Annotated in this window: 51 protein-coding genes and 1 pseudogene (1 of these 52 running past the window's edge); 36 read left to right on the forward strand and 16 right to left on the reverse strand. The window is 74.5% G+C overall.

The features are described 5' to 3' along the window. Positions 1-117: 117 nt before the first annotated feature. Positions 118-510, reverse strand: a complete 393-nt coding sequence (locus ACI797_RS13325) for a DUF5319 family protein (RefSeq protein WP_456859121.1) — start codon at positions 508-510, stop codon at positions 118-120. Positions 511-649: 139 nt separating this feature from the next. Between ACI797_RS13325 and guaB the strand changes: the two genes are divergently transcribed. The 3 genes from guaB to guaA are packed head-to-tail and all read left to right on the forward strand — an operon-like array spanning position 650 to position 4,909. Continuing rightward, positions 650-2,167 (forward strand): IMP dehydrogenase, encoded by a 1,518-nt coding sequence (guaB, locus tag ACI797_RS13330; protein WP_456859122.1) that lies wholly within the window; start codon positions 650-652, stop codon positions 2,165-2,167. A gap of 2 nt (positions 2,168-2,169) precedes the next feature. Further along, positions 2,170-3,342: a GuaB3 family IMP dehydrogenase-related protein gene (locus ACI797_RS13335; protein ID WP_456859123.1), complete on the forward strand. Its 1,173-nt coding sequence runs from the start codon at positions 2,170-2,172 to the stop codon at positions 3,340-3,342. 4 nt (positions 3,343-3,346) lie between these two features. Then, a complete protein-coding gene (gene guaA, locus ACI797_RS13340; protein ID WP_456859124.1) occupies positions 3,347-4,909 on the forward strand; it encodes a glutamine-hydrolyzing GMP synthase in 1,563 nt (520 codons plus the stop codon). A gap of 43 nt (positions 4,910-4,952) precedes the next feature. On the opposite strand, the gene ACI797_RS13345 is transcribed toward guaA, so the two are convergent. The 3 genes from ACI797_RS13345 to ACI797_RS13355 all read right to left on the reverse strand — a co-directional run bounded on the left by ACI797_RS13345 (position 4,953) and on the right by ACI797_RS13355 (position 7,032). Continuing rightward, complete coding sequence (locus ACI797_RS13345; RefSeq protein ID WP_456859126.1) at positions 4,953-5,717, reverse strand: META domain-containing protein; 765 nt, start codon at positions 5,715-5,717, stop codon at positions 4,953-4,955. 96 nt (positions 5,718-5,813) lie between these two features. Next, entirely contained in the window at positions 5,814-6,119 is a 306-nt protein-coding gene (locus tag ACI797_RS13350; protein WP_456539027.1) for a hypothetical protein, read from the reverse strand. Then, on the reverse strand, positions 6,112-7,032 hold the full coding sequence (locus ACI797_RS13355) for a PspC domain-containing protein (RefSeq protein ID WP_456859127.1): 921 nt from the start codon (positions 7,030-7,032) through the stop codon (positions 6,112-6,114). The genes ACI797_RS13350 and ACI797_RS13355 overlap by 8 nt, the downstream gene beginning before the upstream one ends. A gap of 134 nt (positions 7,033-7,166) precedes the next feature. Between ACI797_RS13355 and ACI797_RS13360 the strand changes: the two genes are divergently transcribed. From ACI797_RS13360 to ACI797_RS13370, 3 genes are read left to right on the forward strand one after another with little or no spacing between them, the layout of a single operon-like run. Continuing rightward, positions 7,167-8,366 carry an ATP-binding protein gene (locus tag ACI797_RS13360; RefSeq protein ID WP_456859128.1) on the forward strand — a complete coding sequence of 400 codons (1,200 nt, stop codon included), beginning with the start codon at positions 7,167-7,169 and terminating at the stop codon, positions 8,364-8,366. Further along, positions 8,363-9,028 (forward strand): response regulator, encoded by a 666-nt coding sequence (locus ACI797_RS13365; RefSeq protein WP_456539024.1) that lies wholly within the window; start codon positions 8,363-8,365, stop codon positions 9,026-9,028. Before ACI797_RS13360 ends, ACI797_RS13365 begins: the two co-directional genes overlap by 4 nt. After that, positions 9,025-9,819 (forward strand): alpha/beta hydrolase, encoded by a 795-nt coding sequence (locus ACI797_RS13370; protein WP_456859129.1) that lies wholly within the window; start codon positions 9,025-9,027, stop codon positions 9,817-9,819. Before ACI797_RS13365 ends, ACI797_RS13370 begins: the two co-directional genes overlap by 4 nt. Here the strand turns inward: ACI797_RS13370 and ACI797_RS13375 are convergent. Both ACI797_RS13375 and ACI797_RS13380 read right to left on the reverse strand, forming a co-directional pair. Continuing rightward, positions 9,807-10,106 (reverse strand): TfoX/Sxy family protein, encoded by a 300-nt coding sequence (locus tag ACI797_RS13375; RefSeq protein ID WP_456859130.1) that lies wholly within the window; start codon positions 10,104-10,106, stop codon positions 9,807-9,809. The genes ACI797_RS13370 and ACI797_RS13375 overlap by 13 nt on opposite strands. Next, positions 10,103-10,843 carry a PIG-L deacetylase family protein gene (locus ACI797_RS13380; protein ID WP_456859131.1) on the reverse strand — a complete coding sequence of 247 codons (741 nt, stop codon included), beginning with the start codon at positions 10,841-10,843 and terminating at the stop codon, positions 10,103-10,105. Before ACI797_RS13380 ends, ACI797_RS13375 begins: the two co-directional genes overlap by 4 nt. 110 nt (positions 10,844-10,953) lie before the next feature. Between ACI797_RS13380 and ACI797_RS13385 the strand changes: the two genes are divergently transcribed. Beyond that, positions 10,954-13,257, forward strand: a complete 2,304-nt coding sequence (locus tag ACI797_RS13385) for a putative bifunctional diguanylate cyclase/phosphodiesterase (protein ID WP_456859133.1) — start codon at positions 10,954-10,956, stop codon at positions 13,255-13,257. Here ACI797_RS13385 and ACI797_RS13390 read toward each other — a convergent pair. Next, complete coding sequence (locus ACI797_RS13390) at positions 13,254-14,144, reverse strand: RNA polymerase sigma-70 factor (protein WP_456859135.1); 891 nt, start codon at positions 14,142-14,144, stop codon at positions 13,254-13,256. The genes ACI797_RS13385 and ACI797_RS13390 overlap by 4 nt on opposite strands. Before the next feature lie 162 nt (positions 14,145-14,306). On the opposite strand from ACI797_RS13390, the gene ACI797_RS13395 reads away from it, so the two are divergent. Further along, entirely contained in the window at positions 14,307-16,637 is a 2,331-nt protein-coding gene (locus tag ACI797_RS13395) for a putative bifunctional diguanylate cyclase/phosphodiesterase (protein ID WP_456859136.1), read from the forward strand. Here ACI797_RS13395 and ACI797_RS13400 read toward each other — a convergent pair. Continuing rightward, positions 16,634-16,909 carry a chorismate mutase gene (locus ACI797_RS13400; RefSeq protein ID WP_456859137.1) on the reverse strand — a complete coding sequence of 92 codons (276 nt, stop codon included), beginning with the start codon at positions 16,907-16,909 and terminating at the stop codon, positions 16,634-16,636. The genes ACI797_RS13395 and ACI797_RS13400 overlap by 4 nt on opposite strands. Before the next feature lie 282 nt (positions 16,910-17,191). Here ACI797_RS13400 and pcrA point away from each other — a divergent pair, with 282 nt between their 5' ends. After that, positions 17,192-19,498, forward strand: coding sequence for a DNA helicase PcrA (pcrA, locus tag ACI797_RS13405; protein WP_456859138.1), 2,307 nt, complete (start codon positions 17,192-17,194; stop codon positions 19,496-19,498). Positions 19,499-19,663: 165 nt separating this feature from the next. Here the strand turns inward: pcrA and ACI797_RS13410 are convergent, their stop codons facing one another. Both ACI797_RS13410 and ACI797_RS13415 read right to left on the reverse strand, forming a co-directional pair. Next, positions 19,664-20,353, reverse strand: a complete 690-nt coding sequence (locus ACI797_RS13410; protein WP_456859139.1) for a M23 family metallopeptidase — start codon at positions 20,351-20,353, stop codon at positions 19,664-19,666. A gap of 212 nt (positions 20,354-20,565) precedes the next feature. Further along, the gene (locus tag ACI797_RS13415; protein WP_456859141.1) at positions 20,566-21,462 is read right to left on the reverse strand and encodes an esterase/lipase family protein; all 897 of its coding nucleotides are present in this window, start codon (positions 21,460-21,462) and stop codon (positions 20,566-20,568) included. Between the two features lie 280 nt (positions 21,463-21,742). Here ACI797_RS13415 and ACI797_RS13420 point away from each other — a divergent pair, with 280 nt between their 5' ends. Both ACI797_RS13420 and ACI797_RS13425 read left to right on the forward strand, forming a co-directional pair. Further along, positions 21,743-22,714 carry a hypothetical protein gene (locus ACI797_RS13420; protein WP_456859143.1) on the forward strand — a complete coding sequence of 324 codons (972 nt, stop codon included), beginning with the start codon at positions 21,743-21,745 and terminating at the stop codon, positions 22,712-22,714. 31 nt (positions 22,715-22,745) lie between these two features. After that, on the forward strand, positions 22,746-23,156 hold the full coding sequence (locus ACI797_RS13425; protein WP_456539012.1) for a cobalamin B12-binding domain-containing protein: 411 nt from the start codon (positions 22,746-22,748) through the stop codon (positions 23,154-23,156). Positions 23,157-23,176: 20 nt separating this feature from the next. Here ACI797_RS13425 and ACI797_RS13430 read toward each other — a convergent pair whose 3' ends face one another. Beyond that, positions 23,177-25,015, reverse strand: a complete 1,839-nt coding sequence (locus ACI797_RS13430) for a CocE/NonD family hydrolase (protein WP_456859144.1) — start codon at positions 25,013-25,015, stop codon at positions 23,177-23,179. Between the two features lie 173 nt (positions 25,016-25,188). On the opposite strand from ACI797_RS13430, the gene sucC reads away from it, so the two are divergent. The 6 genes from sucC to purH all read left to right on the forward strand — a co-directional run bounded on the left by sucC (position 25,189) and on the right by purH (position 32,001). Further along, positions 25,189-26,352: an ADP-forming succinate--CoA ligase subunit beta gene (gene sucC, locus ACI797_RS13435; protein WP_456859146.1), complete on the forward strand. Its 1,164-nt coding sequence runs from the start codon at positions 25,189-25,191 to the stop codon at positions 26,350-26,352. Between the two features lie 90 nt (positions 26,353-26,442). Next, positions 26,443-27,318 carry a succinate--CoA ligase subunit alpha gene (gene sucD, locus ACI797_RS13440; protein WP_456859147.1) on the forward strand — a complete coding sequence of 292 codons (876 nt, stop codon included), beginning with the start codon at positions 26,443-26,445 and terminating at the stop codon, positions 27,316-27,318. A gap of 154 nt (positions 27,319-27,472) precedes the next feature. Then, on the forward strand, positions 27,473-28,489 hold the full coding sequence (locus ACI797_RS13445) for a hypothetical protein (RefSeq protein WP_456859148.1): 1,017 nt from the start codon (positions 27,473-27,475) through the stop codon (positions 28,487-28,489). A gap of 117 nt (positions 28,490-28,606) precedes the next feature. Then, the gene (locus ACI797_RS13450; RefSeq protein WP_456859150.1) at positions 28,607-29,833 is read left to right on the forward strand and encodes a cell division protein PerM; all 1,227 of its coding nucleotides are present in this window, start codon (positions 28,607-28,609) and stop codon (positions 29,831-29,833) included. A gap of 9 nt (positions 29,834-29,842) precedes the next feature. Beyond that, on the forward strand, positions 29,843-30,454 hold the full coding sequence (gene purN, locus ACI797_RS13455; protein WP_456859151.1) for a phosphoribosylglycinamide formyltransferase: 612 nt from the start codon (positions 29,843-29,845) through the stop codon (positions 30,452-30,454). Then, on the forward strand, positions 30,451-32,001 hold the full coding sequence (gene purH / locus ACI797_RS13460; RefSeq protein ID WP_456859152.1) for a bifunctional phosphoribosylaminoimidazolecarboxamide formyltransferase/IMP cyclohydrolase: 1,551 nt from the start codon (positions 30,451-30,453) through the stop codon (positions 31,999-32,001). The genes purN and purH overlap by 4 nt, the downstream gene beginning before the upstream one ends. A 57-nt stretch (positions 32,002-32,058) precedes the next feature. Here the strand turns inward: purH and ACI797_RS13465 are convergent, their stop codons facing one another. After that, on the reverse strand, positions 32,059-32,727 hold the full coding sequence (locus ACI797_RS13465; RefSeq protein ID WP_456859153.1) for a hypothetical protein: 669 nt from the start codon (positions 32,725-32,727) through the stop codon (positions 32,059-32,061). 103 nt (positions 32,728-32,830) lie between these two features. On the opposite strand from ACI797_RS13465, the gene ACI797_RS13470 reads away from it, so the two are divergent. The 5 genes from ACI797_RS13470 (at position 32,831) to ACI797_RS13490 (ending at position 37,270) form a co-directional block, all read left to right on the forward strand. Further along, a complete protein-coding gene (locus ACI797_RS13470; RefSeq protein ID WP_456859154.1) occupies positions 32,831-33,700 on the forward strand; it encodes a bifunctional methylenetetrahydrofolate dehydrogenase/methenyltetrahydrofolate cyclohydrolase in 870 nt (289 codons plus the stop codon). Then, positions 33,700-33,999 (forward strand): DUF3017 domain-containing protein, encoded by a 300-nt coding sequence (locus ACI797_RS13475; protein ID WP_456859155.1) that lies wholly within the window; start codon positions 33,700-33,702, stop codon positions 33,997-33,999. Before ACI797_RS13470 ends, ACI797_RS13475 begins: the two co-directional genes overlap by 1 nt. Before the next feature lie 46 nt (positions 34,000-34,045). Then, on the forward strand, positions 34,046-34,999 hold the full coding sequence (gene mdh / locus ACI797_RS13480) for a malate dehydrogenase (RefSeq protein WP_456539001.1): 954 nt from the start codon (positions 34,046-34,048) through the stop codon (positions 34,997-34,999). 37 nt (positions 35,000-35,036) lie between these two features. Further along, positions 35,037-36,251 (forward strand): NADP-dependent isocitrate dehydrogenase, encoded by a 1,215-nt coding sequence (locus ACI797_RS13485; RefSeq protein ID WP_456539000.1) that lies wholly within the window; start codon positions 35,037-35,039, stop codon positions 36,249-36,251. 119 nt (positions 36,252-36,370) lie between these two features. After that, positions 36,371-37,270, forward strand: a complete 900-nt coding sequence (locus ACI797_RS13490; protein WP_456859156.1) for an endonuclease domain-containing protein — start codon at positions 36,371-36,373, stop codon at positions 37,268-37,270. Between the two features lie 59 nt (positions 37,271-37,329). On the opposite strand, the gene ACI797_RS13495 is transcribed toward ACI797_RS13490, so the two are convergent. After that, positions 37,330-38,199, reverse strand: a complete 870-nt coding sequence (locus ACI797_RS13495; RefSeq protein WP_456859157.1) for a CAP domain-containing protein — start codon at positions 38,197-38,199, stop codon at positions 37,330-37,332. Positions 38,200-38,404: 205 nt separating this feature from the next. On the opposite strand from ACI797_RS13495, the gene ACI797_RS13500 reads away from it, so the two are divergent. Then, positions 38,405-39,733 (forward strand): hemolysin family protein, encoded by a 1,329-nt coding sequence (locus ACI797_RS13500; protein WP_456859159.1) that lies wholly within the window; start codon positions 38,405-38,407, stop codon positions 39,731-39,733. Here the strand turns inward: ACI797_RS13500 and galE are convergent. Then, entirely contained in the window at positions 39,730-40,686 is a 957-nt protein-coding gene (gene galE / locus ACI797_RS13505; RefSeq protein ID WP_456859160.1) for a UDP-glucose 4-epimerase GalE, read from the reverse strand. The genes ACI797_RS13500 and galE overlap by 4 nt on opposite strands. A gap of 27 nt (positions 40,687-40,713) precedes the next feature. Between galE and hisC the strand changes: the two genes are divergently transcribed. The 4 genes and pseudogenes from hisC to ACI797_RS13525 all read left to right on the forward strand — a co-directional run. After that, positions 40,714-41,826 (forward strand): histidinol-phosphate transaminase, encoded by a 1,113-nt coding sequence (hisC, locus tag ACI797_RS13510; protein ID WP_456859161.1) that lies wholly within the window; start codon positions 40,714-40,716, stop codon positions 41,824-41,826. Between the two features lie 73 nt (positions 41,827-41,899). Further along, positions 41,900-42,919, forward strand: a complete 1,020-nt coding sequence (gene trpS, locus ACI797_RS13515) for a tryptophan--tRNA ligase (RefSeq protein WP_456859162.1) — start codon at positions 41,900-41,902, stop codon at positions 42,917-42,919. Next, a complete protein-coding gene (locus tag ACI797_RS13520; RefSeq protein WP_456859164.1) occupies positions 42,916-43,485 on the forward strand; it encodes a 2'-5' RNA ligase family protein in 570 nt (189 codons plus the stop codon). Before trpS ends, ACI797_RS13520 begins: the two co-directional genes overlap by 4 nt. Before the next feature lie 212 nt (positions 43,486-43,697). Continuing rightward, positions 43,698-44,381, forward strand: a pseudogene (locus ACI797_RS13525) (YihY/virulence factor BrkB family protein); the annotation flags it as partial. Between the two features lie 115 nt (positions 44,382-44,496). Here the strand turns inward: ACI797_RS13525 and ACI797_RS13530 are convergent. Then, a complete protein-coding gene (locus ACI797_RS13530; protein ID WP_456859166.1) occupies positions 44,497-45,888 on the reverse strand; it encodes a D-alanyl-D-alanine carboxypeptidase family protein in 1,392 nt (463 codons plus the stop codon). A gap of 254 nt (positions 45,889-46,142) precedes the next feature. On the opposite strand from ACI797_RS13530, the gene ACI797_RS13535 reads away from it, so the two are divergent. From ACI797_RS13535 to ACI797_RS13570, 8 genes are all read left to right on the forward strand, one after another. Next, positions 46,143-47,213, forward strand: coding sequence for a BMP family lipoprotein (locus ACI797_RS13535; RefSeq protein WP_456859167.1), 1,071 nt, complete (start codon positions 46,143-46,145; stop codon positions 47,211-47,213). 329 nt (positions 47,214-47,542) lie between these two features. Continuing rightward, on the forward strand, positions 47,543-49,072 hold the full coding sequence (locus ACI797_RS13540; RefSeq protein WP_456859168.1) for an ABC transporter ATP-binding protein: 1,530 nt from the start codon (positions 47,543-47,545) through the stop codon (positions 49,070-49,072). Next, on the forward strand, positions 49,069-50,283 hold the full coding sequence (locus tag ACI797_RS13545) for an ABC transporter permease (RefSeq protein WP_456859169.1): 1,215 nt from the start codon (positions 49,069-49,071) through the stop codon (positions 50,281-50,283). Before ACI797_RS13540 ends, ACI797_RS13545 begins: the two co-directional genes overlap by 4 nt. Continuing rightward, positions 50,280-51,569, forward strand: coding sequence for an ABC transporter permease (locus ACI797_RS13550; protein ID WP_456859172.1), 1,290 nt, complete (start codon positions 50,280-50,282; stop codon positions 51,567-51,569). Before ACI797_RS13545 ends, ACI797_RS13550 begins: the two co-directional genes overlap by 4 nt. Continuing rightward, complete coding sequence (locus tag ACI797_RS13555) at positions 51,570-51,989, forward strand: cytidine deaminase (protein ID WP_456859173.1); 420 nt, start codon at positions 51,570-51,572, stop codon at positions 51,987-51,989. It abuts the gene before it with no gap. Beyond that, on the forward strand, positions 51,986-53,275 hold the full coding sequence (locus ACI797_RS13560; protein WP_456859174.1) for a thymidine phosphorylase: 1,290 nt from the start codon (positions 51,986-51,988) through the stop codon (positions 53,273-53,275). Before ACI797_RS13555 ends, ACI797_RS13560 begins: the two co-directional genes overlap by 4 nt. 24 nt (positions 53,276-53,299) lie before the next feature. Further along, the gene (locus ACI797_RS13565; RefSeq protein ID WP_456859175.1) at positions 53,300-54,241 is read left to right on the forward strand and encodes an ABC transporter ATP-binding protein; all 942 of its coding nucleotides are present in this window, start codon (positions 53,300-53,302) and stop codon (positions 54,239-54,241) included. Continuing rightward, positions 54,238-55,050, forward strand: coding sequence for an ABC transporter permease (locus ACI797_RS13570; protein ID WP_456859176.1), 813 nt, complete (start codon positions 54,238-54,240; stop codon positions 55,048-55,050). Before ACI797_RS13565 ends, ACI797_RS13570 begins: the two co-directional genes overlap by 4 nt. On the opposite strand, the gene ACI797_RS13575 is transcribed toward ACI797_RS13570, so the two are convergent. Next, positions 55,047-55,739: a hypothetical protein gene (locus ACI797_RS13575; protein ID WP_456859178.1), complete on the reverse strand. Its 693-nt coding sequence runs from the start codon at positions 55,737-55,739 to the stop codon at positions 55,047-55,049. The two genes, ACI797_RS13570 and ACI797_RS13575, sit on opposite strands and share 4 nt — an antisense overlap. A gap of 194 nt (positions 55,740-55,933) precedes the next feature. Here ACI797_RS13575 and ACI797_RS13580 point away from each other — a divergent pair, with 194 nt between their 5' ends. Beyond that, positions 55,934-56,969, forward strand: the 5' portion of a protein-coding gene (locus tag ACI797_RS13580) for an adenosine deaminase (RefSeq protein ID WP_456859179.1). 38 nt of this gene lie beyond the right edge of the window; only the first 1,036 of its 1,074 coding nucleotides appear in the window; it begins with the start codon at positions 55,934-55,936; its stop codon lies off the right edge, out of view.

Consider the following 56,969-nt stretch of genomic DNA (forward strand, 5'->3'; position numbering starts at 1 on the left):
CGGTGGGCGCACGGTCTGAGCCTAGGAATTCAGCGATTCCCGTCCTTGCAAGTGCTGACCCACCGGCCGCTACCGGCACCGAACCTGCCAGAGATGGCGAGGCCCGGTAAGCCCCCATTAGTCCTCGCGGGCGTGGCGGCCGCGGGGCTGACCGTCCTCCTCGTGCTCGGCGGCCGCGGCGACGCCGTCGGCGTACCCGCTGGCGTAGTCCCAGCTCACGTAGTCGTCGGGGTTCGGGTCGAACGGCGGCTCGTGCCGGCCGGTCTGGCCCTCCTCGAGCAGCTGCCGCAGGTTGGCCTGCATGAGCGCCCAGTCGACGTGGTGCTCCTCCTCGCAGTCCGGGCAGTCGACGACGATCCCCTTGATGCCCGTCGGCTCCAGCAGGGTGCGGAACACCTCGAGCTCGGCGAGGTCGTCGAGGACGCCGGCGCGCTCCTCCATCGTCAGCGGCGGCGGCCCCGGGCGGTCGTCGCGCCCGAAGTCTCCCGATGCGTCGTCCCAGCTGTTCACGGCCTCCACGGTAGTGCGCCGACAGGGGAAAGACCGCCCCCTCCACGGCGCCGCCTACGATCGTGTGCGGTCCCTCCGCGCCCGGCCAGGGGCGCGCCCGCCGCCACGGGACCCACGAGCGAAGGGGTGGCCGCCGACGATGCAGCCCGACGACCGCGTGCCAGAGCTGCCGGCGAAGTTCGCTCCGCTCGGCCTGACCTACGACGACGTCCTGCTCATCCCGGGGCCGTCCGACGTCGTCCCCAACGAGGTCGACACCAGCAGCCGGCTGACCCGCCGGATCCGCCTCGCCGTCCCCCTCGTCTCCAGCGCGATGGACACCGTCACCGAGGCCCGCATGGCGATCGCCATGGCCCGGGTCGGGGGCGTGGGCATCCTGCACCGCAACCTGGCCGCCGAGGAGCAGGCCGGCCAGGTCGACCTGGTCAAGCGCTCCGAGGCCGGCATGGTGACCAACCCGGTGACCGCCTCGCCGGACAACACCCTCGCCGAGCTCGACGCGCTCTCCGCCCGCTACCGCATCTCCGGCGCGCCGGTCGTGGACGCCGACGGCGTGCTGGTCGGCATCTGCACCAACCGCGACATGCGGTTCGAGACCGACAAGAACCGGCTCGTCCGCGACGTGATGACGCCGATGCCGCTCGTGACCGCACCCGTCGGGGTCGACGCCGACACCGCGCTGCAGCTGCTCTCCCGGCACAAGGTCGAGAAGCTGCCGCTGGTCGACGACGCCGGCCGGCTGCGCGGGCTGATCACCGTCAAGGACTTCGTCAAGCGCGACCAGTACCCCCACGCCACCAAGGACGCCGACGGCCGCCTGGTCGTCGGCGCCGCCCTCGGGGTGGGCGACGACGCCTACAAGCGCGCCGGCCTGCTCGTCGACGCCGGTGTCGACGTCCTCATCGTCGACACCGCGCACGGCCACCAGCGCGCCGTCCTCGAGATGGTCGCCCGGGTCAAGGAGGACTTCGGCGGCGAGGGCGGCATCGACGTCGTCGGCGGCAACGTGGCCACCCGCGCCGGCGCCCAGGCGCTCGTCGACGCCGGCGCCGACGCGGTCAAGGTCGGGGTCGGCCCCGGCTCGATCTGCACCACCCGCGTGGTGGCCGGCGTGGGCGTCCCGCAGGTCACCGCCGTCTACGAGGCGTCGCTGGCCGCCGGCCCGGCCGGAGTCCCCGTCATCGCCGACGGCGGGCTGCAGTACTCCGGCGACATCGCCAAGGCGCTGGTCGCCGGCGCGTCGACCGTGATGATCGGCGGGCTGTTCGCCGGCGTCGAGGAGGCGCCCGGTGAGCTGGTCTTCGTCAACGGCAAGCAGTTCAAGACCTACCGGGGCATGGGCTCGCTGGGCGCCATGCAGAAGCGCGGCAACCAGTCCTACAGCCGCGACCGCTACTTCGCCGACGACGTCCTCTCCGACGACAAGCTCGTCCCCGAGGGCATCGAGGGCCAGGTGCCCTACCGCGGCCCGCTCGCCGGCGTCGCCCACCAGCTCGTCGGGGGCCTGCGGGCGTCGATGGGCTACGCGGGCGCGCCGACCATCGACCACCTGCGCGAGCACGGGCGGCTCACCCGGATCACCTCCGCCGGCCTGGTCGAGAGCCACCCGCACGACATCCAGATGACCGTCGAAGCACCCAACTACCGGGGGCGGTGACGATGCCCGTGCGCGAGACCGTGGAGATCGGCCTCAACCGCTTCGCCCGCCGCGGCTACGACCTCGACGAGGTCTCGATCGTGCCGTCGCGGCGCACCCGGGACGTCGACGACGTCTCGACCGCCTGGCAGATCGACGCCTTCCGCTTCGACATCCCGCTGGTCACCAGCCCCTCGGACGCCGTGGTCAGCCCCGAGACGGCGATCGCGGTCGGGCAGGCCGGCGGCCTCGGCGTGCTCAACGCCGAGGGGCTGTGGGCCCGCTACGAGGACCCGCTGCCGGTGTACCGCAAGCTGCGCGAGGCGGCCGGCCAGGCCGGCCCGCCGGTCGCGCTGCTGCAGGAGGTCTACTGCGAGCCGGTCAAGCCCGACCTGGTCACCGCGCGGATCCGGGAGGTGCGCGACGCCGGGGTGACGACGGCGGTCCGCGTCTCGCCGCAGCACACCGAGCAGCTCGCCCCCGCGGCGCTGGCCGCCGGGGTCGACCTGCTGGTCATCCAGGGCACCGTGGTCTCCGCCGAGCACGTCACGACCCAGGGCGACGCGCTCAACCTCAAGGAGTTCATCGCCGACCTCGACGTGCCGGTGATCGTCGGCGGCGCGGCCGACTACCGCACCGCGCTGCACCTCATGCGCACCGGCGCGGCCGGCGTGATCGTCGGCGTCGGCGCCGACAGCTTCTCCACGACCGACCTCGTCATGGGCATCCGGGTGCCGCTGGCCAGCGCGATCGCCGACGCCGCGGCCGCCCGCCGCGACTACCTCGACGAGACCGGCGGCCGCTACGTGCACGTCATCGCCAACGGCCGGATCGAGACCAGCGGGTCGATCGCCCGGGCGCTGGCCTGCGGCGCCGACGCCGTCCAGCTGGGCGAGCCGCTGCGGATCGGCCGCGAGGTGCCCGGCGGCGGCGTGTGGTGGGACTCGGTGGCCGCGCACCCGCGGCTGCCCCGGGGCGGCGCCTCGGCGCCGCTGCCGCCGGCCGGCTCGCTGGAGCAGGTGCTGCTCGGCCCGGCCGAGGAGGCCGACGGCCGCACCAACCTCTTCGGCGCGCTGCGCCGCACGATGGCCAAGACCGGCTACCGGGACCTCAAGGAGTTCCAGCGGGTCGACCTCGTCCTAGGGGGAGGGACCCCCCGGGAGGGGGCCCCCGGGCAGCAGAGCCTAGGGGGCTGAGCGGGTGGACTTCCCGACCGTCCTGGTCGTCGACTTCGGCGCGCAGTACGCCCAGCTCATCGCCCGGCGGGTCCGCGAGGCCGGCGTCTACTCCGAGATCGTCCCGTCGACGACGCCGGCCGAGGAGATCCTCGCCCGCAAGCCGGCCGCGATCGTGCTCTCCGGCGGGCCGTCGAGCGTCTACGCGCCCGGCGCCCCGCAGGTCGACCCGGCGCTGTTCGAGTCCGGCACCCCGGCGTTCGGCATCTGCTACGGCTTCCAGGCGATGGCGCAGACGCTCGGCGGCACGGTCGCGCACACCGGCGACCGGGAGTACGGCGGCACCCCGCTGACCGTCACCACGCAGTCGCGGATGTTCGGCAGCCTGCCGGTGCAGCAGTCGGTGTGGATGAGCCACGGGGACGCCGTCGCCGAGGCCCCGCCCGGCTTCACCGTCACGGCCACCTCGACCGGGGCGCCGGTCGCCGCGTTCGAGGACGTCGACCGCAAGCTCGCCGGCGTGCAGTTCCACCCCGAGGTGCGGCACACCTCGCACGGCCAGTCGGTGCTCGAGCACTTCCTCTTCGACATCGCCGGCCTCGAGCGCACCTGGACGATGAGCAACGTCGTCGACGAGCAGGTGGCCGCGATCCGCGAGCAGATCGGCGACCGGCGGGCGCTGTGCGCGCTGTCCGGCGGGGTCGACTCCGCGGTCGCCGCGGCGCTGGTGCAGCGCGCCATCGGGGACCGGCTCACCTGCGTGTACGTCGACCACGGGCTGATGCGGGCGGGGGAGACCGAGCAGATCGAGCGGGACTTCGCCGCGACCACCGGGGCGGACCTCCGGGTCGTCGACGCGAGCGGGCAGTTCCTCTCCGCGCTGGCCGGGGTCAGCGACCCGGAGGAGAAGCGGAAGATCATCGGCCGCGAGTTCATCCGGGTCTTCGAGCAGGCGGCCACCGACGTCGTCGCCGACGCCCAGGCGCACGGCGAGAGCGTCGACTTCCTGGTGCAGGGGACGCTCTACCCCGACGTGGTCGAGTCCGGGGGCGGCACCGGGACGGCGAACATCAAGAGCCACCACAACGTCGGCGGGCTGCCCGAGGACCTCACCTTCACCCTCGTCGAGCCGCTGCGCACGCTCTTCAAGGACGAGGTGCGCGAGGTGGGCCGCCAGCTCGGCCTGCCCGACCGCCTGGTGCAGCGGCAGCCCTTCCCCGGGCCGGGGCTGGGCATCCGCATCGTCGGCGAGGTGACCCGCGAGCGGCTGGACGTGCTGCGCAGGGCCGACGCCATCGCCCGCGAGGAGCTCACGAACGCGAAGCTGGACACCGAGATCTGGCAGTGCCCGGTGGTGCTGCTGGCCGACGTCCGCTCGGTGGGCGTGCAGGGCGACGGGCGCACCTACGGGCACCCGGTCGTGCTGCGCCCGGTGTCCAGCGAGGACGCGATGACCGCCGACTGGACCCGCCTGCCCTACGACGTCCTGGCGAGGATCTCCACCCGGATCACCAACGAGGTCCCCGACGTCAACCGCGTCGTCCTGGACGTCACGAGCAAGCCGCCCGGCACCATCGAGTGGGAATGAGCCGAGTCCCAGGGCGGGGAAAACGCGGCCCTGGGACTCCGCATCACCCGGCGCGGTAGCCGAGGGCGCGGCCGTCGGGGGCGGTGAGGGTGAGCCGGTCGCCGTCGACGGCGGCGGTCGGCCCGCTGTCGAGCACGGCGAGCACGTGCTCGTCCTGCCGACCCAGGCCCTCGGGGCACCCGACGTCGTCGCGGTCGACCACCAGGGTCAGGACGTCGCCGTCGGCGGACCACGTGCCGCGGAAGGGCTTGCAGCCGGTGGAGCCGGTCAGCGAGCCGTCCGGCGCCAGGAGGAGCGTCCCGGGCTCGGCGGTCGACACCGTGGAGGACGCCGACCGGCCGTCGACCAGGGTGTCGAGCACCCAGGTGGTGCCGGCCGGCTCGCGGTCGGGCACCGGCGCCGGTTCGCGGAAGCGCAGGGCCACGCCGGTCCCGGTGAGCACGAGCTCCGACCCCTCGAGGGCCGCCCGGTCGACCGAGCCCAGCGCGGAGACGAACGCCGTCTCGGCCGCCATGACGTCGGGGTCGCAGCCCATCTCGGTGCCGCCGAGGCCCTCGACGGTCAGCGCGCCGTCGTCCAGGCGGTAGGTGCCGGAGAAGTGGTTGCAGAACGACCGCCCCGACAGCTCCCCGTCCCCGAACACCAGCGTCGCCACGACGCCGGCCGGCCGGGGGAGGGGCGCTCCGCCGGCGCTGCCCGACACCAGCTCCCAGCTGCCGAGGACGTCGGGCCGCGGCGACCCGGCGGAGCCGCCGCACGCGGCGAGCACCAGCAGCCCCGTGACCAGGAGCACCGCCGTCCGCACCACGCGGTGCAGCGTCGCGGGCGGGGATCCCGCCGCGCAAGCAGCAGGGCCCAGGGAGCCGAAGCTCCCCGGGCCCTCGTGACGTCCGCTCCTGCGGTGTCAGCGCTTCTCGCGCGACCTGCGCAGCTCCCGGGCCAGCAGCAGGACGCCGGCGCCGATCAGCACGATCCAGAGCAGTCCGCCGTCCTCGAACACCGAGAGCGGGAAGGTCACGCCGACCAGGGTGACCAGCGCCAGGACGGTGAACAGGACTCCCGGCACCAGGGCGACCAGGTCGACCCTGCGGCGCTGCGGCGGGGGCGGCGGCGCCGGGTCCTCCAGCGCCAGGGGCATCACTTCCTGCCAGGCCCGCTCCTGCCAGGCGGTGGGTGTGGTGGGGAACTCGCTGTAGTCGGGCTCAGGCACGCTGCACCTCCACGTCTCCGACTCCGGACTCGATGGTGATCACGAACTCGGCCCGCCCGTCGTCGCTCCAGGTGGCACCGCGACCGGGGTCGAGCGAGTCGAGGCCGCCCTCGCCGGCGAAGACCTGGACGTCGCCGATGCCCTGGTCGACCCGGACGACGACGTCGGCCGAGTAGGGGACGAGGACGTCGAGGTCGCCGACACCGTGCTCGATGCGCAGGCGGATCGGGTCGTCGACGTCGGTGAGGTCGACGTCGGACAGGTCGACGGTCATGTCGCCGGCGCCGAGCTCGTAGAGCGGCCGGACGTCGCCCGGGACCGCGGGCCGGTAGGTGCGCTCGCCGACCCCGCCGCCGTAGTTCCACGGCGCGGCGCTCGCCGCGATCGTGGCCAGCGACAGCAGGGAGCCGAGGGCGATCAGGCCACCCCGGGAGCGCCGGCCGCGGCTGAACGCGGCGGCCACCAGGCCGAGGCCGACGACCAGGAGCGCCGCGGCGAGGAAGCGGGCCGGGTCGACGTCCCAGGCGGTGAGCCGGGTGACCAGGACCAGGGCGCCGACGACGATGAGCAGCCCGGCGATGGTCATGCCCGGCACCCGGGAACGGGGACCGGCGGTCTGCCGCCGCTCCAGCGCCCGGTCGCGCCGGCCGGGGCCGGTCGCCGAGGCGCCCGGCATGAGCAGCCAGAGCAGCAGGTAGACGAGGATGCCCGAGCCGCCGGCGAAGGCGAGGGCGACGAAGCCGACGCGCCAGAGCAGCGGGTCGATGCCGCTGTACTCGGCGAGGCCGCCGGCGACGCCGCCGAGCATCCGGTCGCCGCTGCGGCGCAACGGTGCGCGGACCGCCGGTTCCGGCGGTGGGGGCTCGGCGGCCGGTGGTTCCACCGGCGGAGCGGGAGGGGGTGCGGATGTCATGCCAGCAGCCTCCCCGCCGCGGGGGCCGGTGGACATCCGGGATCGCCCCCATCCGACCCTGGTCCCGGGAACCGCCCCCGACCCGGGTGATCACCGGTGTCCCGCGCGGGGGGAGCGGTGCGACCATCGGAAACGTGACCACCCCTGTCGCGGGGACCCCGGCCGTCGGGGAGCCGCCCCGCCCGCCGCTGGCGCGCCCCCGCTCGGGCCGCGTGCTGGCCGGCGTCGCCGCCGGTACCGCCGCGCACCTGCGGCAGGACCCGCTGCTGGTGCGCGCCGCGTTCGTCGTCCTGGCCGCGCTGGGCATCGGCGTCGTCCTCTACGGCCTGCTCTGGCTGACCATGCCGGTCGCCGAGCCCGGCGCGGAGCCGGTCGTGGCGCTGGCGCCCGGCAAGCAGCGCAGCAAGAGCCAGCTGGTCGGCCTCGCGGTGCTCGCCATCCTCGGCGTCACGCTGTTCGGGCAGGTGCTCTCGCTCGGCAACGGCAACGTCGTCCTGCCGCTGGTCCTGGTCGCCGCGGGCCTGGCGGTCATCTGGCGGCAGCTGGACACCGACCGCACGCTGGCCCTGCCCGGCGTCAGGTGGCTGCTCGCCGGCGGGATCCTGCTCGGCGCGACGGGGCTGGTCCTGCTGCTGGCCACCACCGGCCAGCTGGCGAACGCGCGCAACGGCTTCGCCGCGACCCTGGTCATCCTCGTCGGCATCGTGCTGGCCACCGCGCCGCTGTGGCGGCGGCTGCTGGACTCCCGCGACGCCGAGCGGGCCGCGCGCATCCGGTCGGAGGAACGGGCCTCCGTCGCCGCCCACCTGCACGACTCGGTGCTGCAGACCCTGGCCCTGATCCAGCGCAACGCCGACGACGCCGAGGCCGTCGGCCGGCTCGCCCGCGGTCAGGAGCGCGAGCTGCGCACCTGGCTCTACGAGCCGCAGGTCGCCGCCGGCGGCACCTGGGCCGGGCTGGTGGCGCGGGTCGTCGCCGAGGTCGAGGCCGACCACGCGCTCACCGTCGACTCGGTGGTCGTCGGCGACGCCCCGGTCGACGACGCCCTGGCCGCGCTCGGCGCCGCCACCCGCGAGGCGCTCGTCAACGCGGCCAAGCACTCCGGTGCGCCGTCGGCCGACCTCTACACCGAGGTCGGGGCGGGCGGGGTGTCGGTGTTCGTCCGCGACCGCGGGAAGGGCTTCGACCCCGACACCGTGCCCGACGACCGGCGCGGCCTGCAGGACTCGGTCCGCGGGCGGCTCACCCGGCTGGGCGGCACGGCGGAGATCCGGTCGGCCGTGGGAGAAGGGACGGAAGTGGAGCTCGTCTTGCCGAGGCAGGTGGCCGCGTGAGCGACCTGGTGCGGGTGTTCGTCGTCGACGACCACGCGATGGTCCGCGCCGGCGTGCGCGCCGAGCTGGGGGACGACGTCGAGTTCGTCGGCGAGGCCGCCGACGTCCCGAGCGCGGTCGAGGGCATCCGGGCGACCGCCCCGGACGTCGTCCTGCTCGACGTCCACCTGCCCGGCGGCGGCGGGCGCACCGTGCTCGAGACGCTGCGCGCCGAGCTGCCGTCGGTGCGCTGGCTGGCGCTGTCGGTGTCCGACGCCGCCGAGGACGTCATCGCGGTCATCCGGGCCGGGGCGCGGGGGTACGTCACCAAGACGATCTCCGGGGCCGACCTGCTCGCCGCCGTCCGCCGGGTGGCCGACGGCGACGTCGTCTTCAGCCCGCGCCTGGCCGGGTTCGTGCTCGACGCCTTCGCCGCCTCCGGGCCGGCCGCCCCGGCGCCGGCCGAGGACCCGGCGACCGATCCGGGGCTGGACCTGCTGTCGGCCCGCGAGCGCGAGGTCATGCAGCTGCTGGCCCGCGGCTACACCTACCGCGAGATCGGGTCGCGGCTGTTCATCTCGGTGAAGACCGTCGAGTCGCACGCGTCGAACGTGCTGCGCAAGCTGCAGCTGTCCAACCGCAACGAGCTCACGAGGTGGGCGGCGACCAACCGGCTGCTGTGAGACGGGCGCTCGTCGGTGTCGGCGTCCTCGTCCTGGTCCTCGTCGTCGTGACCGGGCTGTTCTGGGCCTTCCAGCGCCGGCTGGTCTACCTGCCGCAGGGGGCGCCCGGGCCCGTGCCGGCCGGCGCCCGGGAGGTCGAGCTGACCACCGCCGACGGCCTGCGGCTGGGTGGGTGGTTCTACGAGGGGGACGACGGCGCACCCGCGGTGCTGGTCGCCAACGGCAACGGCGGGCACCGGGGGATGCGCGCGCCGCTGGCCCGGGCGCTGCACGACGCCGGGCTGACGGTGCTCCTCTTCGACTACCGGGGCTACGGCGGCAACCCCGGCGACCCCACCGAGGAGGGGCTGGCCCGCGACGTCCGGGCGGCCCGCGCCTTCCTGCTCGAGGAGACCGGGGCGCCGCTGCTCTACTACGGCGAGAGCCTGGGCGCCGCCGTCGTCACCGAGCTGGCCGTCGAGCACCCGCCGGCCGCGCTGGTGCTGCGCTCGCCGTTCACCGACCTGGCCGCCGTCGGCAGCCACCACTACCCGTTCCTGCCGGTTCGCCTGCTGCTGCGCGACCGGTTCCCGGTGGCCGAGCGGATCGCCGGCGTGCGGGCGCCCACCGTGGTCGTCCTGGGCACCGCCGACTCGATCGTGCCGCCCGCGCAGAGCCGCGCCGTCGCCGACGCCGCCGCCGGGCTCGACCGGCTGGTCGAGGTGCCCGGCGCCGACCACAACGACGCCGTCCTGCTCGACGGGCCGGAGCTGGTGGGCGCCGTCGTCGAGCTGGCCGGTCAGCTCGACTGAGCCGCCACGAAGTCGCGGGCCTCCTCGACCAGCGACGGCCACTCGGGCGACGGGGCGACGACGACCCAGCCGTTCATCGGCCGGCCGTCCATGGGCTCGAACTGCTCGGCCTGCCCGCCGGCGACCAGCGCGTCGCGCCGGGCAGGGGGCAGCTTGAGCACGAGCTGCTCCTGCCACCAGATCGCGAAGAACGTGCGGCCGGTCCGCAGGCCCTGCGAGCCGAACATGCTGCCGCGGGTCACCGCGCCGTCCACCACGCGGTCGGCGAGCTCGTCCCAGGCGGTCATGCCGTGAAGACCACGTGGAAGGCCTCGGCCAGCCGGCCCTCCGGCAGGTCGAACCGCTGCGCCGTCTGGGCCATCCAGCCGCGCACGAACCCGTCCAGGTCCGGCACGTGGCTGACCTGGCTCTTGTGCTGGCGCAGCGCCTCGAGCTTGCGGTCGGCGACGTCGGTGACGTCGACGGCGTGGTCGGCGCGCGGGCTGGCGCCGAGCCACACCTCGGCGACCGTCCACGCCTCGAGCCCCTCGTCGGCGAGCAGCTCGGGCCACGCGAAGGGGTTGCGGGCGTCGGGGTAGACCGCCCGCAGCGTCGACTCGCCGACCGTCATGTGGTCGGGGTGGCTCGCCCCGATGCGCTCGTAGAAGCGCTCCGGCGAGCTGGTCAGCACCCGCTGCGGCCGGACCTGCCGGATCACCCGGCTGATGTCGCGGCGCAGGTCGAGCGACAGCTCCAGCCGGCCGTCCGGGTAGCCCAGGAAGCGCACGTCCTCGACGCCCACCGCGGCCGCGGCGGCCCGCTGCTCGGCCCGCCGCAGCGGGCCCATCTCGTGCCGCGGCGTCTCGTCGAAGCCGCCGGCGTCGCCGTCGGTGACGATGCAGTAGGTCACCTCGGTGCCGGCGTCCACCCAGGTGGCCACCGTGCCGGCGCTGCCGAAGTCGACGTCGTCGGGGTGGGCGAGCACGCACAGCGCCCGCTCCACGTGCTCGGCGGGCTTCGTCGGCCGGGCGAACGGATTCGTCACCCGCCGGACTCTAGGCGGGCCCTCACCACTCCGGGGGATGAACCCGGCGGCCGGTCCTGCCGACGTCCTGGTCAGGCGCAGCTGCGCCACCGACCAGGGATCGGAGCCACATGGCCACCACCCGGAGGCGCCGACCGGCGCCGCCGACGCCCGCCGTGCTCGCCGCGGCGGCCGTCGTGCTGGGCTGGTCGCTGGCCGCGGTGTGGCTGCCCGCGGACGTCTTCGGCGTCGTCGTCTCCAACCTGGCCCAGCTGGGGGCGGCCGCGGCCGCGAGCCTGGCCCTCGCCTGGCGCGCCGTCCGGTCCACCGGCCGGCTGGCCTGGACGTGGGCCACCTTCGCCCTCGCCTGCTCCTGCTGGACCGCCGGGCAGCTGTACTGGGCGGTCGAGGAGATGTCCGGGCACGGCATCCCGTTCCCGTCGGTCGCCGACATCGGCTTCCTGCTCTTCCCCGTCGTCGCCGCGGTCGGGCTGCTGCTGCACCCCGCCGAGGGCGGCACCCGCGCCCGGTGGCAGCGCGCGATGGACGCGGTGATGACCGCCGCCGCCGTCGGCCTGGTCAGCGGGGAGACCTCGCTCGGCGTCGTCATGGCCGGGGGGTTCGCCGACGACGTCCTCTCCTCGCTGCTCCTGGTCGCCTACCCGGTCCTCGACGTGGTGCTCGTCGTCCTGACCGTGGCCACGCTGGCCCGCAGCCAGCGGCGCAGCCTCGATCTCGTCCTCGTGGCCGCGGGCCTGGTCGCGATCGGGGTCTCCGACAGCACGTTCGCCTACCTGCAGACCACCGGCGGTTACGACGGCGGGCTGGTCGACAGCGGCTGGGTGGTGGGCTTCCTGCTCGTCGCGCTGGCCGGGACGCTGCCGCGGCCGGTGGGGGAGGCGAGCACGGCCGGCTCGAGCGGCGCCGTCGTCCGGACCGCCCTGCTGCCCTACGTCCCGGTGGCCGCCGGGCTGGTCTCCAGCCTGGTGGTCACGCTCGTCGGGCGGACGCTGGGCAGCGTCGAGATCATCCTGGCGACGGTGGTCGTCTCGCTGCTGCTGGCCCGCCAGTTCCTCGCGCTGCGGGAGAACGTCCGCCTCGCCGAGGAGCTGGCCGCGCGCGAGGCGCTGCTGGTGCACCAGGCGTCCCACGACGGGCTCACCGGCCTGGCCAACCGCGCGCTGTTCCGCGACCGGGTCGAGCGGGCGCTGCAGGCCCACGCCGACGGGGGCAGCGCCGTCGCGCTCGTCTTCCTCGACCTCGACGACTTCAAGGTCGTCAACGACACGCTGGGCCACGCCAGCGGCGACGAGCTGCTGATCCGCGTCGCGGAGCGGCTCACCGGCGCCATGCGGTCCGGCGACCTCGTCGCCCGGCTCGGCGGTGACGAGTTCGCCGTCCTGCTCGCCGACGACGACGCCGCGGGCCCGGCGCACCGGGCGCTCGAGGCCTTCCACGCCCCGTTCGCGGTGGGGAGCCGTGCCGTGGGGGTGCACGCCAGCGTGGGGGTGTGCATCGTCGCGCCGGACGACCCGCCGTGCACCGTGGACGAGCTGCTCGTCCGCTCCGACCTGGCGATGTACTCCGCCAAGCGGTCCGGCAAGGACCAGGTGGTCAGCTACACCAGCGGCCTGCACCTGGCCGAGGTGGAGGACCGCGCGCTGCACGAGCGGCTGCGCGCGGCGATCGCGGCCTCCCAGGTCACGCTGGAGTACCAGCCGATCGTGGAGGTCGGCACCGGGCGGATCGCCTCGCTGGAGGCGCTGGCCCGCTGGCGCCCGGGCGGCATCGACGTCGGCCCCGACGTCTTCATCCCGGTCGCCGAGCGGACCGGTCTCATCGACGAGCTCACCGCCGCCCTGCTGGCCGAGGCGTGCGCGCAGGTGATCGCCTGGTCGGCCGAGGCCGGCCGGCCGCTGTCGGTGCACGTGAACGTGCCGCCGTCGTCGCTGGCCTCGCCGGAGTTCGTCCGGTCGGTCGGGCGGCTGGTCGCCCGGCACCGGCTCGCCGCCGGGCAGCTGGTCCTGGAGATCACCGAGTCGGGGATCCTCGAGGACCCGGCGCAGGCCGAGGGCGTCGTGGCGCACCTGCGCGCGCTCGGCGTCGGCGTCTCCCTCGACGACTTCGGGGTGGGCCAGTCCTCCCTCGCCCGGCTGGGCAGCATCGCGCTGGACTCGGTCAAGATCGACCGGTCCTTCCTCGAGCGGATCGACACCGACCCGCCGCAGGCCACCCTGCTGGCCGCGGTGCTCCGGCTGGCCTGCGACATCGGCCTGCCCGTGGTGGCCGAGGGCGTGGAGCGGCCGCGGCAGCTGGAGATGCTCCGCGAGCTCGGCTGCCCGCTCGCGCAGGGGTTCCTGCTCGGGCAGCCGGTCGCGGCCGCCGCCGTCCCGGGGCTGCTGTCCAGCCAGCTCGTCGCGGCGCTGACCCCCTAGCTCACGGCCGCCAGGCCGGCGAGCTTGTCGGGGTTGCCCATCAGCAGCACCTGCTCGACCAGGCCGTCCACCAGCACCAGCTGCAGCGCCATGTACGGACCGGCGTCGGTGCGGACGACGACCGCCGGCGCCCCGTTGAGCTCGACCGGCTCGACCCGCATGCCGGGCAGCGCGGTGCCCTGGGGGGCGACGGCGGCGAGGAACCGGGCCACCTTGCCGGCGCCGACGATCGGGCGCGGCGGCGCCTTGACCAGGCCGCCGCTGTCGGCCACCAGCACGACGCCCGGCGACATCGCCGCCAGCAGCGCGTCGACGTCCCCGCCGACCGCGGCCTCGAGGAAGCGCTCGGTGACCTCGCGCGCCGACCGGCGGTCGGTGTCGAACCGCGGCCGCCGCGCCTGCACGTGCTCGCGCGCCCGGTGCCCGAGCTGGCGGACGGCGGCCTCCGAGCGGTCCAGGGCGGCGGCCACCTCCGCCCACGGCATGCCGAACACCTCGCGGAGGACGAAGACCGCACGCTCGACGGGGGAGAGGGTCTCCAGGACGACGAGCACCGCGAGCGAGACCTCCTCGCCCAGCTCGGCCGCCTCGGCCGGGTCGTGCCGGGGGTCGGCCTCCGCGCCGGTGAGGAGCGGCTCCGGCAGCCACGGGCCGACGTAGGTCTCCCGCTGCGCGCGCGCCGACCGCAGCCGGTCCAGCGCCAGGCGGGTGGCGATCCGCACCAGGTACGCCCGCTCGTCGACGACGTCGTCGCGGTCGGCCGCCGACCAGCGCAGCCAGGTGTCCTGCACGGTGTCCTCGGCGTCGGCGACGCTGCCGAGCATCTCGTAGGCGACGGTGAACAGCAGCCGGCGGTGCCGGTCGAAGGCCTCCAGCGGGTCGCTCACGCCTGCACCTCGCGCCTCGTCATGGTCCGTCGTCCTCTCTCCGCAGGGTGTCCCATGGAGACGGGACGGCGGCCCCCGGTGTGACATCCGGGGTTTCCGGACCGAGATCGGCCGCGGAAACCCCTGGTCCGCTGCCCGCCACGTCCGCCATGCTGTCCGACCGTGGTGGTCCAGGCACGCCCCGTGGTCGGCCGGGCGGCGCTGCCCACCACTGCGGTCGCCGCCGGCGTCGCCCTGGTGGCCGGCTGCCTGGCGGCGATGCTCGTCCTGCCCTCCGACGTCTGGTCGCGCTACGTCTCCAACCTCGCCCAGCTCGTCGCGCCGGCCGGCGCGGCCGCCGCCCTGGCCTGGCGGGCCCGGCGGTCGGCGGGCCGGCTGCGCTGGAGCTGGGGGCTGCTGGCCGTCGGCTGCGCCGCCTGGGCGGCGGGGCAGTCCTGGTGGGCCGGCGAGGAGATCCGCGGCGACGGGATCCCGTTCCCGTCGGTGGCCGACGTCGGCTTCCTCGTCTTCCCCCTGCTGGCCGCCGCCGCCCTCCTGCTCCACCCGACCGACGGCGGTGCCCGGGGGCGCTGGCGGCGGACCTCCGACGCCCTCATGACCTCGGCCGCCGTCGGCCTGGTCAGCTGGGAGACCGTGCTCAGCGCCGTCAGCGACCGCTCGGCCGAGCTCAGCCGGCTGGCGTGGGTGCTGTTCCTCGCCTACCCGGTGCTCGACGTCGTCCTGATCGTGCTCGCCGTGCTGACCGCGACCCGCACGCGCGGGCCGCGGCTGCCGCTGCTGCTGGTCTGCGCGGGCGTGGTCGCGCTCAGCGTCGCCGACAGCACGTTCGCCTACCTGCAGGCGACGTCGTCCTACACCGGGGGCTCGGCCGACCTGGGCTGGATCGTCGGCTTCCTGCTGCTGGCGCTCGCCGGGGTGGCCCGCACGGGGGCGACGGAGGTCGAGGACGACGACGCCGGCGACCTGGGCACCTGCGACCCGGCGGCGGAACTGCGCGCCGACCTGCTGCCGTACGTGCCGGTCGCCGTCGCGCTGGCGGCGACCGTCGGCTTCGTGCTGGGCGGCGGCCGGCTCGGCGTCGCCGAGGTGGTCCTGTCGACGGTCGTGATCACCCTGATCCTGGTGCGCCAGTACGCGACGTTGCGGGAGAACGTGCGGCTCGGCGGCCGGCTGGCCCGGCGCGAGGCGATGCTGCGGCACCAGGCCTTCCACGACGGGCTGACCGGGCTGGCCAACCGCGCGCTGTTCCTCGACCGGCTGGAGCAGGCGCTCAACCGGCACCGCCGCCGGCAGAGCCCGGTCGCGCTGCTCTTCCTCGACCTCGACGACTTCAAGGTCGTCAACGACACCCTCGGGCACGCGGCCGGTGACGAGCTGCTGGTGCAGGTGGCGGCGCGGCTGCAGGACGCGACCCGCAGCGTGGACACGGTCGCCCGGCTCGGCGGAGACGAGTTCGCGGTCCTGCTGGAGAGCGGAGCGGACGTGCACTCGGCGAGCGCCCGGGCGCTGGAGGCGCTGCGTCCACCGGTCGTGCTGGGTGGGCGGCCGGTGGCGGTGCGGGCCAGCGTCGGGGTCTGCGTCCTGGGTCCGGACGACCCCCCGGCCCGCCCCGACGCGCTGCTGGTGCGCTCGGACACCGCGATGTACGCGGCGAAGCGGTCGGGCAAGGGGCAGGTCGTCACCTACACGCCGGGGCTGCACCTGGAGGAGGTCGAGGAGTTCACCCAGGCGGACCGGCTGTGCCGGGGGCTGACCGACGGCGAGGTGACGCTGGCCTACCAGCCGATCGTCGAGCTCGGCACCGGCCGGATCATCGCCCTGGAGGCGCTGGCCCGCTGGCGGCCCGACGGCCGGGAGGTGCCGCCGTCGGTGTTCGTGCCGCTGGCCGAGCGGGCGGGGCTGCTCGACCGGCTGACCGGGGTGCTGCTGGAGCAGGCGTGCGACCGCGTGGCCACGTGGTCGGCCCGGCGCGACGCCGTCCTGTCGGTGCACGTCAACGTCGCGCCGGCCTCGCTGGCGTGGACCGGTCTGGTGCCGCGGGTGCGCGAGCTGGTGGCCCGGTACGAGCTGGCACCCGGTCAGCTGGTGCTGGAGCTGACCGAGACCGGTCTGCTGGCGCACGAGGAGGCCGCGGAGCGGGTCATCCGCGAGCTGCGCGAGGTCGGGGTCGGGGTGGCGCTGGACGACTTCGGGGTCGGCCAGTCCTCGCTCGCCCGGCTGGGCGCGCTCACCCTCGAGTCGGTGAAGATCGACCGGTCGTTCCTCGCCCGGATCGACAGCGACGAGCGGGAGGCGACGCTGCTCGGCGCGGTGTTCCGGCTGGCCCGCGACCTGGCGCTGCCGGTGGTGGCCGAGGGCGTCGAGCGCCCCGGTCAGCTCACCGCGCTGCGCCGGATGGGCTGCCCCCGGGTGCAGGGCTTCCTGCTGGCCCGGCCGCTGCCGCCGACCGCGGTGCCGGAGCTGCTGGGGAGCTCCGCCGTCCTGACCGGCTAGAGCTTGCCGCGGCCCTGGCGGAGCAGCATGAGGGCGAGCGTGGCGCCGTCCGGGCCGAGCGCGTCCTGGAACTTGGCCAGGACCTGCTGCTCGCGGGCGAGGGAGAGCCGGGTGCCGCCGGCGGCGGCGCGCAGCGCGCCGATCTCCTGGGAGATCGCCAGCCGGCGCTGGACGAGCTCGATGAGCCCGGCGTCGCAGGCGTCGATCTCGCCGCGCAGCTCGCCGATGCGGGCGGCGGTCTCGGTGGCGGCGTCAGCGGTGGTGGTGCTCATCGGAACGGCTCCTCAGGGGCGATCTGGGCCGTCGGACCCCGGGAACGAGAGACGCCCCGGGCTCTTCGGGCCCGGGGCGTCGGTTGCTGTGGTCGCTCAGCCAGCAGTGACGGACACCGGATCCCGATGCCCGTAGTAAAAGCTGACCCTGGCGAGCTGCACGGCGAGGAGTCTGCCACAGCCGTCGCCGCGCCGGCCACCAGGTGCCCCGGACGGGTGTCGCGGGGGGCCTCCCAGGACCCGGGAGGAGGTGTCACCCGATCGGCTTACAGTGATGTGGTCATGAGCAGCGCCCAGCCCCTCCCCGGTACCGCCACCCTCCAGCGCACGGCTCGGGGCTCGGCGGGGCGTGACCTCGACCGCATGCTCGCCGGGCTCAACGGCCCGCAGCGCGACGCCGTCGTCCACGAGGGCGGGCCGCTGCTGATCGTCGCCGGCGCCGGCTCGGGCAAGACGCGGGTGCTCGCCCACCGGATCGCCTACCTGCTCGGCGCCCGCGGGGTGCAGCCGGGCGAGATCCTCGCGATCACCTTCACCAACAAGGCCGCCGGCGAGATGAAGGAGCGGGTGGCCCAGCTCGTGGGGCCCCGCGCCCGCGCGATGTGGGTGTCGACGTTCCACTCGATGTGCGTGCGCATCCTGCGCGCCGAGGCGGCCAAGCTGGGCCTGAAGTCGTCGTTCACCATCTACGACCAGGGCGACTCGGTCCGGCTGATGACCATGGTCGCCCGCGACCTCGACCTCGACGCCAAGCGCTACCCCGGCCGCAGCCTCGCCGCGCAGGTGTCGAACCTGAAGAACGAGCTGGTCGACGAGGAGAGCTTCGTCCCGCAGACGGCGCCGGAGAAGGTGCTCGCCGAGGCCTACAAGCTCTACCAGCAGCGGCTGCGCCAGGCGCACGCGCTGGACTTCGACGACCTGATCATGACGACGACGCACCTGCTGCAGGCGTTCCCCGACGTCGCCGAGCACTACCGCCGGCGGTTCCGGCACGTCCTCGTCGACGAGTACCAGGACACCAACCACGCGCAGTACGTGCTGGTCCGCGAGCTGGTCGGGGGGACGGGTGGGGGACCGGCCGGCCCGGTGCCGCCGGCCGAGCTGTGCGTCGTCGGTGACGCCGACCAGTCGATCTACGCCTTCCGCGGCGCCACGATCCGCAACATCGACGAGTTCGAGCGGGACTACCCCGAGGCGACGACGATCCTGCTGGAGCAGAACTACCGCTCCACGCAGCGCATCCTGCGGGCCGCGAACACCGTCATCGCGAAGAACACCGGCCGGCGGCCGAAGAACCTGTGGACCGACGCCGGCGACGGCGAGCTGATCGAGGGCTACGTCGCCGACAACGAGCACGACGAGGCGGCCTGGGTCGCCGAGCGGATCGACGAGCTGGTCGACGAGGGCGACGTCGCCCCCAGGGACATCGCCGTCTTCTACCGGACCAACAACGCCTCCCGTGTCTTCGAAGAGGTGTTCATCCGGGTCGGCATGCCCTACAAGGTCGTCGGCGGCGTGCGCTTCTACGAGCGCAAGGAGGTCCGCGACGCGCTGGCCTACCTCAAGGTGGTCGCCAACCCGGCCGACGTCGTCAGCCTGCGGCGGGTGATCAACACCCCGAAGCGCGGCATCGGCGAGCGGGCCGAGGCGTGCATCGAGCAGTTCGCCGACCGCGAGCGCATCGCCTTCGCCTCGGCGCTGCGCCGGTGCAGCGAGGTGCACACGCTCGCCCCGCGGTCGCTCAAGGCGATCCAGGAGTTCGTCGCCCTGCTCGAGGAGTTCGAGCAGCTGGTCGAGACCGGCTCGGGTCCGGCCGCCCTGCTCGAGAGCATCCTCGACCGCACCGGCTACCTCGCCGAGCTGTCGGCCTCGACCGACCCGCAGGACGAGGGCCGCGTCGACAACCTCAACGAGCTCATCTCGGTGGCCGCGGAGTTCGAGGCGGCCAGCCCGGAGGGCACGGTCACCGACTTCCTCGAGCAGGTCTCGCTGGTGGCCGACGCCGACCAGATCCCGGTCTCCGGGGACGACGCCGGCGTCGTCACGCTGATGACCCTGCACACCGCCAAGGGGCTGGAGTTCCCGGTCGTCTTCCTGACCGGTCTGGAGGACGGCGTCTTCCCGCACCTGCGCGCGCTCGGCGACCCGCGGGAGCTGGAGGAGGAGCGCCGGCTGGCCTACGTCGGCATCACCCGGGCGCAGCGGCGGCTGTTCCTGTCGCGGGCGCAGGTGCGCACCAGCTGGGGGCAGCCGGCCTACAACCCGCCGTCCCGGTTCCTCGACGAGCTGCCGGCCGACACCGTGCACTGGACCCGCACCGAGCCGGTGCCCACGACGTCGAGCTACTCGTCCTCGCCCCAGGCCCGGGTGGCGGCGACCGGCCTGTCGACCGGCGGCCTGCGCGGCGGCGCCGGCAACCGGGCGGTGATCTCGGTGGAGGTCGGCGACCGCGTCAGCCACGACGCCTTCGGTCTCGGCACCGTGGTCGAGGTGAACGGCGTCGGCGACAAGGCCCAGGCCACCGTCGACTTCGGCTCCGGCGGCACCAAGCGCCTCGTCCTGCGCTACGCCCCCCTCGTCAAGCTGTGACATTGTCGGCCTACCGGCCGACGACCGCGGCCATGTGCCGTCCCCGACTGCGCTGAGCCGCTGCCCGTCGCTCGTCGGGGGACCCTCCGGGCCCCCGCTCCTCGCGACCCCCTGCCGCACACCGCTCCTCCTCGCGGAGGCCTCCGGCCCCCACTCGTCGAAGCGTCAGATGGTGACGTTCCGCTCGGCGAGCCACTCCTCGGTGTCGATCGGCCGGCCGTTCATGCCGCCGCGGTGGATCTCGAAGTGCAGGTGCGGACCGGTCGAGTAGCCCTCGCTGCCCACCTTGGCGATCTGGTCGCCCGCGTGGACGACGTCGCCGGCCTCCACGTCGTAGTAGCGCATGTGGCCGTAGATCTGGACGTTGCCGTCGGCGTCCTGGATGTAGACGGCGTTGCCGTACCCGGACGCCGCTCCGGCGCGGATGACGACGCCGTCGGACGCGGCGTAGATCGGGGTGCCCAGCGGTGCGGCCAGGTCGATGCCCCAGTGCATCTGGCCCCAGCGCATGCAGTAGCAGGTCGTCATCCGGCCCTGGACGGGCAGCACGGTCTCGGGCTCGCGGGCGGCGCGGGAGGCGGCCAGCTCGCCGAGGCGGGCCTGCGCCTCGGCCTCGGTGATGCTCTGCCGCATCGCGGCGTCGTCCATGCCGCCGGTCATCCCGATGTCGGTGGAGGCCCCCAGGCCGTAGTCGGCCGCGGTGGCCGAGACCTCGGTGGTGTCGTCGCCGACGAAGGACGGGACGCCGGCGATGACCGCGCCGGCGATGAGGGCGGCCAGCCAGAGGTGCGCCCGCCGGCCGGGCGGCAGGGGCAGCCGGCGACCACGGGTGTGCTCGCTCCGCTCGGACTCCACCGCGGTCGCCGTAGCGGGACGGGACGGGCGGCGGATCCCGGGCCGGGGAAGAGCCAGGGTCACGGGGAGCACCTTCCGGTGGTGGATCGACGAGCCCGGCTGGTACCGGGAACGTGATCGGACCGTAACGATGCGTCAGGAGTCGACAAAGCACCTGCGGGACGTGTCGTGCCGCCCCCGCAGGACGCCGTGAGGCGTGTGACTGGTGGGGCTCAGGCGACGGCGGCCGGCAGGTCCGCCGCGGTCTCCGGCACCGCCCGCAGGCCGGCCAGCGTGGCCGCCACCTCGTCGAGGACGGCGCGGTGGATGGGCAGCGACATGTGCCCCACGCCCCGCACGAGGACGTTGCGCGCCCGCAGGTCGGGGTGGTCGCACCGGCCGGAGCTGGTGGGCACGACCACCTGGTCGATGTCGCTGTAGACGGCCGTGATCGGGGTGCGGCAGCCCGGCGCGGGCTCGGCGAGCTCCTGCAGCAGGCCGGACCCGGGGCGCAGCTGGCGGATCAGCGGCGCCGGCACCACGTGCGCCCAGCGCGACCCCTGGTGCGGCGTGCCGAGGGTCACCAGCGACTCGACCCGGTCGCCGTCGAGCCGCTGCACGAGGTAGCGGGCGATGAGCCCGCCGAGGCTGTGGCCGACCACGTGGACGCGGTCGTGGCCGGTCTCCTGGCACACGCGCTCGACGTGCTCGGCCAGGTCGGCGGCGCCCTGCGCGACGTCGCGGAGCAGCGGGCTGTAGTTCCAGGAGCAGACCGAGGCGAACCCCCGCCGGCGCAGGCTGCGGCGCATCACCGCGAACACCGAGCGGTTGTCGACCAGGCCGTGCACGAGCAGCACGGGGATGCGCGCGGCGAGCGGGTCGGCGGCGAACAGCGCGCGCACGGTGGGGGGCTGCACGCCGGGGCGGAACCGGCCGTCCGGGCGCAGCGGCTCGGTGCGCGTGCCGAGCGGGTAGAGCAGCGCGTGGGCGCCGACCCAGGCCAGCTCGGTGAGCCCGCCGGTCAGCGTCGCGGGGGTGCACAGCGACCGCAGCCCACCTCGCGTCGTACCCGGGGGGACGGCGCCGGTGTGCGACTCTGGACCGGAGTCCGGATCGCTCGTGGGGCGCATGGGCCGCCTACCTCCGTCCGTCCCACCGTGCCGGAACCGCCCTCCGCCGGTGGCGGAGCACTCGTGCTGTGCTCCGTTCACCCGACGGTAATGCCCGTGTGTGTTCGCCGTCACACGAACGACGCTGGTCATCGGCGGATCGAGGCCTGTTCGTGACCGTCCAGCCGAAGGGGGAGCCGTGCCCGCCCGCGACGCTCGCAGCGGACCCGCCCGCAACCGCGCCGCCACCGGGAAGGCCCGGGACCGCCAGAGCGGCAGCGCGAGGACCCGCCCGGGCCGCGTGCCGGACCGCCCGTCCGCGCGCCGCGGCTCACCGCCCGCCGACGCCGTCGTCGTCGGCACCGTCCCCGTCCTCGCCCGGGTCAGCGCCGCGCTGCTGGTCCTCGCCGGGCTGGTCGCCGTCGTCTCCCTCGTCCCGACCTACCTCGTCGTCGGGGGGACCGAGGTCTCCCTGGTCGGCGGGTTCGGCAGCGCGCTGGTCGCGCTGCTCGTCCCGGTGGCCCACCTGGCCGTCGGTGCGCTGCTCGTGCGCGGCGCCGTCCCGAAGTTCGGGCTGGCCTACGCCGGGGTGGCGGCGGCGCTGGCCGTCGGCGATCTGCTCATCGAGCTGTACCGGGGCCGCAGCTCCACCAGCCGCCCGGGCGTGGAGGTGCTGGCCGGCGAGCGGGTGCTCACCAGCACCGTCGAGATCGGCGCCGGCTGGGTCCTCGGCGCCGTCTCCCTCGGGCTGACCGTGCTCGCCGGCGTCGTCGCCGCGGCGGCCTGGGGGCGCACGGTCATGGAGGACAACGGCACCCTCGACCCCCTGCGGGCGGCGCTGGCCGGCGGCTCGGTGCTGCTCGGCGTCCTCACCGTGCTGTGCATGACGCTGCCCGCCGCCGACGTCCCCGACCGCCTCGTCACCGACCCGGCCACCGGTCTGGAGACGGTCGTCACCCAGGAGGGGCCGCAGGCCCTGCTCGAGCGGCCCGGCCTGGCGCTGCTCGGCGGCCTGCTGCTGGCCGGCGCGATCGTGTTGTGCTCGGTGGTGGCGCCCTCGCTGCGGCCCCGGCTGGCCGCCGTCGGCGGGCTGCTGGCGCTGGCCGTCGCGGTGCTGGCCGCCGGCCTCACCGGCGTCCGCGACGCCCTCACCTCCGACGAGCTGCAGTGGACCGTCCCGGGTGCCGGCCTCGTCGTCGCCGGCGTGGGTTACGCGCTGCTCACCGTGCTGGCCTGGCGGCTCCGGCGGGCGCCGGCCGGCGCCGGAGGGTGACCGGTGGCACCCCCGGCCCTACAGTGCCCTCGTGGCTGAAGAACGCATCCGGGTGGTCGTCGCCAAGCCCGGCCTCGACGGGCACGACCGCGGTGCCAAGGTCGTCGCCCGCGCCCTGCGCGACGCCGGCATGGAGGTCGTCTACACCGGCCTGCACCAGACGCCGGAGCAGATCGTGGAGACCGTCGTCCAGGAGGACGCCGACGCCGTCGGCCTGTCAGTCCTCTCCGGGGCGCACATGACGCTCTTCGAGCGGCTGACCGAGCTCATGCGCGAGCGGGGCGTCGACGACGTCGTGGTCTTCGGCGGCGGGATCATCCCGGACGAGGACATCCCCGAGCTCGAGCGGATGGGGGTGGCCCGCATCTTCACGCCCGGCGCCACGACCACCGAGATCGTCGACTGGGTCCGCGACCACGTCGGGGCCCCCGCCGGCGCCTAGCGGCCAGCTCATCCGCGCGGTCACGGCGTGACCGGCAAGGTCAGCTGCTGCACCCGGCCCGGCCCGGTGGTCAGCGTCACCGGCTGCGGCGTCGTCGACCCCCGGTAGGCGAGGTCGCCCCCGGCGAGGACGACGGCGAGCCGGTGACCGGGCTCGAACCGGTGCACGATGCCGGGCAGCTCGATCGTCACCGGCCGGGTGACGTCGGTGACCCGCACCGGCGACACCAGCCGGTGCGGCAGCTCCACGACCCCGTCCGGCCCCACGTCGTAGAGCTTGGCGAAGACGACGAGCTGCCCGCCGGGCCCGGCCGCCTGGGTGAGCGCGGCGGGGGAGTCCAGCTGCACCGTGAGCTGCGGCGAGCCGACGACGTCGAGCGGCCGGCTCAGCGGCGCGCTCTCGAACCGGATCGCGGTGCCGGGCGGATCGGTCACCGGCCCGGTCTGGTCGAGGAACGACGTCTCGGTGTAGTTCGGGCCGACCGGCGCGACGCTGCCGTACGAGCGCGACCCCGGCAGCACCGCGGTGCGGTCCGGCACGAGGGCGCCGTCGCCGGAGAGGAACAGCGTCCGCTGCGTCCCGACGGGGAAGCGGGGCGCCGACGCGTAGGCGCGCGCGACGTCGCCGGTCGCCTCGAACACCCAGTCGCGGAAGTACGTGAAGTCCAGGCGGGGGCGCGGACCCTCGCCGCGCACCCAGTGGTCGAACCAGGCGATCACCTGCCGGCCCTGGAAGGAGTTCTCGGGATCGCGCTCGTCGAGCTCGCCGGCCACCGGCGTCGAGGCGCTGTGCCCCCACGACTGCCACTGCAGCGCCACCGGCGTGCCCTGGTTCCTCAGCGCCGTGTACGTCGCCACCGACTCCTGCAGGTTGAACAGGGTGTCGGCCTGCCCCTGGGCGATCAGCGTGGGCACCCGGACGTCGGAGAGGTAGCTCGCCACCGAGTTGGAGCGCAGGAAGTCGATCGACTCCTGGGTGGCGTACCCGAGCGCGGCCACCTCCAGCAGGGCCCGGCAGACCGGCGGGTCGAAGTTGCCGCAGTTCCGGTCGACGAAGGCGGAGAGCCGGGCGGGGTCGGCGAGCGCCTGCAGGTCCTGGACGCCGTTGACGACGCCGAGCGTGGTGAACAGCAGCGACCACTGGTACTTGAAGACGCCGCTGTCGGCGTAGCTCACCGAGCCGCTGCGGGCGGTGCCGCCGGGCAGGGAGCCGTTGTCCGGGTTCAGCGAGTAGGCCAGGTCGTTCCAGGTGATCATCGGCACGATCGCGTCGAGCCGGTCGGTGCCCGCGGCGTGCTCGACGGCGGCGGCGGCGAACTGCACCTGCCCGCCGTAGGAGCCGCCGATCATGCCGACCGCGGGGTCGTGCGGGGTGCCGGTCCGGGCGTCCTCGCGGATCACCTGGTCGACGTGCACCGGCTCCCCCGTGGCGTCGTCCACCGCGGTGATCGACCGGTCCCCGCCGAGGAAGCGCAGCAGCTGGCCGGCGGCGGCGCCGTCGTGCTCGCGGTCGTCCAGGGTGATCGGGCAGAGGTCGCCGTCGACGAAGCCGAGGCCGGTGTAGGACAGCGTCACGTAGCCGAGCTCGCCGAAGCCCTGGGCGAAGCCGGCCTGGTCGGCCTTGGTGCCGCCGAAGCCGTTGGTGGCCAGCAGCGCCGGCCCGGGGTCCGCGGCGGTGACGCCGGGCGGCACGTAGAGGTCGGCGTCGATCGAGCAGGTGCGGTTCTCCGGCCCCAGCCCGGTCACGGTGATCGTCAGGTCGCGCGGCACGATCTCGGCCGCCGCGGCGGGGGTGGCGAGGGCCACGGTCCCCCCGGCGACCACCAGGGACGTCACGGCGGCGGTGGCTGCTCGGCGCACGGGCGGGGCTCCTCGTCGTCGGGGACCGGGCCGCCGCGACGCGGCCCACCCTCCCAACGCGCAGGCCGCGCCGTGGTTACGCGCGAGTAGCTCCCGAGGCGTCCTGTGACCCGGCCCACCTGTGCCCCCGCCGGTGCGGCGGGCCGGTTGCGGGAGAGCTACGGTGCTCGTTCGTGGATCTCTTCGAGTACCAGGCGCGTGACCTGTTGGCATCGCACGGCGTGCCCGTGCTCCCCGGCGGCGTGGCCGAGACGCCCGAGCAGGCGGAGGCCATCGCCCGCGAGATCGGGCAGACCGTCGTCGTCAAGGCGCAGGTCAAGGTCGGTGGCCGCGGCAAGGCCGGCGGCGTCAAGCTGGCCGACGACGCCGACGACGCCCGGGCGCGGGCGCAGGACATCCTCGGGCTGGACATCAAGGGCCACATCACCCGCCGCGTGATGGTCGCCCAGGCCAGCGACATCGCCGAGGAGTACTACTTCTCCTACCTGCTCGACCGGGCCAACCGCACCTTCCTGGCGATGGCCTCGCGCGAGGGCGGCATGGAGATCGAGCAGCTCGCCGTCGAGCGCCCCGAGGCGCTGGCCCGCATCCCGGTCGACGCCACCACGGGCGTCGACGAGGCCAAGGCCGCCGAGATCGTCGACGCCGCGAACTTCCCCGCCGAGGTCCGCGACCAGGCGATCGCGATCGCGCAGCGGCTGTGGGAGGTCTTCCAGAAGGAGGACGCCACGCTGGTCGAGGTCAACCCGCTGGCCAAGGCGCCCGACGGCACCGTCCTCGCGCTCGACGCGAAGGTGACCCTCGACGACAACGCCGCCTTCCGGCACGACAACCGGGCCGCGCTCGAGGACACCGCGTCGGCCGACCCGCTCGAGGCCGCCGCCAAGGAGAAGGACCTCAACTACGTCAAGCTCGACGGCGAGGTCGGGATCATCGGCAACGGCGCCGGCCTGGTCATGAGCACCCTCGACGTCGTGGCCTACGCCGGCGAGGAGTTCGGCGGCGTCAAGCCGGCCAACTTCCTGGACATCGGCGGCGGCGCCTCGGCCGAGGTCATGGCCAACGGGCTGCACATCATCCTGTCCGACCCCGCCGTGAAGAGCGTCTTCGTCAACGTCTTCGGCGGCATCACCGCCTGCGACGCCGTCGCCAACGGCATCGTGCACGCGCTGCAGCTGCTCGGGGACGAGGCGACCAAGCCGCTGGTCGTCCGCCTCGACGGCAACAACGTGGAGGAGGGCCGGCGGATCCTCGCCGAGGCCAACCACCCGCTCGTGACCGTGGTCGACACGATGGACGGCGCCGCCCGGCGGGCCGCCGAGCTCGCCGCCGCCTGACGAAGAACCCCTTCCTCCCCACCCCTCGCGAGCTCGGGGCGGGCCCCTGGAAGGGGCCGCTCCGGCCTCCTGAAGACAGGACCTGAAGAGATGTCGATCTTCCTCAACGAGAACAGCAAGGTCATCGTCCAGGGCATGACCGGCTCGGAGGGGCGCAAGCACACCCAGCGCATGCTCGCCTCCGGGACCGCCATCGTCGGTGGCGTCAACCCGAAGAAGGCCGGCGAGAGCGTCGAGTTCGACGGCGGCACCGTGCCGGTGTTCGGCTCCGTCGCCGAGGCGATGAAGGAGACCGGCGCCGACGTCAGCGTGATCTTCGTGCCGCCGGCCGGTGCGAAGGGCGCCGTCATCGAGGCCGTCGACGCCCAGATCGGGCTGGCCGTCGTCATCACCGAGGGCATCCCGGTGCACGACTCGACCTACTTCTGGGCGCACGCCCAGGGCGGCTCGACCCGCATCATCGGCCCGAACTGCCCCGGGCTGATCAGCCCCGGGCGCTCGAACGCCGGCATCATCCCGGCCAACATCACCAAGCAGGGCAAGATCGGCCTGGTCAGCAAGTCGGGCACGCTGACCTACCAGATGATGTACGAGCTCCGGGACATCGGTTTCTCCACCTGCGTCGGCATCGGCGGCGACCCGGTCATCGGCACCACCCACATCGACTGCCTCCAGGCGTTCCAGGACGACCCGGAGACCGAGGCGATCGTGATGATCGGCGAGATCGGTGGGGACGCCGAGGAGCGGGCCGCCGACTTCATCAAGGCCAACGTGACCAAGCCGGTCGTCGGCTACGTCGCCGGCTTCACCGCGCCCGAGGGCAAGACCATGGGCCACGCCGGCGCGATCGTCTCCGGCTCGGCCGGCACCGCCCAGGCCAAGAAGGAGGCCCTCGAGGCCGCCGGCGTCCGCGTCGGCAAGACGCCGTCCGAGACCGCCCGGCTGATGCGCGACATCGTCGCGTAGCCGCTCCATCGCACCCGCTGCCCGGCGTCCCCCTGGGGCGCCGGGCAGCGGCGTGTCACGGACGGGGGACGACTGGCGCGGCACAGTTGCGCCGGGCGAGCAGGGCCGACACCATGCGCTCCGCAAGCCTGTCACTACCGAGGAGACCCCCGTCATGACCTCCAGTCAGCCCCCGCAGCCGCCGGGCGGGTACGGGCCGCCGCCCCAGGGCGGGCAGCCCGGCTACGGGCAGCAGCCCGGGTTCCCGCCGCCCGCGCCGGGGCAGCCGTCCTACGGTCAGCCGGGGCAGCCGCAGCCCGGCCAGCCCTATCCCGGCCAGCCGCAGCCCGGCCAGCCGTCCTACGGCCCGCCGCCGGGGTACCCCCCGCAGCAGCCGGGCCAGGCGGGGTACAACCCCTACGCGCAGCCCGCGGGCACCGGCGGCGGGGTCTCCTTCGACGCCAAGAAGCTGAAGATGGCGGACTACGTCATCGCCGGCGGCACCCTGGTGTTCCTGATCCTCTCGCTGTTCCCCTGGTACGACTTCAGCGACGAGTTCTTCACCGGCTTCACCGTGAACGGCTTCAGCCGGGGTCTGGTGAGCACGGCGTTCGTGCTGTTCCTGCTGGCCACCATCTGGGCGCTGCTGCCGGCCTTCTACGAGGTGAAGCTCGGTTTCCCGCGGGGCTGGATCACCGTGGGCCTGGCCGCGCTCGGTGCGCTGCTCGTGCTCTTCGAGTGGATCAACACCTTCGACGCCGGCTTCTCGATCTTCGCGTTGCTCGGGTTCCTGGTGGCGCTGGCGATCGCCGTCTTCGCCTTCCTCTCGGTGCTGCCGGAGCTGAAGAACCGGCCGGCGCTGCCGGGCAACCTGGCCAACGCCGCCCAGTGGGCCAACCAGCAGGCGCCGAACCTGCCCGGCTCGTTCGGCGGTGCCCCGCAGGGGGGTGCGCCCGGCCAGCAGTACGGGCAACCCGCCCCTCCGCCGCCGTCCTACGGTCAGCCGCCGCAGCACTCGTACAACCCGCCGCCGTCGCACACCGGGCCCGGCCCGGTCCCCGGCGGTCCGGGTGCCACCGGCCCGGGCACGCCGCCCCCGCCGCCGTACGGCCGGCCGAGCGGTCCGCAGGGCGGCTCCACCGCGTCGGGCTCCGGTCCCGCCCAGGGGCCGAGCGGTCCGACGACCGCCTGAGCTCCGCACCGCTCCTCCGCCGACCGCCGGTGGCCCTCGGGCCGCCGGCGGTCGGTCGTTGTCGGCCCGTCGGCGCGTGCGCTCCCGTCGGCGGCGCGGCCTTGGGACAGTGGGGGCATGGCCTCATCCACCCCACGGGCACCGGTCGTGGACCGCCGTCCCGACTCCAGGGCCGACCACGGTCTCGCCCGGGGCCCGGTGTGGGCGGCGCTGGCCGCGGCGGCGGTGTCCCTCCTGGGCCTCGTCGGGCTGGGCGTCGCGGTCGTCGTCGTCGGGACGCTCGACCCCGGCGGCGGGCTGTCGGTGGGCGGTTCGAGCGCGCTCGCGGGCCGGTTGTGGCTCCTCGCGCAGGGGTCCGAGCTCACGCTGCCCGGCGGCCCGCTGCGGCTGGCGCCGCTGCTGCTGACGGCGGCCATCGCCTGGGGCCTGGCCCGGGCGGGACGGCTCGCCGTCCACCTCGCCGGGACGACGTCGGGCCGGGCGGTCGGGGTGACGATCGCGGCGCTGGTCGCGGTCCACACCGTCCTGACCCTGCTGCTCGGTGTGGTGCTCGACGACCCCGACGTGGGCGTCGACCTGCTGCGGACCGGGCTCGGCGCCCTGCTGCTGTCGCTGGTCGCGGGCGGCTGGGGCGTGCTGCGGGAGTCCGGCGACCTCGACGCCGCGCTCGACCGGTTGCCCGGCGCGGCGCGGCCGGTGCTGCGCGCGGTGCTGGCGGGCGGCTGGGCGCTGCTCGCGCTGTGCACCGCCGTGGTCGGGGTGGCCCTCGCCAGCGACACCCGCGGCTACGCCGCGGTCTCCGGCGAGCTCGGTGGCGCGGCCGCCGGTGCGGCCGGCCTGCTCGGGCTCGCGGTGCTGCTGCTGCCCAACGCCGCGGCCGCCGTGCTGGGCCTCGCCGCCGGCCCGGGGTTCGTCGTCGGCAGCGGCACGGCGGTCTCGGTGCACGGGGTCACCCTGGGTGCCGTCCCCGCGCTGCCGATGCTGGCCGCGCTGCCCGACACCCAGGCGGTGCCGCTGCTCGCCTTCGTCTCCCAGGCCGTGCCCGCCCTGGGCGGGCTCGTCACCGGGGTGGTGGTCGGCCGCCGGCTGGGCCCGCGGGACGGCGGTGCGGTCGTGGCCGGGCTGTGGGGCGTGCTCGCCGGCGTGCTGCTGGGGCTCGCGTCCGCGGTGGTGGTGTGGCTGGCCGGGGCCTCGCTGGGCGACGGCGCCCTGGCCGAGGTGGGCGCGCCGGCCCTGGCCACGGGCGTGGCCGTCGCGGCGCAGGCGGGCATCGCCGCGGCGCTGGCAGCGGCGGTGGCCCGGTGGCGCTCACCGGGGGCGAGGGTCCGGGAGCGGCCGCACTAAGGTTTCGTCGTGCCCGCACCCGAGTCGTTCCCGCGGGCGCGGGTCGTCGTCCTGCTGTCGGGGACCGGTTCGCTGTGCGCCGCCCTGCTCGACGCCGCCGACGACCCCGGCTACCCGGCCGCGGTCGTCGCCGTCGGTGCCGACCGGGACGCTCCCGGCCTCGAGCACGCGCGCCGGCGCGGCCTGCCGACGTTCGTCACCGCCCTGCGCGACCACACCGACCGCGCCGCGTGGGACCGTGCCCTCGCCGCGGCGATCGCCGAGCACGGCCCGGACCTGGTCGTCTCCGCGGGCTTCATGAAGATCGTCGGGCCGGCCGTGCTCGAGGCGTTCGGCGGCCGGCTGATCAACACCCACCCCGCCCTGCTGCCGGCCTTCCCGGGCGCGCACGCCGTGCGCGACGCGCTCGCCGCCGGCGTGGCGGTCACCGGTTCGACGGTCCACCTCGTCGACGCCGGCGTCGACACCGGCCCGGTGCTCGCCCAGCGCGAGGTGCCGGTCGAGCCGGGGGACGACGAGGCGAGCCTGCACGAACGCATCAAGATCGTGGAGCGCGAGCTCCTGGTGGGGACGGTGGCGCGACTCGTCACCGAGCACGCGACGAGGGAGACCAGCCGATGACCGACCGCACGCCGATCCGCCGCGCCCTGCTCGGCGTCTACGACAAGACGGGCATCGAGGAGCTGGCCCGCGGGCTGGCCGCGGCCGGTGTCGAGCTGGTCAGCACCGGCGCGACGGCGCGGCGGATCGCCGAGGCCGGCGTCCCGGTGACGCCGGTGGAGCAGGTCACCGGCTTCCCCGAGTGCCTCGACGGCCGGGTGAAGACGCTGCACCCCGCGGTGCACGCCGGGATCCTCGCCGACCGGCGCAAGGCCGAGCACCGCGGCCAGCTCGAGGAGCTCGGCATCGCGCCGTTCGACCTGGTGGTGGTCAACCTCTACCCGTTCACCGAGACGGTGGCCTCCGGTGCGGCGCCCGACGAGTGCGTCGAGCAGATCGACATCGGCGGGCCGGCCATGGTGCGCGCGGCGGCGAAGAACCACCCGTCGGTCGCCGTGGTCGTCGATCCCGCCCGCTACGGCGACGTGCTCGCCGCGGCGGCCGCGGGCGGGTTCTCCCTGGCCGAGCGGCAGCGCCTGGCGGCCGCGGCGTTCCGGCACACCGCCACCTACGACATCGCCGTCGCCTCGTGGATGGGCAACGTGCTCGCACCCGACGACGAGACCGGCTTCCCGGCCTGGGTCGGCGCCACCTGGGAGCGGGCCGACGTCCTGCGCTACGGCGAGAACCCGCACCAGCGGGCCGCCCTCTACCGCGGGTTCAACCCGGGGCTGGCGCAGGCCGAGCAGCTGCACGGCAAGGCGATGTCCTACAACAACTACGTCGACACCGACGCCGCCTGGCGGGCCGCCCACGACCACGAGGACCCGTGCGTGGCGATCATCAAGCACGCGAACCCGTGCGGCATCGCCGTCGGCCCGGACATCGCCGCGGCGCACCGCAAGGCCCACGCGTGCGACCCGGTCTCGGCGTTCGGCGGGGTGATCGCGGCCAACCGCGAGGTCGACCTGACCACGGCCGAGCAGATCTCCGAGGTCTTCACCGAGGTGGTGGTCGCGCCGTCGTTCACCGACGACGCGCTCGGGGTGCTGACGGCGAAGAAGAACATCCGGCTGCTGCGGCTGCCGCACGTCCCGGGCGCGGGCGCCGAGATGCGCCCGGTCAGCGGCGGGCTGCTGCTGCAGAGCCTCGACCGGATCGACGCGCCCGGCGACGACCCGACGACGTGGACGCTGGTCGCGGGCGAGCCGGTGGACGCCGCCGAGCTGGACACCCTCGTCTTCGCCTGGCGGTCGGTGCGCGCGGTGAAGAGCAACGCGATCCTGCTGGCGCACGACAAGGCGACCGTCGGCGTCGGCATGGGCCAGGTGAACCGGGTGGACTCCGCCCGGCTGGCCGTGGCGCGGGCGGGGGAGCGGGCGGCCGGGGCCGTCGCCGCCTCCGACGCGTTCTTCCCGTTCGCCGACGGCCTCCAGGTGCTGCTCGAGGCCGGCGTGCGCGCCGTCGTCCAGCCGGGTGGGTCGGTGCGCGACGAGGAGGTCATCGCCGCGGCGGCGGCGGCCGGCGTCCCGATGTACCTGACCGGCACCCGGCACTTCGCCCACTGAGGAAGGACCCCCTCCTCCCCACGCCTCGCACGCTCGGCGCGGGCCCCGGGAGGGGGCCTACGTCGAGCTGGCCGACTTGTACTTCGGACCGGAGAGCAGCGCCTTCAGCGAACCCAGCAGGCCCAGGACGCCGACGGCGATCGCGAACCAGAAGCCGATGCGGAAGTCGCCCAGCGACCAGCCCCGGTCGGCGAGCGGCACCAGCACACCGGCGATGACGGCGAAGCTGACCAGCAGCGCCAGCAGGCCCAGGAAGCGGTGCGCCTTGGCCGGGATCAGCATCAGCAGGCCGAGCACGAACAGGACGCCGCCGCCGAGCAGGACCGCCATCGGCTGCCAGAAGCCGGAGCTGAACAGCTCGCCGACGCCCTCGCCCAGGGTGTCGAAGGCCCGGCGCAGGATGTCCCAGCCGCGGGTGTCGTCCCCCGGCAGCCAGGACAGCAGCAGGCTCACGCCGGCGGCGATGCCGGCGAGGATGAGCAGCAGGGCCGCGAAGGCGTCGCCCTTGCGCACCGCCACGGGCTGGGTCGAGTACTGCGGGGTCGTGTAGTAGCTCTCGCCCGGGCCGGCGTAGCCGTGGGCGCCCGACCCGACCGACGAGCCACCGCTCACCGGCTGGATGCCGGGCGTGGTCGACTCGCGCCACGACTCGTCGCGGGCGGGCGGCGGCGGGGGCGGCGCGGACCGGTTCCCCGGCTGGTACGGGGTCTGTTCGCGCTCGGTCATGTGGTGGCTCCTCCAGCGGGGTCGGGGCGGGGACGCGGCCCGCACCCCCGGAGCCTAGGGCCGCGAACGCTCCTCCGGCGCCGTCTCCGGCACACTGTCGCTCGTGCCCGCGACGATCCTCGACGGCAAGGCCACCGCTGCGGCGATCCGCACCGAGCTCACCGAGCGCGTGGCAGCGCTCGCCGCGGCCGGGCGCCGCCCCGGGCTCGGCACGCTGCTCGTCGGCGACGACCCCGGCAGCCGCTGGTACGTCAACGCCAAGCACAAGGACTGCGCCGAGGTCGGCATCGCGAGCATCCAGCGCGAGCTGCCGGCGACCGCGACGCAGGCCGACGTCCTCGCGGTCGTCGCCGAGCTCAACGCCGACCCGGCCTGCACCGGCTACATCGTCCAGCTCCCGCTGCCCGACCAGGTCGACGAGTACGCCGTCCTCGAGGCGATGGACCCGGCCAAGGACGCCGACGGGCTGCACCCGGTCAACCTCGGCCGGCTGGTGCTCAACGTGCCGGGCGCGCTGCCGTGCACGCCGGTGGGCATCGTCGAGCTGCTGCGGCGCTACGACGTCCCGATCGCCGGCGCCGAGGTCGTGGTCGTGGGCCGCGGCATCACGGTCGGCCGGCCGCTGGGGCTGCTGCTGACCCGGCGCAGCGAGAACGCCACCGTGACCCTCTGCCACACCGGCACCCGCGACCTGGCCGCGCACGTGCGCAGCGCCGACATCGTGGTCGCCGCTGCCGGCGTGCCCGGGCTGGTCACGCGGGAGATCGTCAAGCCGGGTGCCGCCGTCCTCGACGTCGGCGTCAGCCGGGTGGACGGCAAGATCGCCGGGGACGTCGCCCTGGACGTCGTCGAAGTGGCCGGCCACGTGGCGCCCAACCCGGGCGGGGTCGGGCCGATGACCCGCGCGATGCTGCTGGCCAACGTGGTCTCGGCGGCCGAGCAGGCGGCCGCGGTGGAGGTGCTCTCCGCCTGATGACCCGGCCGCCCCTCTACGTCCGCCGGCCGTTCCTCGCCGGCCTGCTGCGGCAGCTGCCGCTGCTGGCGGTGCTGACCGGCGTGGGCGTCGGGCTGCTGCTGGTGACGGTGGAGCACTGGCGGGCCGGGCTGCTGGTGACCGGCCTCGCGGTGGTCGCCGGGGCGGTGCTGCGGCTGCTGCTGCCGGTGCGCATGGTCGGCTTCCTCGCGGTCCGCAGCCGGTCGGTCGACGTGCTGCTGATGGGCGGCACGGGCCTGGCGCTGGCGGTCATCGCGCTGGCGATCCCGGGCGGCTGAGGGCCCCCTCGGGCGCGCGCCGGGACCCGGCGATAGGTTGACCGCCATGGCTGAGAAGTCCCGGTCGGGCAAGGTCACCGTCGTCGGCGCCGGTTTCTACGGGTCCACCACCGCTCTGCGGCTCGCGGAGTACGACATCTTCGAGACCGTCGTGCTGACCGACATCGTGGAGGGCAAGCCGGAAGGCCTCGCCCTGGACATGAACCAGTCGCGGCCCATCGAGGGCTTCGAGACGAAGGTCGTCGGTGTCGGCGGGGGCTCCTACGAGGGCACCGAGAACTCCGACGTCGTCGTCATCACCGCCGGCCTGCCGCGCAAGCCCGGCATGAGCCGCATGGACCTGATCGAGACGAACGCCAAGATCGTCCGGTCGGTCGCCGAGAACATCGCCCGCACCTCGCCCGACGCGGTGGTCATCGTCGTGTCCAACCCGCTCGACGAGATGACCGCGCTCGCGCAGCTGGCCACCGGGTTCCCCAAGAACCGGGTGATGGGGCAGGCGGGCATGCTGGACACCGCCCGGTTCAGCAACAACGTCGCCGAGGAGCTCGGCGTCCCGGTCGGCTCGGTGCAGACGCTGACCCTGGGCTCGCACGGCGACACGATGGTGCCGGTGCCCTCGCGCTGCACCGTCGACGGCAAGCCGCTGTCCGACGTGCTGGCCCAGGACCGCATCGACCACCTGGTCGACCGCACCCGCAACGGCGGCGCCGAGGTCGTGGCGCTGCTCAAGACCGGCTCGGCCTACTACGCCCCCTCGGCCGCCGCGGCCCGCATGGCGCGCGCGGTCATGGAGGACTCCGGCGCCGTCATGCCGGTCTGCGCGTGGGTGGACGGCGAGTACGGCATCTCCGGGGTGTACCTGGGCGTCGAGGCCGAGATCGGCCGCGAGGGCGTGCGCCGGGTGGTCGAGGGCGACCTGTCCGAGAGCGAGCTGGCCGGGCTGCGCGAGGCCGCCGAGGCCGTGCGCGCCAAGCAGGCTGACGTAGCCGACCTCTGACCGCACCGGTCAGAGCTGCAGAGAGGGAAGACCCGACGTGAGCAAGATCAAGGTCGAGGGCACCGTCGTCGAGCTCGACGGTGACGAGATGACCCGGATCATCTGGCAGTTCATCAAGGACCAGCTGATCCTCCCGTACCTCGACGTGAACCTCGAGTACTACGACCTGGGCATCGAGAAGCGCGACGAGACCGACGACCAGATCACCATCGACTCCGCCAACGCCATCAAGAAGCACGGCGTCGGCGTCAAGTGCGCGACGATCACGCCCGACGAGGCGCGGGTCGAGGAGTTCGGCCTCAAGAAGATGTGGCGGTCGCCGAACGGCACGATCCGCAACATCCTCGGCGGCGTCATCTTCCGCGAGCCGATCATCATGTCCAACGTGCCGCGGCTGGTGCCCGGCTGGACCAAGCCGATCGTCGTCGGCCGTCACGCGTTCGGTGACCAGTACCGCGCCACCGACTTCAAGTTCCCCGGCGAGGGGACGCTGACGATTACCTTCCAGCCCAAGGACGGCGGCGAGCCGATCCAGCACGAGGTGTTCCAGTCGCCCGGCGGCGGTGTCGCGATGGCGATGTACAACCTCGACGAGTCGATCCGCGACTTCGCCCGGGCCTCGATGAACTACGGGCTCAACCGCCAGTACCCGGTCTACCTCTCCACCAAGAACACGATCCTCAAGGCCTACGACGGCCGGTTCAAGGACCTGTTCCAGGAGGTCTTCGAGACCGAGTTCAAGGACCAGTTCGAGAAGGCCGGCATCACCTACGAGCACCGGCTGATCGACGACATGGTCGCCGCGTCCCTCAAGTGGGAGGGCGGCTACGTCTGGGCCTGCAAGAACTACGACGGCGACGTCCAGTCCGACACCGTCGCGCAGGGCTTCGGCTCGCTGGGCCTGATGACCTCGGTGCTGATGAGCCCCGACGGCCGCACCGTCGAGGCCGAGGCCGCGCACGGCACGGTGACCCGCCACTTCCGCCAGCACCAGCGGGGCGAGCAGACGTCGACCAACCCGATCGCGTCGATCTTCGCCTGGACCCGGGGCCTGGCGCACCGCGGCAAGCTCGACGGCACCCCCGAGGTCACCCGGTTCGCCGAGACCCTGGAGAAGGTCTGCATCGACACCGTCGAGGGCGGCCAGATGACCAAGGACCTCGCGCTGCTGATCAGCAAGGACCAGCCCTGGCTCAACACCCAGGACTTCCTCGCCGCGATCGACAGCAACCTGCAGAAGGCCATGGCCTGACGCGCCAGCGCTCGACGACACGTCAGCGGCCCTCTCGGTTCGTCCGAGGGGGCCGCTGACGTGTTCTCGCCCTGTGGACGACGCCGCCGGTGGGCTCGTCCGTGCAGGACAGTCTCCTGGTGCCCGTCCCGCCGGCCCGTCCGCCCCAGCTCCGCGGCACGGTGTTCCGGGGGACCGACGTCGTCGCGCGTGGCCTGCTCACGGCCAAGCAGCTGCGCAGCTCGGCCTGGCGCCGTGTGCGCCAGGACGTCTACGCCGACGCCGAACTGCCCCTGACCCACCGGCTGCTGGTCGCCGCCGTGGGGCTGGCGCTGCCGACGGGCGCCGGCTTCGGCGGGCGCAGTGCAGCGCTCCTGTGGGGCGCGAGGGACATCGCCGGTCCCGACGACCCGGTCGAGGTGGTGCTGCCGGTCGGGCGCCGGTGGAACGCCGGCCCGGGCGTCGCCGTCCGGTCGCTGCTGCCCGGCCGGGCGCTCGTGCGGCGGGGGCTGTGGCGGTGCACCTCGCCGGAGGACACCGCCGTCGACCTGGCCCGGTTCACGCCCCTCGACGAGGCGGTGGTGCTGCTCGACCGCCTCGTGCACGAGGGCGTCGTGCGGCTCGACCCGGTGCGCTCGGCGGCGGCGGAGCTGCCGCCCTGCCGGGGGAGTGCGCGGGCCCGCCAGGCGGTGGCCCTGGCGGACGGGTTCGCCGAGTCCCCGCAGGAGACGCGGCTCCGGTTGCTGCTGGTGCGGGCCGGCCTACCACCCGTGGTGCAGTTCCGCGTGTTCGACGACGACGGTTTCGTCGCCCGCGTCGACTTCGCCTACCCCGACCTGAAGATCGCCGTCGAGTACGACGGGCTGTGGCACGGCGAGCGGGCGGCGTTCCTCGCCGACCGAGCGCGGATGAACCGGCTCACCGCGGCCGGCTGGGTCGTCCTGCACGTGACCGCCGACGACCTGCGGCACCCGCAACGGCTCGTGGCGCGGCTGCTGGCCCTGCGCGCCCGGCGCCTGCGTGAGGCGAACACACGCTGAGCGCCCTCTCGAGACCTCCGAGGGGGCGCTCAGCGTGTGGTCGCCCGTACGGACCCGGGTCAGGCGAAGTTCTGCGTCCACCAGGGGCCGCCGGCGCCCTGGGCGACGCCCACGCCGAGGCGGGTCAGCGAGCAGTTGAGGATGTTGGCGCGGTGACCGGAGCTGTTCATCCAGTCCTCCATCACCGAGGCGGCGTCCGGCTGGCCGTAGGCGATGTTCTCGGCCAGCACGGTGACGCCGGCGCGGTCGCCGCGGTCGAACGGGGAGAGGCCGTCGGGGTCGACGTGCGAGAAGAAGCCGCGGTCGCGCATGTCGGCGCTGAACGCGCGGGCGACGGCGGCCAGCCCCGCGTCGGCGGCGACCGGGCCGCAGCCGGCCGCGGCGCGCTCCTGGTTGACCAGCGCCAGGACATGCCCCTCGGCGCTCGGGTCGGCGGGGGCGGCGGCGGGCGCGGGCGCCGACGCGGCGGGCGGCGCCGGCGCGGGCGCCGGCGGGGCGCTGCTGCTCTCCTCGGCCTCCGCCGTCTCGGCGGCGGTCTCCGCGGGGCTGGTCTCCTCCGCCGTCGGCTCCGGGGAGGTGGTCGCCGCGGGCGTCTCGGCCGGCGCGGCGGGGGCCGCCTCCGTCGTCCCCGGGGCGGCGGGCGCGGCGGCCGCGGCCTCCCCGCCGTCGACGCCCAGCGTGACCACGTCGCTCCGGTCCTGCTCGGGGGTCGCCGCGCCGGACGACGCCGCAGCGGCGCCGAGCCCGCCCTCCGAGCTGGTGACGGCGGGGGCGTAGTCGGGCAGCACCAGGGCGATCCCGGCCACGATGCCGCAGACGAGCACCACCGGCGCGATCTTGCCGCGGAGCTGCACCCCGCGCTGCCACCACGAGGTGCGCACCGCCCGGAGGCGCTCGGAGGTGGTGGGGCCGCTGGGGGAGTGGTGCACGGGAAGATCCTCGGGAGGCACTAGATCACGATTCGTTACCGCGTCGAGACTAGCGGTAGGCGAGGCGTCACGGCGAGTCAGGTGTGACCGAGGTCACTCCCGGCTCGCGAGAGTGGGGTCACCCGGTCTCCTGCTGCGCGCGGGCACCCCCGCCGGGCAGCATGGAACGGGTCCGCACCACCCGATCCCGAGGAGCACGCCGCCGGTGAGCGACGTCTGGCTCAACATCGTCATGGTCGTCGTCTTCGTGCTGATCGGCGGCGCCTTCTCCGGGGCGGAGATCGCCCTGGTCTCGCTCCGGGAGTCGCAGGTCCGTGCGCTGTCCGAGCGCGGCCGCCGCGGACAGGCCCTCGAGAAGCTGCTCGCCGACCCCAACCGGTTCCTCGCCGCGGTGCAGGTCGGCGTCACCGTCGCCGGCTTCTTCTCCGCGGCCTTCGGTGCCAGCACCCTCGCCCGACCGGTCGCCGGGTGGCTCGAGGGCTTCGGGATGAGCAGCGGCCTGGCCACCACCCTCGCGCTCGTCCTGGTCACGATCGCGATCAGCTACCTGTCCCTCGTCGTCGGCGAGCTCACCCCCAAGCGGCTGGCCCTGCAGCGGGCCGAGGGCTTCTCCCTCGCCGTCGCCTCGCCGCTGAACACCATCGCCAAGCTGTTCCGGCCGATCGTCTGGCTGCTGTCGAAGTCCACCAACCTGCTGGTCCGCCTGCTCGGCGGTGACCCGCGGGCCAGCGGCGAGTCGATCAGCCAGGAGGAGCTGCGCGACCTGGTCGCCGCGCACGAGTCGCTCACCAGCGACGAGCGGCGGCTGATCGGCGAGGTGTTCCGCGCCGGTGACCGCGAGGTCCGCGAGGTGATGACGCCGCGCACCGAGGTCACCTTCCTCGAGGCCGGGATGACCGCCAGCCGGGCGGCCAAGCTCGTGGCCGACTCCAACTGGTCGCGCTACCCCGTCGTCGGCCGCGACCAGGACGACGTCGTCGGTTTCGTGCACGTCCGCGACCTGTTCCTGCCCTCGCACCCGGCCGGCCGCGCCGCGACCGTCGGCGACCTGGCCCGCGAGGTCACCCGGCTGCCGGGGACGGCCCGGGTGCTGGTCGCGCTCAGCGAGATGCGGCGGGGGAGCCAGCACCTGGCCATCGTCGTCGACGAGTACGGCGGCACCGACGGCATCGTCACCCTCGAGGACCTCATCGAGGAGGTCATCGGGGAGATCTACGACGAGTACGACGCGGACGTCGTCCCGCAGCCTGCGGGCCGGCCCGACGGCCCGCAGGAGGTCGACGGGCTGCTCAACCTCGACGACTTCACCGAGGTCACCGGCGTCCGCTTGCCCGAGGGGCCGTACGAGACCGTCGCCGGCTACGTGCTGGCCGTGCTCGGCCGCCTCCCCGAGGTCGGGGACACCGTGGAGCACGAGGGCCGCACGTTCACCGTCCTCGAGCTCGACGGACGGCGGATCGCCCGGCTCTCGGTCAGCCGTCCGCCCGCGCCCGACAGCGAGGACGACGCCGTGGAGAGCGGCGCGACCGCCTAGCGGCGCTGCTGCGCGATCTCCCAGGCGTCGCGCACGATGCCGGTCAGGTCGGTGTGCCGCGGCGTCCAGCCGAGGTCGGCGCGGATCCGGTCGCTCGCGGCGACCAGCTGCGCCGGGTCGCCCGCCCGCCGCGGACCGACCTCGACCGGCACCGGGTGGCCGGTGACCTCACGGACGGCGTCGACCACCTGCTGGACCGAGAACCCGGTGCCGTTGCCGAGGTTGTAGATGCGGTGCTCGCCGGGCGCCGGCGCGGGCAGCGCCAGCAGGTGGGCGTCGGAGAGGTCCTCGACGTGGATGTAGTCGCGGATGCAGGTGCCGTCGGCGGTCGGGTAGTCCTCGCCGTAGATCGTCAGGTGGTCGCGCTGCCCGGAGGCGACCTGCAGCGCGAGCGGGATCAGGTGCGTCTCGGTCGTGTGCCGCTCGCCCAGGCCGAACGCGGCGCCGGCCACGTTGAAGTAGCGCAGGCTCACCGCGGCGAACCCGTGCGCCACCGCGTACGAGGTCAGCATCCCGTCGACGGCGAGCTTCGTCGCCCCGTAGGTGTTGGTCGGCCGGGTGGGCGCGTCCTCGCGGATCGGCACCTGCTCGGGCTCGCCGTAGGTCGCCGCGGTGGAGGAGAAGACGATCCGGCGGCAGTCGGCCGCGCGCATCGCCTCGAGCAGCTCCAGCGTCCCGCCGACGTTGTTGCGCCAGTACTCCTCGGGGGCCTGCTGGGAGGCGCCGACCAGGCTCTTGGCCGCGAAGTGCAGCACCGCCTCGGGGCGGACGTCGGCCAGCACCGGCCCCGACTCGTGCAGGGCGGCCCGCACGAACGCCGCACCCGAGGGGACGGCGTCGGCGTGACCGGTGGACAGGTCGTCGAGCACCGTGACCTCGTGGCCGCCCGAGAGCAGGGCGGCCGTGACTACGCTGCCGATGTACCCGGCGCCGCCGGTGACGAGAACGCGCATGCCGCAACCCTAGGGAGGCCGGACGTCGTGGTCAGCGCACGCCCCGCGGTGCAGGCCCTGCCTGCCTACAAGCCGGGCCGCAACCCCGCGGACGTCGCCCGTGAGATCGGGGTCGAGCGGGCGGTGAAGCTGGCCAGCAACGAGGTCGCGTTCCCGCCGCTGCCGGCCGTCGTCCAGGCGCTGGCCGCGGCCGCGGCCGAGACCAACCGCTACCCCGACAACGGCGCCGTCGTCCTCACCCGGGCGCTCGCCGACCGCTACGGCGTCGACCCGGCGCAGGTCGTGACCGGCTGCGGCGCGGTCATGCTCTGCCAGCAGCTGGCGCAGTCCTACAACGACCCCGGCACGAGCATCGCCTTCGCCTGGCGGTCGTTCGAGATGTACCCGCTGCTGGCCCAGGTCGCCGGCGCTCGCAGCACCCAGGTGCCGCTGGTCCCGGGGCGGCCCGGCGGGCCGGCCGACACCCACGACCTCGAGGCGCTGGCCGCCGCGGTCGACGACAGCACCCGCCTGGTGTTCGTCTGCAACCCGAACAACCCCACCGGGACGGCGGTCCGCCGCGCGGAGCTGGAGCGCTTCCTCGACGCCGTCCCGGCGAGCACCCTCGTCGTCCTCGACGAGGCCTACCGCGAGTTCGTCACCGACCCCGACGTCCCCGACGGCCTGGAGCTGATGCGCGGCCGGCCCAACGTGGCGGTGCTGCGGACGTTCTCCAAGGCCTGGGGCCTGGCCGGGCTGCGGGTCGGCTACCTGGTGGCCGAGGACCCCGCCGTGGCCGAGGCCGTGCGCAAGACCCACGTGCCGTTCAGCGTCTCGATGCTCGCCCAGGCCGCCGCCGTCGCCGCCCTGGCCAGCGAGGACGAGGTGCGCCGGCGCTGCGCCGCGGTCACCGCCGAGCGCGCGCGGCTCACCGCGGCGCTGCGCGAGCGCGGCCTCGACGTCGCCGACAGCCAGGCCAACTTCGTGTGGCTGCCCGTGGGGGAGCAGGCCGCGGAGCTCGCCGCCGCGCTGGAGTCGCGGGCGGTGATCACCCGTCCGTTCGCCGGCGAGGGGATCCGCGTGACGGTCGGCACGCCCGAGGAGGACGACGCCTTCCTCGCCGCCCTCGACGACGTGCGCACGGCCGCACCGGTCGCCTGAGGGTCCCCCGCATGGCTGTCCGTCGTCCCCGGTCGGGGGAGTCGGGGCCGATCCGGGGCGGTGGGCTGGTTTGATGGCCTCCGTGCCTCTTCCCCGTGTCCTCTCCGGGATCCAGCCGACGGCGGGTTCGTTCCACCTGGGCAACTACCTGGGGGCGCTGCGCCAGTGGGTGAGCCTGCAGGAGACGACCGAGGCGTTCTACTGCGTCGTCGACCTGCACGCCATCACGCTGCCGCAGGACCCCGCGGAGCTGCGCCGCAACACCCTGGTCTCCGCCGCGCAGCTGCTGGCGCTCGGCGTCGACCCCGACCGCAGCACGCTGTTCGTGCAGAGCCACGTCCCGGAGCACGTGCAGCTGGCCTGGGTGCTGGAGTGCCTGACCGGCTTCGGCGAGGCCAGCCGGATGACGCAGTTCAAGGACAAGAGCCAGCGGGAGGGCACCGCCGGCGCGTCGGTGGGCCTCTTCACCTACCCGGTGCTGCAGGCCGCCGACATCCTCGTCTACCAGGCCGACCAGGTGCCGGTCGGTGAGGACCAGCGCCAGCACCTCGAGCTGACCCGCGACCTGGCCACCCGCTTCAACAGCCGCTTCGGGCAGACCTTCACGCTGCCCAGCCCCTACATCCCGCCGGGCGCGGCGAAGATCCTCGACCTGCAGCAGCCGGACAAGAAGATGAGCAAGAGCCTGCCGCCGGCCGGCTGCGTCTTCCTGCTCGACGACGCCAAGGTGACGGCGAAGAAGATCCGCTCGGCGGTGACCGACACCGGCCGCGAGGTCGTCTACGACCCCGAGAACAAGGCCGGGGTCAGCAACCTGCTGACCATCCACAGCGCTCTGTCCGGGACGCCGGTCGCCGCGCTCGAGGAGCACTTCGCCGGCAGCGGCTACGGCGACCTCAAGAAGGAGCTCGCCGAGGTCGTCACCGAGGCGCTGGAGCCGGTCCGCCGCCGCACCCAGGAGCTGCTCGACGACCCGGCGGAGCTGGAGAAGGTGCTCACGGCCGGGGCCGCGCGCGCCCGCGAGGTGGCGTCGCAGACGGTGGCCGCGGCGTACGACGCGGTCGGCTTCCTGCCCCCGGCGGGTGCGCGGTGAACGACGACACCTTCGTCCCGCGCAGCCGCAGCACCCCGCCGCAGTCCGCCGTCCTCGGTGTGATCATCCGGATCCCCGAGCCCTGGGCGCAGCTGCTGGTCGACTGGCGGGCCAAGGTCGGCGACCCGCAGGCCGCCGTCGTCCCCCCGCACGTGACGTTGCTCCCGCCCACCCAGGTGTCGGCGGCCGAGCGGCTGACGATCAGCGCGCACCTCGCGCAGGTCGCCCGCTGCCACCCGCCGTTCGACATGCACCTGTCCGGGACCGGCACCTTCGCACCGGTCTCCGACGTCGTGTTCGTGGCGGTGGCCCGCGGCATCGGCAACTGCGAGCTGATCGCCAACGACGTGCGCAGCGGCCCGCTGGCCCGCTCGCTGGCGTTCCCGTACCACCCGCACGTGACCGTCGCCCACGACGTCCCCACCGACATGCTCGAGCTGGCCTACAGCGGCCTCGCCGACCTGTCGGCGGAGTTCCGGGTCACCTCGTTCACCGAGTTCGAGCAGACCCCGGACGGCGGCTGGACGGTCGCGCGCGAGTACGAGCTCACCGGCCCGCCCCGCTGAGGAAGGGCGCGCGTCCGGCGCGCGCAGGCCCCAGACTCTCCCGGGTGAGCCCCGACCCGCCCGAGCGCTCCCGGCGGCGCTCGCTGCGCGAGGTGGTCGCGGGCGTCCCCGGCGCGGCCGACGCCGCCATCACGCGGGTGCGCCGGCGCTGGGGCTGGTTCGACCACCTCGCCCGCGCGGGCGGCCGCTACCAGCGCACGCAGGGCGACCTCATGGCCGCCGGCGTCACCTACTTCGCCTTCCTCGGCCTGTTCCCGGTGCTGCTGCTGGTCGCCTCGATCGTCGGCCTGGTGCTCGCCGGGGACGCGGTGCTGCAGCAGGAGCTGTTCGACGCGATCCGCGAGACGGTGCCGGGGGAGACCGGCGAGGAGCTCGTCCGCCAGCTCCGCGGCGCCATCGACGCCGCCGGGTTCGTCGGCGTCCTCGGCCTGGTCGGCTTCCTGTACGCCGGGCTGCGGACGATGGACCAGCTGCGCCTCGGCATGGAGCGCATCTGGAAGGGGCGGGTCGACGCGCCGGAGTTCCTCCGCGACAACCTCCAGGACCTGGTCGCCCTGGTGGCCCTCGGTGCCGCCGGGCTGGTGAGCCTGGGCCTGACCGGCTTCGTCACCCAGGCCACCTCGAGGGTGCTCGGCTTCCTCGGCCTCGACGACGCCCCCGGCTACGGCGTGCTCACCTGGGTGCTCGGCCTGGCCCTGGCCATCGCCGGCGACACCGTCGTCTTCCTGTGGCTGCTGCGGGTGGTGCCGTCGATCAGCCACCCGCTGCGGCTGCTGCTGCCCGGGGCGCTGTTCGGGGCGCTCGGCTTCGAGGCGCTGAAGCTGATCGGCGGCTACTACCTCTCGCTGATCTCCACGAGCGTCACCGCCTCGGCGTTCGGCGGCGCGGTCGGCATCCTGGTGTGGATCAACGTCGTCGCCCGCTACGCCTTCTTCACCGCCGCGTGGACGGCGACGTCACCGGCGGTGCAGGCGGCCGCCGAGCCGGCGCCCGCCCCGGAGCAGCCGCCGGTCAGCGAGCAGGCGGCTCCGGCGGCTCCGGCGGCTCCAGTCGCTCCGGCTCCGGCGGGGGAGCGCCCTCCGCCGCCGCCGGCCCCGGTCCGGGTGGTGGGGGCGATCCTGAGCGCGGGGGCGCTGCTCGGGGTCGCCGGGTCGCGGCTGCTGCGCCGGCGCCCGCGCCGGTCCTCGCGCGCCGGCGGACGGTGACCGCCGTCCCCACCGCGACCACGGCGAGGACGGCCGCACCGGCGCCCAGCCACACCGGCGACGTCGACTCCTCGGCGGTCTCGGAGACCGGCGCGGCCGCGGTCGGCGTGACCGGTGCGGTCTCCGCGGGCGTGGTCGGGGCCGCCGTCCCCACCTCACCCGGCTCCACCAGCCGGCCGACGCCGTCGGTGCCCGCCGGGACGGAGAAGCCCCAGTCGAGCAGCAGCGCCGCCTGGGCGGCCTCGTGCACCGGACGGCGCTCGGTCTGCATGACGGTCACGACCAGCCGGCGGCCGCCCCGCTCGGCCGCGGCCACGAAGGTGTGCCGGGCGGCGTCGGTGAACCCGCTCTTGCCGCCCAGGCTGCCGGGGTAGCTGCCCAGCAGCGGGTTCTGGTTCTGGATCTGGAAGCCCGGCCGGTCCCCCACGGCGGGCATGTCGGCGGTCGGTGTGGTGAGCACCGCGGCGGTGACCGGGTCGGCCACCAGCTGCCGCAGCACCAGCGCGAGGTCGTAGGGGGACGACGTCTGGCCCGCCACGTCGAGCCCGGACGGCGTGCCCGCCACCGTGTCGTACGCGCCGAGCCGCTCCGCCGTCTCGTTCATCGCCGCGACGGTGACCGGGACGCCGCCGGCCGCCCGCGCGAGCGCGTTGGCCGCGTCGTTGCCCGACTGCAGCACCAGGCCCTTGAACAGCAGGTCGACCGTGTACTGCCCACCGGTGACGATGCCGACCCGGCTGCCCTCGATGTTCTCGTCCTCGGGCGTGCCCTCGACCACGCGGTCGGGCGGCAGCAGCGGGGCCAGCGTGAGCAGGGTCAGCGTCTTGAGGGTGCTCGCCGGGTAGTAGCGGCCGTGCGGGTCGCGGGCGGCCAGGACGTCGCCGGTGAGCGCGTCGGCGACCAGCCACCCGGCCGCGCCCACGCCGTCGGGCAGCGGCGGGGCGCCGTCGGCGACGACCACCCCGCGGGTGCCCAGCCGGTCCCCGCCCACGACGCTGCCGTCGGGCGCGCTGCCCCGCGGCGGCGGCCCCGCCGGGGGTGAGGTGGGCGTCGGCGCGGTGAGGTCGACGGTCGGGCGGGGGACGGGGTCGGTGCCCGGGGCGGCCGCGGCCCACGGCGTGCCCGAGAGCAGGAGCAGACCCGTGACCAGCGCCACGAGGGCCGGCCGCAGCCGTTCCACCGGGACCGTGCGCGCCATCCCCGAACGCTAACCCGCAGGTGGCCCGCGGCGGTTCCGCCCCGTCCGGGACCGGAACCCCTCAGCGCTTAACGATCGGGTCTCGGTCCGTCCGGAGGGCTCGGGGGCGGGCGCACCCGCAGCTAGCGTCCCCCCAGACGTGTCGCCCCCGGCCGCCGGTGTCCCGTGCCGGCGGCGCGGCGACGCGCGGACCACGCAAGTTGCAGGCGCCCCACCGACCGGGTCGGGGTGACCCGCCGAGAGAGGAGATCGTCTTGCGCCGAGCGCGGATGATGAAGGCCGCGGCGATGCTGCTGGCCGGCAGCATGGCCCTCGCGGCCTGTGCCAGCGACGAGAACGGTGGTGGCAGCGGGAGCGGCAGCACCGAGGCCGGCGACGGCGAACTGAGGATCGGACTGGCCTACGACGCCGTCGGGCGCGGAGACCGTTCGTTCAACGACGCCGCGTACGCCGGTGCCGAGGCCGCCATCGAGGAGTTCGGCGGTGAGTACCGCGAGGTCACGCCGAACGAGGACGGCTCCGACCGGGAGGAGCTGCTCGCCCAGCTGGCCGAGCAGGGCTACAACCCGGTGATCGCCGTGGGCTTCGCCTACGACGACATCATCGCCGAGGTCGCCGCGGACTTCCCGGACACCACGTTCGCCCAGGTCGACGGGTCCCACGAGCTGCCCGACGGCACCAGCAAGGGTGACAACGTGACCGGGCTCATCTTCGCTGCGGAGCAGGGGTCGTTCCTCGCCGGTGTCGCTGCCGCGCTGAAGACGACGACCGGCCAGATCGGCTTCGTCGGCGGCGTGGACGTCCCCCTGATCCAGACCTTCCAGGCCGGCTACGAGGCCGGGGCCCGGGCGGTCAAGCCGGACATCGTCATCAACAGCCAGTACATCTCTCCGGCGGGTGACCTCACCGGCTTCAACGACCCCGCCCGTGCCCGGATCCTGGCCGACGGAATGTACGGCGGCGGGGTGGACATCGTCTTCCAGGTCGCCGGTGGCTCCGGAACCGGTGTCTTCCAGGCCGCCGCCGCGGCGGGAGGGCGCGCGATCGGTGTCGACTCCGACCAGTACAACACCGTCGACGACCCGGCCCTGCAAGCGGTGATCATGACCTCGATGCTCAAGCGCGTCGACGTCGCCGTGCAGTCCTTCGCCGGCGACTTCCTCGACGGCAACGTCGAGGGCGGGACCGACGTCCTGTACGACCTGTCCAACGAGGGTGTCGGCCTGGCGACCACCGGCGGCTTCATCGACGACATCCAGACGCAGCTCGACGAGTACCAGCAGCAGATCATCGACGGCACGATCGAGGTGCCGACGACTCCGTGACCCGGCGGCGGGCACCCGCCCGCCGACTGCACGGCACACCCGGCGGCGGGTCCAGGAGCGCGAGCTCCCGGGCCCGCCGCCGTGGTCCGCGGGCCCGGCGCGAGGGCGCCCCGCGACCGCGGGCGGCCGCTGGGGGATCATGCCGCAGGACGGCTGGTGTCCCCGTGGCCGTCCGCGCCCGGCGACCGGTCGATCCCGTGCCGCCAGGACAGGCAGAGTGGACGTGTGCGCCGCGCGAACCGCGGCCGCGAGAGCGAGGAGAGCCGATGGCCACCACTGACCGCCCGGCCGGTGCCGGCTCCGGACCGTCAGGAGCGGGCTCACCGTCCGTGGGTACCCCGTACGCGGTCGAGCTCCGGGGCATCACCAAGCGCTTCCCCGGCGTGGTCGCGAACCGGGACATCGAGCTGCGGGTGCGGCGCGGTGAGGTGCACGCGATCGTCGGGGAGAACGGCGCCGGCAAGTCCACGCTGATGAAGATCCTCTACGGGATGCACCGCCCGGACGAGGGGCAGATCCTGCTCGACGGCCACGAGGTCCACTTCCGCAGTCCCGCCGATGCGATCGAGGCCGGGATCGGCATGGTCCACCAGCACTTCATGCTCGCGGACAACTTCACCGTGCTGGAGAACATCATCCTGGGCAGCGAGCCGACCCGCGCCGGCCGGCTGGACCGGGCCGAGGCGCGCCGGCGGATCGTCGAGCTGTCCGACCGGTACTCGCTCGATCTGGATCCCGACGACCTGGTCGAGGACCTCGGCGTCGGCGACCGGCAGCGCGTCGAGATCGCCAAGGTGCTGTTCCGCGGTGCCACCACGCTGATCCTCGACGAGCCGACCGCCGTGCTCGTGCCGCAGGAGGTCGACCAGCTGTTCGGCAACCTCGCAGAGCTCAAGCGCGAAGGCTTGACCGTCATCTTCATCTCCCACAAGCTCGACGAGGTGCGCCGGGTCGCCGACGCCATCACGGTGATCCGGCGGGGCACGACGGTCGGCATCGCCGACCCGCGGACGACGTCGGTCAAGCAGCTCGCCGAGATGATGGTCGGTTCGCAGCTGCCCACCCCCGAGACCCGGACGTCGACCGTGCGGGAGACCGTCGTGCTCCGGCTCACCGATGTCACGGTGGCCGCGGCGGGCGGGCGGCCCGTCGTCGACTCGGTCGACCTGACCGTGCGGGCCGGTGAGGTCGTCGGGATCGCCGGCGTCGAGGGCAACGGCCAGGCCGAGCTCGTCGACGCCATCTTGGGCCTGCGGCCGCTGGCCGGTGGCCGGATCGAGTTCTCCGGCGACGACATCACCGCGTGGAGCACGCGGGCCCGGCGGGAGGGCGGCATGGGGTTCATCCCCGAGGACCGGCACCGGCAGGGGTTGCTGCTCGACGCACCGCTCTGGGAGAACCGCATCCTCGGCCACCAGACCCGCCCACCGGCCGTCAAGGGCGTGTTCATCGACCGGCGCAGCGCCCGGTCGGACACCGAACGGATCATGGGCGAGTACGACGTCCGCGCCCCTGGACCCGACACGCTGGCCGTCGCCCTGTCCGGGGGGAACCAGCAGAAGTTGATCGTCGGACGGGAGATGAGCGCCCAGCCACGGCTGCTCGTGGCCGCACACCCCACCCGCGGGGTCGACGTCGGCGCGCAGGCGGTGATCTGGGAACTGCTCAAGGACGCCCGTGCCGAGGGGCTGGGCATCGTGCTCGTGTCGGCCGACCTCGATGAGCTGATCGGGCTCTCGGACACCCTCCACGTCATGCTCCGGGGCGCCCTCGTGGCCACGGTCGACCCCTCCACCGTCACCCCGGAGGAGCTGGGTGGCTACATGACGGGGGCGCGGACCGCCGCAGGTGCGGCATGACGGCGCTGCGTCGAGTCGGCCTGGCACTGCTGGGCCCCGTGCTGGCGGTGCTGGTCGCCCTGGTCATCTCGGCGATCGTGATCGCGCTCATCGGCGAGGACCCGTTCGCCGCCTTCCAGATCATGGTGGACCTGGGCGACTCGCCGTCCCAGCAGGTCCAGAGCATCGTCGTGATCATCAACCGGGCGGTCCCGCTCTTCCTCGCAGGCCTGGCCGTCTCGGTCGCCTTCCGGATGGGCTTGTTCAACATCGGGGTCGAGGGCCAGTACCGGCTGGCCACGGTCGTCGCCGCCGCGGTGGGCGCTGCGGTCGTGCTGCCGGCCCCGCTGCACGTCGCGCTGATCATCCTCGTCGGCGCCGTCGTCGGTGCCCTCTGGGCCGGCATCGTCGGCCTGCTCAAGGTCACCCGCGGTGTGAGCGAGGTGATCAGCTCGATCATGCTCAACTTCATCGCGCTGGGGACGGCGGCGTACCTGCTCACCGGCCCGCTGCGGGGCAGCGCGCCCGGCCAGTCGATCGTGACCACCCGCGAGATCCCGGAGTCGGGCTGGTTCCCGGGCCTCAACGGCGTGCTCACCGGGCTCGGCCTGGCCGAGCCGCGCAGCGAGCTGTTCGGGTTCCTCATCGTCGCGGTGGTCGTCGGCGTCGCGATCGCGGTGCTGCTCAAGCGCACCCGATTCGGCTACGACCTGCGCGCCACCGGCCTGTCACCGTCGGCCGCCACCGCGAGCGGCGTCGACACCCGGGCCATGGTCCTCAAGACGATGCTGCTGTCCGGGGGGATCGCCGGCCTCGTGGGGCTGCCCGAACTGCTCGGCGACAAGCACCAGTTCGACACCGAGTTCACCGCGGGCCTGGGCTTCCTCGGCATCGCGGTGGCGTTGCTCGGCCGCAACACCCCGGTGGGTATCGCCCTGGCGGCGCTGCTGTTCGGGTTCCTCGACCGGGCCGGGCTGCCGCTGCAGTTCGCCGACATCCCGTCCTCGGTCGTCACGATCATCCAGGGCACGATCGTGCTCGCCGTCGTCATCGCCAACTCGATCGCGCGGCGGCTGGCGCTGCGCTCGGCGGAGCGGGCGGGCGCGTCGGCACCCGGCCGGCCACCGGCCGGGGGAGGTGGCGGGGGCGGCACCCCCGGGGGAGAGGGGCCGGACGGCGGTGGCCGTGCCCGCTCGGGCGTGCCCGGTGACCCGGAAGGGGCGCAGGCATGAGCACCACCATGGGAGTTCCCGGTGTCCCCGAGACCGGGTCCGGCAGCGGGCCGCTCACCGGCCTGTCGGTTCGCGGTGGCCGACGCCGCCGGCTGCTCTGGATCGCGCTCGGCCTCGTCGTGCTGTTCTCGTTCGCACGGGTGATCTCCGGCGAGCGAGAGCTCACGTCGTCGGCGACGTTCGCCGCCGCGCTGCTGCTCGCCGTTCCGATCGGCCTGGCCGCCCTGGGCGGGTTGTTCTCCGAGCGCGCCGGCGTGGTCAACATCGGCCTCGAGGGCATGATGATCCTCGGCACCTGGGGCGCCGGCTGGGCCGGCTACCAGTGGGGCTGGGGTGCGGCCGTGGCCGCCGGCCTGGTGTTCGGTGCCGTCGGCGGGCTGCTGCACGCCATCGCCACCGTCACCTTCGGCGTCGACCACGTCGTCTCGGGTGTGGCGATCAACATCCTGGCCGCCGGCCTGGTGCGGTTCCTCTCGGAGCTGCTCTACACCGACAACCCGGCCGGCGGCGGCGCCGGTCAGTCGCCGCCGATGTCCAACCGGCCGCCGGACTTCTCGCTCCCCGTGCTCTCCTCCGGGCCGGACCTGCTGGGGGATGTGGAGCGGCAGGGCTGGTTCTTCGTGAGTGACCTGGCCGGCCTGCTCCGGGGGCTGACCAACGGGGTCGGCGTGCTCACCCTGCTCGCGGTGCTGCTGGTGCCGATCTCCTACCTCGTCCTCTGGCGCACCGCTTTCGGGCTGCGGCTGCGCTCCTGCGGCGAGAACCCAGCGGCCGCGGACTCCCTCGGCGTCCCGGTGTACCGGTTGAAGTACATCGGCGTGCTCATCTCCGGGGCGCTGGCCGGGCTCGGCGGTGTGTTCCTGGTCTTCGTGGCCAACATCTACCGCGAGGGCCAGACCGGTGGCCGCGGGTTCATCGGCCTCGCCGCGCTGATCTTCGGCAACTGGCGGCCCGGCGGACTCGCCGCGGGCGCCGGGCTCTTTGGCTACTCCGACGCGCTCCAGTTGCGCAGCAGCACGGCGGTGGTGGCGCTGCTCCTCGTCATCGCGGTGCTGCTGGCAGGGGTCGCCGTCCACCAGGCGGTCCGCCACCAGTCGCTCGCGGCCGTGCTCGCGGGCGTCTTCGCAGTCGGGGCCCTGGTCGGCTTCCTCAGCATCGAGGAGCTGCCCGAGGGCATCGTCTTCTTCACCCCGCACCTCATCACGCTGCTGGTGCTCTCGCTGGCGTCGCAACGGCTGCGCATGCCCAAGGCCGACGGCCTGGTCTACCGACGAGGGGAGTCCTAGGTGGTCGCACCCGACTGGGAGGCGCTCCGGGCCGCGGCCCGCGAGGCGATGACGCACGCGTACGCGCCGTACTCCAAGTTCCCCGTAGGGGTCGCCGGGCTGGTCGACGACGGCCGGGTGGTCACCGGCTGCAACGTCGAGAACGCCTCGTACGGGCTGGCGCTGTGCGCCGAGTGCGGCATGGTCAGCGACCTGGCCCGCACCGGCGGCGGCCGGCTGGTCGCCGTCGCCTGCGTGGGTGGCGACGGGCAGCCGCTGATGCCGTGCGGCCGCTGCCGGCAGCTGCTGTGGGAGCACGGCGGCGCCGACATGCTCATCGAGACCGTCTCGCTGGGCATCGTGCCGATGCGCGAGGTGCTGCCCGACGCGTTCGGGCCGGAGGACCTGGTCGCGGCCGCCGAGCGGGAGGGGCGGGCGTGAGCTTCGACGCCATCGACGTCATCCGGGCCAAGCGGGACGGCGTCGCGCTCACCGCCGACCAGATCCGCTGGGTGATCGGCGCCTACACCGACGGCGCCGTGCCCGACGAGCAGATGAGCGCGCTGCTCATGGCGGTGTTCTTCCGCGGCATGTCGCCCGACGAGCTCGCCGTCTGGACGCAGGCGATGATCGACTCCGGCGAGCGCAAGGACCTCTCGTCGCTCGGGTCGCCGACCGCCGACAAGCACTCCACGGGCGGCGTGGGCGACAAGATCACCCTGCCGCTGGCCCCGCTGGTGGCCGCCTGCGGGGTGGCGGTGCCGCAGCTGTCGGGCCGCGGGCTGGGGCACACCGGCGGCACGCTGGACAAGCTCGAGGCGATCCCGGGCTGGCGGGCCGACGTGCACGAGGAGGCCTACCTGCGCCAGTTGCGCGAGGTGGGTGCGGTGATCTGCGCGGCCGGCAACGACCTCGCCCCGGCCGACAAGAAGCTCTACGCGCTGCGCGACGTGACCGGCACCGTCGAGTCGATCCCGCTGATCGCCAGCTCGATCATGAGCAAGAAGATCGCCGAGGGCGCCGACGCGCTGGTGCTCGACGTCAAGACGGGGTCGGGCGCGTTCATGAAGGAGCCCGACCTGTCCCGCGAGCTGGCCCGCACGATGGTCGGGCTGGGCGAGGCGGCGGGCGTGCGCACGGTGGCGCTCGTGACGGCGATGGACCGGCCGCTCGGCCGCGCCGCCGGCAACGCCGTGGAGGTGGCCGAGTCGGTGGAGGTGCTGGCCGGGGGCGGGCCGGCCGACGTCGTCGAGCTGACCCTGGCGCTGGCCCGGGAGATGCTCGCCGGCGCCGGGCGGGACGACGTCGACCCCGCCGACGCGCTGGCCGACGGCCGGGCCATGGACGTGTGGCGGCGGATGATCGCCGCGCAGGGCGGCGACCCCGACGCCCCGCTGCCGCAGCCGGCGGAGAAGCACGTGGTCACCGCCCCGGCGACCGGCACGCTCACCCGGCTCGACGCGTACTCGCTGGGCGTGGCCGCCTGGCGGCTCGGCGCCGGGCGGGCGCGCAAGGAGGACCCGGTCTCGGCCGCCGCCGGCGTCACCTGGACGGCGTCCGTGGGGGAGCAGGTCACCGCCGGGCAGCCGCTGCTCGAGCTGCACACCGACGACCCCGGCCGCATCCCGCGGGCGCTGGAGGCGCTGGAGGGGGCGATCGGCGTCGACACCGGCGACGAGCCGCTGCCCCTGGTGATCGACCGCCTGACCCGCGCCGACATCTCCTAGGTCACAGGGGGAGACTGTGCTCCCGTGACCCGTTCCTCGACGGCCGCGGCGCCGGGTGCCGACGTCGGCGCGGTCGACCCGGCAGCGGCCATCTCGATCCGCGGTCTGGTGAAGCGCTACGGCGACTCCACCGCGGTCGACGGCCTCGACCTCGACATCCGCCGGGGCGAGATCTTCGCCCTGCTCGGCCCCAACGGCGCCGGCAAGACGACGACGGTGGAGATCTGCGAGGGCTACCGCGACCGGGACGGCGGCGAGGTCCGGGTGCTGGGGGAGGACCCGGCCCGGGGCGAGCGCGCCTGGAAGGCACGGCTGGGCATCGTGCTGCAGTCCGGCGCCGGTGACAGCGCGCTGACCTGCCGCGAGCTGCTGCGCGCCCAGGCGTCGTACTACGCCGATCCGCGCGACCCCGACGAGGTGCTCGAGCTGGTCGGGCTCACCGAGAAGGCCCGCTCGCGCGGCCGGTCGCTGTCCGGCGGGCAGCGGCGCCGGCTCGACGTCGCGCTCGGCATCGTCGGCCGGCCCACGCTGCTGTTCCTCGACGAGCCGACCACCGGTTTCGACCCGGAGGCCCGGCGGCAGTTCTGGTCGCTCATCCGCTCGCTGCGCGAGCTGGGCACCACCATCCTGCTCACCACGCACTACCTCGACGAGGCCGAGGCGCTGGCCGACCGGGTCGGCGTCATCGCCCGCGGCCGGCTGGTCGAGGTCGCCGTCCCGTCGACCCTGGGCGGGCGGGGGACGGCGCCGGCGGTGGTCAGCTGGACCGAGGACGGCGTCCGCCGCACGCAGGCCACCGGCGCCCCGACGGCGTTCGTGCGGCAGCTGGCCGAGCGCTTCCAGGGCGAGGTGCCCGACCTGGCGGTCGCCCGGCCCACGCTCGAGGACGTGTACCTGCGGATGATCGAGGGTCCCGAGCGAGGAGCGGGGCGAGCGGCCGAGCGGAGCGAGGGGGTGGCGCGGTGACGACGCTGGACAGGCCGCTGCCCTCGGTGGCCAGCGTCTGGCGCACCCGCGCCGGGGTGGAGCTCAAGGAGTTCTTCCGGCAGCGGGAGTCCGTCGTCTTCACGCTGGCCTTCCCGGTCATCCTGCTGCTGGTCTTCGGCGCCGTCCTCAACTACGACCTCGGCTCCGGCGTCGGCTTCGTGCAGTACTTCATGGCCGGGGTCATCGCGGCCGGCATCCTCGGCGCGGGCCTGCAGAACATGGCGATCAGCATCGCCACCGAGCGCTCCGACGGCACGCTCAAGGGGCTGGCCGGGACGCCGATGCCGAAGAGCGCGTACTTCGTCGGCAAGGTCGTGCAGGTGCTCGCCGTGACGGTGGCGATCATCGCGATCCTGCTGCTCGTCGGCACCGTCTTCTACGACGTGCCGCTGCCCAGCGGGTCGCGGTGGTTCACCTTCGTCTGGGTCGCGCTGCTCGGCTCGGCGGCCTGCACGCTGCTCGGCATCGCCGTCTCGAGCCTGGCCAAGAACGGCCGCTCGGCGTCGGCGACGGTCACCCCGATCGCGCTGGTCCTGCAGTTCATCTCCGGCGTCTTCTTCCTGTTCAGCCAGGTGCCCACCTGGCTGCAGACGGTCGCCGCGTTCTTCCCGCTCAAGTGGATGGCGCAGGGGCTGCGTTCGGTCTTCCTGCCCGACGGGCTGGCCGCGCAGGAGCCGGCCGGCTCGTGGGAGCTGGGCCGGGTGGCGCTGGTGCTCGCCGTCTGGTGCGTCGCCGGGCTGGCGCTGTGCGTGCTGACCTTCCGCTGGCAGGAGCGCGGGGCTCGCTAGCGCGTCGGTGGCGGCACCGGGGGAGACGGCCGGCCGGTCCGGGGCGCTGCCTCGGGGCTCGTCCGGGGCGGCGGGGCGCTGCCCGTCGTCGGGTCGTGGCCCGCGACCGTCTCCCGCTGACGTTCTGCGGGTGGCCCGCCCACCGGCTCGTCGGCCTGTCCCATCTGCAGCGGCTGGCCGAAGCCGATCCAGAGGAGCGCCGCCGCGCCGACGAGGATGCTGGCGGAGGTCAACGCTGCCGCATCGTCGCCCAGGACGGCCAGGAGGGGCGATCCGGGCAGTGCCAGGAACCATGCGGCGGCTGCCAGGGTGGCGCTGAGCATCTCCGGCCACGGCCACCGCGCGGAGGCGCGGAGTTCGGCGCCTCTCCGCTGGCCCTCGAGGACGCGCCTGTGCAGCCGGTACTTCCGCCGGTAGACCACGACGACGGCGGTCGGTGTGAGCAGGACCGCGGCCGCGAGCGCGGCCCAGCGGTAGGGCAGGTACGAGCGCGGCGCGGTCTGGATGATCGTGGCGAGGGCTCCGCCGGTGATCGTGGTGTACAGCACCAGGACCTCGGTCGGTATCGCGCTGACGACGGTGTCCCCGACGCGTTCCTGGTCCCGGCCGGGGGAGTCGGAGGGGACGATCTGCCCCTTGGGAGTCGCGTCGCGCTTCATGGCCAGGTCTGTGACGCTGCGGATGCTCATCGCACCAGCTCCGTCCGTGCGGCGGATGGGTCCAGGAGTAGCGCATCGGCAGCCCGGTCGGCAGGGGCCCTGTTCTCCACGGGGCGGGACGTGCTGCACTGGCCGAGGAGCGGTGCAGCGGGACGCGACGGTCCGCAACCGCGCGTCAGGGCCGGATGACGGGGACGGCGGAGCCGCCTCGGTACCGTCCGGTGGTGCCCTCCCCGTTGAACGCCGACACCCTGCGCCGCGCGCCCAAGGTCCTGCTGCACGACCACCTGGACGGCGGGCTGCGGCCGCAGACGGTGCTCGAGCTGGCCGACGAGCTCGGCTACCGCGACCTCCCCGCGGACGACGCCGACGCGCTCGGGGTGTGGTTCCGGGAGGCCGCCGACTCCGGTTCGCTGGTGCGCTACCTGGAGACGTTCGCGCACACGGTCGGCGTGATGCAGCGGCCCGAGGCGGTGCAGCGGGTCGCCCGGGAGTGCGCGCTCGACCTCGCCGCGGACGGCGTCGTGCACGCCGAGGTGCGCATGGCGCCCGAGCTGCTGACGCCGGCCATGGCGATCGAGGAGGCCGTCGAGGCGATGCTCGACGGCTACGCGGCCGGCATGAAGGAGGCCGCCGCGGCCGGCACCCCGATCACCGTGGGCACGCTGCTGTGCGCCATGCGGCAGGACGACCGGTGGGAGGAGGTGGCCGGTCTCGTCGTCCGCTACCGCGACGCCGGCGTCGTCGGCTTCGACCTGGCCGGACCCGAGGACGGCTTCCCGCCCGACCGCATCCCGGCGGCGATCGCGCTGCTCGACCGCGCCGGCGCGCACCGCACCATCCACGCCGGCGAGGCGGCCGGCATCGCGTCGATCCGGGCCGCGCTCGACGGTGCTCGGGCCGAGCGGCTCGGCCACGGCGTCCGGATCGCCGACGAGGTGTCCGCCGACGGCGCGCTCGGGCCGGTGGCGCGGCGCGTGCGGGACCAGCAGGTGCCGCTGGAGGTGGCGCCGTCGTCCAACGTGCAGACCGGCGCCTACCCGTCGCTGGCGGAGCACCCGGTCGACCGGCTGCACCGGCTCGGCTTCGCCGTCACCCTCAACACCGACAACCGGCTGATGAGCGGGGTGTCGGTCAGCAGCGAGCTCACCGACGTCGCGACGACGTTCGGCTGGACCTGGGACGACGTGCAGACGGTGACCGAGCGGGCGGTGGCGGCGTCCTTCGCGTCCCCGGCCGAGAAGGCGCGGCTGCTCGAGG

The organism is Geodermatophilus sp. SYSU D00691, assembly GCF_054050275.1.

Bases quoted from the DNA above. Each gene is read 5' to 3' on its own strand.
- ACI797_RS13550 (WP_456859172.1), top strand. From the start codon at position 50,280: ATGAGCACCACCATGGGAGTTCCCGGTGTCCCCGAGACCGGGTCCGGC.
- ACI797_RS13385 (WP_456859133.1), top strand. From the start codon at position 10,954: ATGGCCACCACCCGGAGGCGCCGACCGGCGCCGCCGACGCCCGCCGTG.
- ACI797_RS13415 (WP_456859141.1), bottom strand. From the start codon at position 21,462: ATGCGCCCCACGAGCGATCCGGACTCCGGTCCAGAGTCGCACACCGGC.
- ACI797_RS13465 (WP_456859153.1), bottom strand. From the start codon at position 32,727: ATGACCGAGCGCGAACAGACCCCGTACCAGCCGGGGAACCGGTCCGCG.
- ACI797_RS13375 (WP_456859130.1), bottom strand. From the start codon at position 10,106: ATGACCGCCTGGGACGAGCTCGCCGACCGCGTGGTGGACGGCGCGGTG.
- mdh (WP_456539001.1), top strand. From the start codon at position 34,046: ATGGCTGAGAAGTCCCGGTCGGGCAAGGTCACCGTCGTCGGCGCCGGT.
- galE (WP_456859160.1), bottom strand. From the start codon at position 40,686: ATGCGCGTTCTCGTCACCGGCGGCGCCGGGTACATCGGCAGCGTAGTC.
- guaB (WP_456859122.1), top strand. From the start codon at position 650: ATGCAGCCCGACGACCGCGTGCCAGAGCTGCCGGCGAAGTTCGCTCCG.
- trpS (WP_456859162.1), top strand. From the start codon at position 41,900: ATGGCCTCCGTGCCTCTTCCCCGTGTCCTCTCCGGGATCCAGCCGACG.
- ACI797_RS13530 (WP_456859166.1), bottom strand. From the start codon at position 45,888: ATGGCGCGCACGGTCCCGGTGGAACGGCTGCGGCCGGCCCTCGTGGCG.
- ACI797_RS13445 (WP_456859148.1), top strand. From the start codon at position 27,473: ATGACCTCCAGTCAGCCCCCGCAGCCGCCGGGCGGGTACGGGCCGCCG.
- ACI797_RS13450 (WP_456859150.1), top strand. From the start codon at position 28,607: ATGGCCTCATCCACCCCACGGGCACCGGTCGTGGACCGCCGTCCCGAC.
- purH (WP_456859152.1), top strand. From the start codon at position 30,451: ATGACCGACCGCACGCCGATCCGCCGCGCCCTGCTCGGCGTCTACGAC.
- ACI797_RS13335 (WP_456859123.1), top strand. From the start codon at position 2,170: ATGCCCGTGCGCGAGACCGTGGAGATCGGCCTCAACCGCTTCGCCCGC.
- ACI797_RS13545 (WP_456859169.1), top strand. From the start codon at position 49,069: ATGACGGCGCTGCGTCGAGTCGGCCTGGCACTGCTGGGCCCCGTGCTG.
- sucD (WP_456859147.1), top strand. From the start codon at position 26,443: ATGTCGATCTTCCTCAACGAGAACAGCAAGGTCATCGTCCAGGGCATG.
- ACI797_RS13475 (WP_456859155.1), top strand. From the start codon at position 33,700: ATGACCCGGCCGCCCCTCTACGTCCGCCGGCCGTTCCTCGCCGGCCTG.
- ACI797_RS13355 (WP_456859127.1), bottom strand. From the start codon at position 7,032: ATGACATCCGCACCCCCTCCCGCTCCGCCGGTGGAACCACCGGCCGCC.
- pcrA (WP_456859138.1), top strand. From the start codon at position 17,192: ATGAGCAGCGCCCAGCCCCTCCCCGGTACCGCCACCCTCCAGCGCACG.
- ACI797_RS13575 (WP_456859178.1), bottom strand. From the start codon at position 55,739: ATGAGCATCCGCAGCGTCACAGACCTGGCCATGAAGCGCGACGCGACT.
- ACI797_RS13400 (WP_456859137.1), bottom strand. From the start codon at position 16,909: ATGAGCACCACCACCGCTGACGCCGCCACCGAGACCGCCGCCCGCATC.